Origin of the sequence: Hyphomicrobium nitrativorans NL23, from assembly GCF_000503895.1 — a bacterium.
Lineage (GTDB): Bacteria > Pseudomonadota > Alphaproteobacteria > Rhizobiales > Hyphomicrobiaceae > Hyphomicrobium_C > Hyphomicrobium_C nitrativorans.
This window is the reverse complement of the sequence record NC_022997.1, coordinates 2,069,026-2,124,650: the sequence shown is the minus strand read 5'-3', so window position 1 is coordinate 2,124,650 and position 55,625 is coordinate 2,069,026. Positions and strand designations below refer to the sequence as shown.

The following is a 55,625-nucleotide window of genomic DNA, read 5'->3' as shown; positions in this document are numbered from 1 at the left end:
CGCTTCCGCGCGAAGTCGGCATCCATCCCGAGACCGGAACGCCGATCACCGCTGGCCTCGGCCGCTACGGCCCCTTCGTGCAGCACGACGGCACCTACGCCAACGTCGAGAGCATCGAGGACGTGTTCACCGTCGGCTTGAACCGCGCGGTGACGCTGCTCGCTGAAAAGCGTGCCGGCAAAGGCGGACGCTTCGGCCGCGCAGCCGCCAAGACCGTCCTCAAGGAGCTCGGCGAGCATCCCGGCGGCGGCGGCAAGATCCAGGTTCTCGACGGCAAGTACGGCCCCTACGTGAGCCACGACAAGGTCAACGCCACCGTGCCGAAGGGTATGGATCCGGCGACACTGACCGTCGACGACGCCGTCCGTCTGCTGCAGGAGCGCATCGCCAAGGGCGGCGGCAAGAAGAAGCCCGCACGCGGCAAGGCCGCCGCGAAGGCGAAGCCCGAGAAAGCCGAATCCAAGCCCGTAAAGGCAAAGGCCAAAGCGCCCGCCAAAAAGGCCCCCGCGAAGAAGGCGGCGACCAAAGCCAAGAAGCCCGCGGCAAAAGCAAAAGCGTCAGCCAACGGCTGACGCTTGACAGACGGCAACGCCGGCACCTCTCCCCGATCAGCCTCGCGACGCGACGGAGGGTACAAAAAAGCGCCCGCGGTGGTCTTGCGGACGCCCAGGATTGCCAGCCGACCATGATCGCTTCAGGCCCTATCAGCCTGAAGCGTGAATCATCGGCCTGGCTAAAGAAACCAAGCCGGCCGCTGAAAAGATATCAGGCCTTTCGCTTCTTTCGCGCAGCGTATCGCAAATCGCGCATGGCCTTCTGTTCCGCGAGCAGCGCGACCGCCTGATCCGCCTCTTCACGCGCCAGGCGCTCCTTAAGGGCTTCCTGCTCCGCCCGTTCCGCGGCTTCTTTGGCTGCAAGCTCGATAGCCGCTTGCGCCTTCGCCTCTTTCCGGGCCTCGCGAGCGGCAACGATCGCCTGGCGTTCCGCCTTCCGCTGAAGAACCGTTGGGTCGTCTGGTGCCGGCTTCTGGGCGCGCCGGAGCATCGCCTGCTTGGCTTCCGATGCCTTGAGGATGCGTGTACCGAAATTGTCGTGAGGCTGTCTCATAAGGTTCCGTTAATTGGGATTTGAGGGAGAAGGCGATCCAGGGGATCGCAACTGCGGGCACAATCCGCGCCTTCAGAAGGAAAAGTCTATCGCCGCGTGAAACCCAAGCCGATTGTCCCCAAGCCGATTGTCTAGGTCAGCTGCGGCCGGTAAACGGCCGCGCGGGGTTTCGCAGCCTGAAATGCCTGGCGGACGTGGTGGTCGCAGTAGGGACTGCCGTCCTTCTTCCGCTTGCCGCAAAAGTAAAAATTTCCCGCCGTCGGGTCGCCAAAGGGCCAGCGGCAGTCGTGAGGCAGCAGCGTCTCGACAGTTTTTCTCTCGTTAAGCGGGATGGTCAGCTCGCCATCATTGCTCAAGGGCGTAGTCTTGTTGGGATTATTGTTCATGGCTCTCTATAGCATAGAAATACGCATAGAGCGTGTGACGCATGACCACTGCCATCCATCATGTGGATTTTGTGCGGCGGCTTCCCCGCAATTTTCACCCGCTGGGTTGCATGTCTCCTTCTGAGCCGGCGCGCACGCACCGTTTAACGCAACCGGCAACGGGCGAGCCGCGCATCTGGTCACGCCGTTACGAAAAGTCTAAACTTAAAGACGTGGGGAGAGCGCAGAAGGAGAAGCAAAAATGCTCCGTCGCACCTCGGCTGTCGTTTCACTCCTCTGTCTCCTTCACACGGCCGCCGCCGCTCAAGAGCCACCCCCCGATCTCAACGCCGTCACCCTCTTCGAGAACGTCCGCATCTTCGATGGCAGGAGCGCCGCGCTGACGCCCCCCCGCAACGTGCTCGTTCGCGGCAACACCATCGCGAAAATCACCCCCGATCCCGTCCCCGTCGACCGCCGCGCCACGACCAGGATCATCGACGGCGGCGGGCGCACGCTCATGCCGGGCCTCATCGACGCCCATTGGCACGCGATGCTGATCCGCCCGAACCCCGCGCAAGCCATCGCGGGCGATGTCGGCTACAACAACCTCGCCGCCGGAGCCGAAGCGAGCGACACGCTTATGCGCGGCTTCACGACCGTGCGCGACGTGGGCGGCCCGGCATTCGGCCTCAAGCAAGCCATCGACGAAGGCGTCGTCGAGGGCCCGCGCATCTTCCCGTCCGGCGCGATGATCACGGTCACGAGCGGCCATGGCGACTTCCGCCAACTGTCCGATCTCCCGCGCCAGGTCGGCGGACCGCTCGCCCGCATGGAAGAGGTTGGCGGCGCCATGCTCGCCGACAGCCCCGACGAGGTGCGCCTGCGCGTTCGCGAGCAACTGATGCAGGGCGCATCGCAAATCAAGCTCACCGCAGGCGGCGGCGTGTCGTCGCCCTTCAGCCCCATCGACGTCTCGACATTCACAGAGGCCGAACTGGACGCCGCCGTCGAAGCAGCCGAAAACTGGGGCACATACGTCGCAGCCCACGCCTTCACCACAGCCGCCATCCGCCGCTCGATTTCCGCCGGCGTCAAATGCATCGAGCACGGCTTCCTGATGGACGACGACACCGCACGCCTCATCGCCGAGAAAGGCCTTTGGCTGAGCCTGCAGCCGCTTCCCGACGAGATGCGCCTCGGCTTCCCGGAAGGATCGATCCAGCGCATCAAGGCCGATCAGGTCTGGGACGGCATCGCCAAGACCTACGAACTCGCCAAGAAGCACGGCATCAAAACCGCCTGGGGCACCGACGTGCTGTTCTCTCGCGCATTAGCCCAGCGCCAGGGCGCGATCCTCGCCTCCCTCACGCGCTGGCTCACGCCCGCCGAAGCGCTCGCGACGGCAACCGCCACCAACGGTGAATTGCTCGCAATGTCCGGCGAGCGCAATCCCTATCCGGGCAAACTCGGCGTCATCGAGGAAGGTGCTCTCGCCGACATCCTGCTGGTCGACGGAAATCCGCTGGAGAACATCGATCTCATCGCGGATCCCGGCAACAACTTCGTCGTGATCATGAAGGATGGCCGCATCTACAAGAACACGCTATAGGGCGGCCCGCCGGACACGAGCCGCGGTGCCCTGCACAGTCAGGGTGAAGCCGCATTCAACGCATCGCGCAAGCGCTCGACATCCCGAAGCGGCGGCGCGCCGAACAAACGGCGATACTCGCGGCTGAACTGCGACGGGCTTTCGTAGCCCACTGCGTGCCCAGCCGTAGCCGCATCAACGCTTTGCGAGAGAATCAGCGTCCGCGCTTCATGCAAACGAAGCTGCTTCTGGTACTGAAGCGGGCTCATGCCCGTCACTGTTTTGAAATGCTGGTGCAGCGCCGAGGCGCTCATCCCCGCCGTCGCCGTCAACTCGTCCATCCGGAACGGCGCGCGAAAATTGCGCTTGATCCAGCCGATGGCTCGGTTCACCTGCTGCAGCTTGCTTTCGGCAAACGCGATTTCAGAAAGCCGCGCCCTCTGCTCGCCGCGCAACAAGCGATAGAGGATTTCGCGCATCGCCAGCGGCGCCAGAATGGGGATGTCCTGCGGCGAGGCCAACAGCTTGAGCAACCGTACGCTGGCGTCGATCAACTCGTCTGAAAGATCGCTCACACCGAGCGACGGCCCAGGCTGCGCCGTTGCCGCTGCCTTAAGATCGCCCTCCATCATCAGCGCCCCGATGACCGCCGGATCGAGATCGAGACGCAATCCCAGAAACGGCGCGGACGGGCTCGCCTCCATGATGTGCGAGACGATCGGCACATCGACCGAAACCACGAGATACTTGGACGCGTCGTAGAGATAAACCTGCTCGCCCACCATCACCTGCTTGCGCCCCTGGGCGATGATGCAGAACGCGGGCTCGTAGACCGAGTAAAGCGGCGTCGAAGGCTGCGAAAGCCGATGGAGAAACAGATGCGGGATGGACGTGGCGTGCGCGCCGTCCTCCTTGGAAAATCGTTCAATCAGCTCGGCAAGCTCGCGGATATCGGCCATCGATTATCCTCGGCAATCGTTGGGGTTTTCGAGCCTCACCATAGCGTCGCGAACAACCTGTGGCGACACCCGCACGCCAGTCTCGGAGAATTGGGCAAGAAGTCCAGAGGATCGGTCTACCGCTCTCCGCCCTCGTCTCCCCATCTTCCGCTCATCGGCGCACGCCGCCGAAACCGTTAAATGAGGAGAGAGAGCATGAGTGGCATCAAGGACAAGGTCGTGCTGATCACCGGCGCATCGAGCGGCATCGGCGAGGCCGCGGCACGGCTTCTCGCAGAACAGGGCGCTAAAGTCGTCGTCGGCGCGCGGCGGCTGGACCGCCTCGAAAAACTGGTGGCAGACATCACCGCGAAAGGCGGTACCGCCCGTTTCAAGGCCGTGGACGTCACAAAACGCGATCAGGTCCAGGCGTTTGCGGATTTCGCGCGCGAGGCCTTCGGGCGCGTGGACGTGATCGTCAACAATTCGGGCGTCATGCCGCTGGCCCCCGTCGAGGCGCTGAAAATCGACGAATGGGAGCGCATGATCGACGTGAATATCCGGGGCGTTCTCTACGGCGTCGCCGCCGTGCTACCCGAGATGAAAAAGCGCGGCTCCGGGCAGATCGTCAACGTCGCCTCCATCGCCGCCCACCTCGTCATGCCGACGGCCGCCGTCTATTGCGCCACCAAGCACGCCGTGTGGGCGTTCTCCGAGGGGCTCCGGCAGGAAAACCCCGACATCCGCGTCACGACGATCTCGCCTGGCGTCGTCGCGACGGAACTTGGCGACGACATCTCGGACGCTGCCACACGAGACATGCTTGCAGGCTTGCGCAATGCAGCCCTCACCCCCGATGCCATCGCCCGCGCCATCTCCTACGCGATCTCGCAACCTGGCGATGTCGAGGTAAACGAGGTCGTCGTCCGCCCCACTGCAAGCCCCCTCTGAGAACACCTATCGCGGGCCGTAAACATGCGGCCCGCGATAGCCGCAGTTGCAGTCACGCTGGCATCTCTTTCGCCGGTGCGTCGGTCGGCACCGGGGCCTCGGTGCTTTCCGGCGTCGTATCCTCGATCTTCGCAAACAGCGCATCGACACGCGCGCGCTCCGCCTCCGTTTGCGGAATGAGATACGCCGCCGCCACGTAGATCGCGAGGTTCGCCGCCAGCGCGACCAAGCCCGACGTAAGGCCGTACGCCCAAGGCAGCGAAATCGGATAGAAATATTCGAGCACGATAACGAGAGCGAACCCCGCGCTCATTCCCGCAATCGCCCCCGCCGCGTTGCCACGCTTCCAAAAGAGCCCGAGGAACTGCGGCACCGCAAGCTGGATCACGCCCTGATAGGCGAGGATGGCGATCGCGAACAGAGCCGGAAGTTCGAGTGTCGCAAGCCACGCCGAGAGCAGCGTCAAAACCACCATGCCGCCCTTCGCCACCACGATCAGCTGGCGATGGTCGAGCGCCCAATAGGTGCCGACGAGATCGTTCGCGAGTTGCGCACCCGTCGCCTGGATATGCCCGTCGATGTTGCCCATCGAAGCCGCCATCACGACAACGCCCGCGAGCGCGAGCAGCCAGAGCCCGCCCGCTTCCAGGCTCACGATGAAGATGACCTCGTCCGGCTTTTCGGCCACGCCCGGAATCTGCGAGCCGAGCATCCCGAACACGAGCAGCGTGGTCGCGAACACCAGCGCCAGCGGAACAGCCAGCGCCGCCGACTTCTTCAAACTGCGCACACCGTCCGCCGTATAAAGCCGCACGAAGATTGCGGGCCAGCACCAGCCGCCGATGGTCCCCGTGAGCAGCAGGCTGAACACGAACAGCGGCCCTTCCGCCGAGCCGAGCCCCGGGATGGACAGCATCTTGGGATCGAGCGAGGCAAACGTGATGCCCTTCGCCGTCACCATCCAGGCGATCATACCGGCCAGGATCGCCGTGCCGCCGACGTAAGCGACAAGCCCCTGCGCCATGTCCGAGATGACGACGCCACGCATGCCCATCCACACCGTCCAGATCTGCCGGAACGCGATCACCGCCACGCCGAGGACCACCGCATTCTCGAACGAGAGCGATTGAAGAGACAGGTGTTGAAACAGGAAGCCGAGCGACAGCATGCCCATGATCAGCCACGGCAGCCCCGTCACGATTCCGAGCACTGCGCTGATCGGCCGGATGTGACGCGAGCCGAACCGGAGCGCCAGCAAATCCGACTGCGTCCTGAGGTCGAACGCCTTGCCCCACACCCACACCGGCTTGGCCATCAGGTACATCAGCACCACGGTGAGCATCGTGTACGTCACGAAGTAGAACGAGAGAGCGCCCACGCTCGCAGCCATGCCGCCGAAGGCGGTGATGACGGCACCGGGAAAGTAGGTGTTGAGAAACGACATCGCCTGGAAGCGCGCATCGAACGAGCGCCCGCCCACCGCATAGTCCGAGAACGTGCGGTCCCGGATCCAGCTCAGCATGAGAATGACGACGATGACGAGGAAGAAGACGGCGAGCGCGCCGAACGTAACGATCATGGCCCGAAGCTCCCCGCGGCAACCTCGGCCAGGTACGCGGCAACCAGGCTCGTGCACACGAACAGCGCAGCGGCAACGAAGTAGAACACCGCCGCGGGCACACCGAGCACCATCGCACTTCCGGTGACCGCCCAATGCAGCGGCGGCGTCAGCACCAGCAGCGCATCGAGCACGAACCATCCGTAAATCCACAGCGGCGTGCCGTGGAAGCGCCGTCTCAGCACACTCATGAGTTCCCCCCTCTGCCCCGGACCGCAAGCCTCGGCGCACGAACATCTTGCGCATGAGAGCGGACCGGCGTGTTGGTCCGGTTGGATCGCGACCCTGCGCCTCATTATCGCGCCCCGGGGATACAGAACTTGTAGGAACGTGCTGCCGGCCAGAGCCAGAGCACGTCCCCGGCGCCCGCCGATCCTGCTGAAAAAGCGCGGGGACATCGCGCAGCCGCTTCTATCCCGCGCGGAACGCCTCTAAGGTCGCCGCCCATGGCAAAGAAACCACCCAAAAAGCGGCTCCCTCCCAAAGGCGTCCGGAAAGGCTTCCGTCCGGCGTCGGCCAAACAGCGCGCCGCAGGCGAAACGCTGCCCACCCGCGAGCAGATTCTCACCTTCCTGCGCGAGAGCGAGAGCACGGCGGGCAAACGCGACATCGCCCGCGCCTTCAACGTCAAGGGCCCGGCCCGCACCGGCCTGAAACGCCTCCTCGCCGAGATGGCGGACGAAGGGCTCCTTGCGGGCACGAAGAAATCGTTCCACGAGAAAGGCACCCTGCCGCCCGTCACCGTCATCGAGGTCACGGGCCGCGACGACGACGGCGACCTCGTGGCGCGCCCGGCCGTCTGGAAAGACGCCGACGGAGAGCCCCCGGCCATCCTCCTCCTCGCGCACACGCCGCGCTCGGCCACACAATCGGCTGCCATCGCCATCGGCGACCGCGTGCTCGCCCGCATCAACCGCCTCGATCAGCCGGACGTCGAAGGCATCTCCTACGAAGCCGAACCGATCCGCGTGCTCCCGCGCGAGCGCCGCCGCCAGCTCGGCATCTTCCGCACCCGCAAAGGCGGCGGCGGCACCATCGAACCCATCGACCGGCGCGAACTGCGCGCGTGGTCCATCAGTCCCGGCAACGACGCCAAAGCCGCCGACGGCGATCTCGTCCGCTTCGATCTTTCCGCCCGCGACCGCCGCTCGATCGCCGAAGCCCGCGTCCTCGAAAGCCTCGGAAATCCCAACGATCAGCGCAAGATCAGCCTGATCGCAATCCACGCGCACGGACTTCCCGACGACTTCCCGGCCCCCGTCGTCGCAGAAAGCGAAGCGCTCGAAGCCTTCGACGGAAACGGCCGCACCGATCTGCGCAACGTGCCGCTGATCACGATTGATCCCACGGATGCGCGCGACCACGACGACGCGGTCCATGCCGAGCCCGATCCCGATCCAAAAAATCCGGGCGGGCACATCGTCACCGTCGCCATCGCCGACGTCGCACATTATGTCCGCCCCGGCACCCGCCTCGACAAAGAGGCACGCCTTCGCGGCAACTCGGTCTATTTCCCGGATCGCGTCGTGCCGATGCTGCCCGAACGCATCTCGAACAACCTCTGTTCGCTGCGTGAAGGCGAGGAGCGCCCGACGCTCGCCGTCCGCATGATCTTCGATGTCCACGGCAAAAAGCGCCGCCACACGTTCCTGCGCGCCGTGATGAAAAGCGCAGCGAAACTCAGCTACCAGGAGGCGCAGGCCGCCATCGACGGCCACATCAGCGAGAAGTGCGAGCCCCTGATGGAACGCGCGCTCCTGCCGCTCTGGAACGCCTACGCCGCCCTCTCCCGCGCCCGCGACGCACGTGGCCCCCTCGACCTCGATCTCCCCGAACGCAAGATCGTGCTCGACGGCACGGGCCGTGTCGCGCGCGTCGTCGTGCCGGAACGGCTCGACGCCCATCGCCTGATCGAAGAGTTCATGATCCAGGCCAACGTCGCCGCCGCCGAAACGCTGGAACAGGCGAAAACGCCGCTCATCTATCGCGTGCACGATCAGCCCTCGAAAGAGAAGCTGAAAGCGCTCAAGGATTTTCTGGAAACGCTCGACATGAAATTCGCGGCCTCCACGGGCCTCAAGCCCGAAGCGTTCAACGCCGTGCTCGCACGCGCCAAAACTCTGCCAGTTCCGGAACTCGTGAACGAGGTCGTCCTGCGCTCGCAGGCGCAAGCCGAGTATACCCCGCAGAACATCGGCCACTTCGGTCTCAACCTCGCGCGTTACGCGCACTTCACGTCGCCCATCCGCCGTTATGCGGATCTCGTCGTCCATCGCGCGCTCATCCGCGCCTTGAAACTCGGCCCCGATGGCCTGACGGATGCGGATCTGCCGCATCTTTCCGACACGGCGAAAGAAATCTCCGAAGCCGAACGCCGCGCCATGTCCGCCGAGCGCGAGACCATCGATCGCCTCATCGCCGCCCACCTCGCCGACCGCATCGGCGCCACCTTCGAAGGCCGCATCGCGGGCGTCACGCGCTCGGGGCTGTTCGTGAAGCTGAAGGACACGGGCGCCGACGGCTTCATCCCGGTCTCGACCCTCGGACAGGATTATTTCGCCCACGTCGAAGAGGCCCACGCCCTCGTCAGCACGCGAAGCGGCGAAACCTATCAGCTCGGCGATCCCGCAACCGTCCGCCTCGTCGAAGCCGTGCCGACAGCGGGCGCGTTACGCTTCGAAATGATCTCGCCCGGAAAAAAGGGCAGTTCCACGCATCGCCTCAAGGGCGTCCGCACGCGCCACCGCCCTCGCCCGCGGCGATAGCCAAGCCCCCGACGATACGTCACGGTTGAGCAACCCGCCCCCTTGGGCCTAATAAGGCCGTGCGGTCGCCTGTCCGGCAGGTCCCCTTTCGGAGGAACCCTCACTCATGATCGAATACCACGCGACATCGCCCGCCGCCGAACCCAAGCGCGAGGTCTGGCCGGCCGTTTCGCTCGGATTGAGGATGCTGTGCCCCGCCTGCGGCAAAGGCCCCATGTACGGCAAGTACCTCAAGGTAACCCATTCCTGCCCGTCCTGCAGCGAAGAGTTGCACCACCAGCGCGCCGACGACGCGCCGCCTTATTTCACGATGAGCATCGTCGCGCACATCGTGGTCGCAGGCGTCCTCATTCTCGAACGTATGTACGCGCCGCCGACCTGGGTGCATCTTTCGATCTGGCTGCCACTCACCGTGCTGCTCAGCCTTTTGATTCTGCCGCGCGTGAAGGGCGGATTGGTCGGCCTGCAATGGGCGCTGCGGATGCACGGCTTCGGCGGCGCACCCGACGAGCCGGAGCCGGAGCCAACGCCCAGCCGTGGTCCGGCGGTGTGAAGGGCAAGGCTTGAAACCACCGCCCTCCATATTGCGACGCACGAGCCCATCGTGCCCGACGCCATCTCCGCTCCCGCCTTCGCCGCCGCAGCGTGCCGGACCGCAAGCCACCCAGGCCCTGCGCCCGCGCGATGCCGCAACCCTCGTCATCGTGGATCGTTCGGCGCCAACCCCGCGCGTTCTCATGGGCCGGCGCCATCCGGGCCAGGTGTTCCTGCCCGACACGTTCGTGTTTCCCGGCGGACGCGTCGAACCGGCCGACCGCGCACTCGCGCGCCGGCTCGCCCTTCCGCCCCGCGAAGCCGAACGCCTGAGCTATGCCGTCCACGGCCGCCCGACAGACGCGCGCGCGGCAGCCCTCGCCCTCGCTGCCATTCGCGAAACCTTCGAGGAAACCGGCTTCGTTCTCGGCACGCCGGCGTCGGGCCCGCCCTCAGCCGCCCCTGGCGCTTGGCTCGATTTCATGCGCGCCGGACACCACCCGCGCCTCGACGGCCTCACCTTCTTCGCCCGCGCGATCACCCCGCCGGGCCGGACCCGCCGGTATGACACGCGCTTCTTCCTGACCGATGCCGCCGCCGTCACGCACTGCCCCGGCAATCTCGACGGCGAGTTGCTCGACATCGATTGGTTTACGCTCGATGAAGCCCGCCGCCTCAATCTCCCGTCCATCACGCACCACGTGCTGGAGGACGTCGCAAAACTCCTCGCACGCCCCGCCAAGCGGCTGGCCGCGCGCGATGTGCCGTTCTACCGCCACCGCTATGGCCGCTTCGAACGCACGCTCCTGAGGCCACCGGAGCAAAACGGTCGATAAGCCGCGGCGGCGAAACAATACGAAAGGTAAATTGACCGCGTCGCCAGCTTGACACCAAAGGCGCGGGCAGTATGTTGCGCGTTCCGAATTACCGACTGGATCCAGTTCGAGACTTAAGATCAATGGCCAAGCAGATCGTTCAGAAAATCAAGCTGCTCTCCACGGCAGGCACCGGCTTCTTCTACGTTACGAAAAAGAACCCGCGCACCTCGACCGAGAAGCTGAGCTTCCGCCGTTACGACCCGGTCGTGCGCAAGCACGTCGAGTTCAAGGAAACCAAGATTAAATAGCGCACACGCCAGCATTTTAAGGCGTGCGTGATCGCAGTGTTTAAGGAGCCCGGCATCGCCGGGCTGAAATTTCAGGAAAGCCGGCTGAAGGAGAATGGCCGCGAACGCCCTTGACCAGGGCCCGTAACCGCTCGGCAGCGGGGTAAGCATTCCGAGAAAGCGACGGACCCTGGCCTAGTGACCAGATGGTGTCAAAGAGGGCGTTGACGCTCCACCTGGTGTCGCAGCAGATCCTGAAACCCACTACGATTTCCCGCTCCACCGGGAGATGCGGCGGACCCAATGAAGCAGGGAACTGGTCAGCCCGACGCGCCGGCAAAGAAAATTGCTCGGAGCGCGCTGGCATGGAATTTGTTAGCGGTTTCCCTCCGTGCGCGAGACTGGCAGAAGAGAGGGGCGATTGCAAGATTAGAGCTTGACCATTGCGTGGCGAGCACTCATCGCGTTCGAATCGAGGTTAACTCGCGCAACGAGCGGACCGGCGGCGCTGCACGCACCGCGCCCAGCGTCTCCGAGCCGTGACGAAACAAGAAGTGAACTCGGTTTTTCGATTAAACCGGAGAGCGTTATGCGCGCTCCCTCATGCAGCGTCAGAAACGACCTGATTACGACCCTGTCTTTTCGCCGTATAAAGCGCGTTGTCGGCTCGCTTGAACAGCGCTTCAGCCGTGTCGTCGTCCCCATCCCAGGTTGCGAGCCCCACGCTCGCCGTCACCCAGATTGTCCGGTCGGGGCCGATGGTGAACGGCTCGGATGCGACACAAGCACGCACGCGCTCGCCAATGTGCCCTGCAAGCACCGGATCTGTGTCCGGCATGATGATCAGGAACTCTTCGCCACCAAGGCGGCATGCCAGATCCGAGCCCCGCGTATAGCGTCGGAAACGGTCCGAGAATTCCTTGAGCACGAGGTCGCCCGCGTCGTGCCCGTAGCTATCGTTCACATGCTTGAAATGGTCGATATCGGCGATCAACACCGAGAGCGAGCGCCGTGAGCGCAGCGCATCCTGGATCAGCGTCTTGAGATGGCGCTCCATGTAGCGCCGGTTGTGCAGCCCCGTGAGCGGATCGGACACCGAAAGCTCCACGCTCTCGCGCAAACGATTACGGAGATAGTCCGAGAAGCGCTTCCGCCGGATCTGCGTCTTGACCCGCGCCAGAAGCTCGTGCCGCTCCACCGGCCGCATCAGGTAGTCGTTGACGCCCATGTCGAGCCCGCGCAGAAGCCGCGCCTCGTCGCCCGCGTCCACCATGATGAGAATGGGCAGATGCCGCGTCCGATCCATCGAGCGGACTTGCGAGCACAGCCGTAGCCCGTCCATCCCTTCGAGGCTCAACGCGACGACAAGCAGATCGAACGGCTGCATCGCGAGGTGCCGGAGCGCGATCTGCGGATCGGGCTCGATGTAGGCGTCGTGCACCTTCGCAAGCGCGCTCATCACACGCGACGACGAACGCGGATGATCGTCTATCACAAGCACACGGCCCGGCCCGTCGGAAAGAATTCCCGCCAGCACGTCGTCGTCGGCAAGCCCCATTTCCCGGCTCGTCGTCACGCGCATCAGCATTTCGTCGTTGAGCATCTTGAGCCGCGCGAGGCTCTTCACGCGCGTCACGAGCGCAATGTCGTCCACCGGCTTGGTGAGAAAATCGTCGGCCCCGCAGTCGAGCCCCTGAACCTTGTCGGAGACCTGATCCAGCGCCGTCACCATCACCACAGGGATGTGCAGCGTCGAAGACGAACTCTTGAGACGACGGCAAACTTCGAAGCCGTCCATGCCCGGCATCATGACGTCGAGCAGCACCACGTCGATGCGCTCGCGCTGGCAGATATCCAGGGCTTCCTGGCCGGACGACGCCGTCATCACCTCGAAATATTCGGCCTCAAGGCGCGCTTGAAGCAAGCGGACATTGGCAAGGATATCGTCGACGACGAGAACTCTGGCAGTCATAACTAATACTCACACACACCTGAACGCGCGCACGCACGAATTCCGCGCGCCTCAGGCCTCCCCGGCAAATCGTCTGACCGTTTCGAGAAATACGGAGACCGAAATCGGCTTCGAGACATAGGCCTCGCATCCGCCCGACCGGATGCGCTCCTCGTCTCCCTTCATGGCGAAGGCCGTGACCGCAACGACAGGAATGTCGCGCAGTTCCTCGTCCTCCTTGAGCCACTTCGTGACTTCGAGGCCGGAAACCTCCGGCAACTGGATATCCATCAGGATCAGATCCGGCCGATGAACGCGGGCGAGCGTCAGCGCGTCGAGCCCGTTCCTGGTCTGCACGGTCAGGTAGCCGTAGGCATCGAGCAGATCGTGGAAGAGCTTCATGTTGAGCTCGTTGTCTTCCACGATGAGCACGGTTTTAGCGGCGCGCGGGCTCACCTCGCCCTGCGTCTGGCTCTCGACGGCCGTGTTCCTTGCTTGATAGGTCATCGTCGAGTGTCTTTGCGCTGCCCCGCCACTACCTGCACCGATTCTGCGGGTCTAAGAGAGCGAGTATGCACGTGTTAGCTTAAGCAACTGTTGAAAGCTTTGCCGCGTTACGGAATAGCGGGCTAAACCCCGGACGAAACGGACAAAAAGGACACCGCGAGAGATGGCAAAACGCGAACCGGAACCGGGCCTGCAAGACGCTGAAACCGTGGGCCTTGCAGCCCTTGCCTTCCTGGCCGAGGACGCCCCCCGTCTCGGCCGCTTCCTGGCCCTCACCGGCATCGGTCCGGACCAGCTTCGGAGCGCCGCCGACGCCCCCGAAACGTTGTTGGCCGTCCTCGATCACCTGCTCGGAGACGAATCCCTTTTGCTCGTCTTCGCGTCCACCCGCGGCATCCGGCCGGAAACCCTCGTACCGGCCCGAGAGGCGCTCGCCCGCACCCTCGGCAGCGAGACCGTCCATGAATGACGGCAAGCTCCGTCTCGGCATCGATCTCGGCGGCACCAAGATCGAAGGCTGTATTTTAGGCCCCGACGGATCGGAGGCCGCACGCCAGCGCATCCTCGCACCGCAGGGCAACTACGACGACACGCTCGCGGCCCTCGCGGGCCTGATCCGCGATCTCGAAAAGCAGGCGGCCGCTGCCGTGACCATCGGCATCGGTATGCCCGGCTCGCTCTCCCCATCGACGGGCCTTGTCCGCAACGCCAACTCGACGTGGCTCAACGGCCGCCCGCTGCGCCAGGATCTCGAAGCCGCCCTCGGCCAGCCGATCCGCTGCGCCAACGACGCTAACTGCTTCGCCCTCTCGGAAGCGACCGACGGCGCGGGCGCCGGCGCACGTTCGGTCTTCGGCGTCATCATCGGCACGGGCTGCGGCGGCGGCCTCGTCTTCGACGGTCACATTCTCGAAGGCGCGCGCGGCATCGGCGGCGAGTGGGGCCACAATCCGCTCCCCTGGGCCGAGCCCGACGAGCACCCGGGCCCGACATGCTGGTGCGGACGCAAGGGCTGCATGGAGATGTGGGCCTCCGGCACCGGGCTATCGGGCGACTACAAGCGCCGCACCGGAGATCTTGTGTCCGGCCACGAGATCGTCGCCCGCGCGGCCCTAGGCGAACCCGACGCACGCACGAGCTTGGATCGTCACGCCTCGCGCCTCGCGCGCGGCCTCGCCCACGTCATCAACATCGTGGACCCAGAAATCATCGTCCTCGGCGGCGGCCTCTCGAAACTGCCGCACCTCTACGACGTGCTGCCCGGTCTCGCCGCGCCCTACGTCTTCTCGGACGTGCCCGCAATCGTCATTCGCCCGCCGAAATGGGGCGACGCCAGCGGCGTACGCGGCGCCGCGTGGCTCTGGAACTGCACCTGAAGCTTACGGCGTCACGCCCTTGCACGGTGACGCCTCGAAGTACGTCAGCTCCTTAAGCTCGCCTTTGATGGCGAATTCGCCGTGATTGATGCGGAGACTGCTCGTCACGCCGTTCTCGTGAAACCGATAGCTCATCTCATAGAGCGGCACCGCATCCGCCTTGCCCGAATCCGGCGCGTAATAGCTCACGAGCACAGGCCACGACGGAACGTCGTCCAGCGCATCGCCGCCTTTAGCGAGCGCAATCGGCGTCCCCTGCCCCTCCTTCACCTGCCGCCCGATGGCTGTCGACGTCACGTAGACCTTGTCGCCCGTCTCCGACCCGTCGAACAGGTTCGCGGACAGCATGAACCGTCCCTCGCGCGCGGCCTGGATGATCGCCGTCGAATGCTGGATCGGGAAATAGATGTTGTCCGCAAGCTCGAATTCGCGCTCGGTCGGCTTCGCAAGATCGACCGTCACCGCGCCCGAGGACCCCGCGCGCGTCGCCTCGCCCTGCGTCTGCTCGGCCTGCACCTCGTTCTGGTACGTGCTGGTGGAGAAGCGCAAACGGCGAGCCGGCACGTCTTCCCAGCTCGATGTCCTGAGGTCCGTCGTCTGCACCTCGCCCTGCTGGTTCAGCGTCTGTGTGACGAAGCGCATACTCTGCGCATGACCTTCGCAGCGGTTACCCGAAAGCTCGTAGACAATCCGCCCTTCCACCGACACCACGCCGGATGCCGACGAGACAGTGTCAAGCGACAGATCGTAGACCGCCCGATGCGGCGCAAACACGACGTCCTTGACCGGGCCGCCCTTCGAAGATGCACCGGCTTTCGTCGCCCCAGGCCCACCGGCGCCAGCGCCCGCGGCCTGCGCATATTGCGGTTGCCACAGCACGGCCGCGGACAAGACCGTCAAGGCCCCGCCCATCGTCTTGAAAGCGCCCCTGAACAGCTCCGGCGCACGATCTCGCATTCTCGTTCATCCTGTTGAAATGGCGGAAAATAGGGCCAGGCAACATTCTGGCTCCCACCCCGCCAATACCATTGCCGGAATCTAAGGCACGGGAGCGGCGTTGCAAAGTCCGCTCCATCGAGTATTGAGGGGACCCTGACCATTCTGCGGCCATCCGCCCGCCACCAGCACCGGAGATTTCTGCCATGACCGGCACCATTGAGGACCGCTTGGCCTCGCTCGGCTATACCCTTCCCGCAGCCCCCGCCCCGGTCGCCAACTACGTGCCCTACACGATCGTCGGCAACCTCCTGTTCATCTCCGGCCAGATCTCGAAAGCCGCTGACGGCACGCTCGCGACGGGCGCCCTCGGCCGCGACCTCGACGTCGCCGCCGGTCAGGCCGCCGCGCGCCATTCCGCGCTCAATGTTCTTGCTCAGGCCAAGGCCGCCCTCGGCAGCCTGGAGCGCGTGGCCCAGATCGTCCGCCTCACCGGCTTCGTCAATTCCACGCCCGACTTCACCGACCACCCGGCCGTCATCAACGGCGCATCCGATCTTGTGGTCGAAGTGCTGGGTGACGCCGGCCGCCACACGCGCGCCGCCGTCGGCGTGTCGAGCCTGCCGCTCAACTCGGCGGTCGAGATCGACGCGATCATCCGCATCGCCGACTGATCGGCGGCTGGAGGGAGACGCCATGCTCGATCCCGTCTTCCTCCGCCCCATCGCTCACCGCGGCCTGCACGATGCGGCGAAGGGCATGATCGAGAACACGCCCGCGGCGTTCGAAGCCGCCATCGCCAAGGGCTACGCCATCGAGTGCGATCTCGTGGAAGCCGCCGGCGGTCTCCCCATCGTCTTCCACGACGACACGCTCGACCGGCTGACGGAAAGCACGGGCGCGGTCGCAGGTCTGGGCTCGGCCGATCTCCCGCGCATCCGCTTCAAAGAATCGAACACGACCGGAATCCCGACCTTCGCCGAGTTCCTGGCGCTCTGCGGACCCCGCGTCCCGCTTGTTGTAGAGATCAAGAGCGACTGGCGTCCGCCGCATCCGGCATTCCTGCACGAGATCGCGCGGCGTGCATTGGACCATGAAGGCCCCATCGCGCTCATGTCGTTCGACCCGGCGCTGATGGCTGCGCTTGCGCATCTCGCACCTGCCGTCCCGCGCGGCATCGTATCGGGGAGCTACCGCAACGCCGACGGCACGCCCTGGTGGCCTCGGCTATCGGGCTGGCGCACGTTCTGTTTGAGAAACCTTCTCGAAGACCGCGGCGCCCCGCCCGACTTCTACGCTTACGAAATCGACGCGCTGCCGACGTGGGCCACACGCTTCGCCCGCTGGCGCAACCGTCCCGTCTTCGCCTGGACCGTCCGCACGGACACGGACCGCGCACGCGCCGCCCACCACGCCGACGCACCGATCTTCGAAGGCTTCGAGCCTTAACTGACGAGTTACGCGTGGGCCAAGCCACCGACGCTTGATGGCCCTCGCCGCCGACTGCAAAACCACAACGCAGCCGAAGGCTCCAGGAGCAACGCGACCCGGGCCTAATGGCCCGCCCCCGCGGAGCGCCAGCGCACCTGCCAGGTGCGCGAACAGGCGCGTGAGCGAAAAAAACTACCTATCGATTTCCCCGAACACGATGTCGAGCGAACCGATGATCGCAGACACGTCCGCCAGCATGTGGCCCTTGTTGAGGAAGTCCATGGCCGCAAGATGCGGGAAACCAGGCGCGCGGATCTTGCACCGATAGGGCTTGTTCGATCCGTCCGCCACCAGATAGACGCCGAACTCGCCCTTCGGCGCTTCGACCGCGGCGTACACTTCGCCCGCCGGAACGTGGAAGCCTTCCGTGTAGAGCTTGAAGTGATTGATGAGCGCCTCCATCGAGCGCTTCATCTCGCCCCGCTTCGGCGGCACGACGCGCGGATTGCGCGCCGACACCGGCCCAGCACCGTCCGCGCTCGTGAGCATCCCGCACACCTGCTTCATGATCTTCACGCTCTCTCGCATTTCGAGCATGCGGATCAGATAGCGGTCGTAGCAGTCGCCGTTCTTGCCGATGGGAATGTCGAAATCGAGCTCGCTGTAGCATTCGTACGGCTGCGACTTGCGCAAGTCCCAAGCAGCCCCCGAGCCGCGCACCATCACGCCCGAAAAGCCCCACGCGAACGCGTCGTCGAGCGAAACCACGCCGATGTCTACGTTGCGCTGCTTGAAGATGCGGTTCTCCGTCAGCAGCCCCTCGATGTCGTCGAGAACCTTCAGGAACGGATCGCACCATGCATAGATGTCGTCGATAAGCTGGCGCGGCAGATCCTGATGCACGCCGCCGATGCGGAAATACTTGGCGTGCATCCGGCTGCCCGAGGCACGTTCGTAGAATACCATCAGCTTCTCGCGCTCTTCGAAGCCCCACAGCGGCGGCGTCAATGCGCCCACGTCCATCGCCTGCGTGGTAACGTTGAGGAGATGCGAGAGATGCCGTCCGATCTCGGAAAAGAGCACGCGGATGAGCTGCCCGCGCCGCGGGACTTCAAGGCCGAGAAGGCGCTCCGCCGCGAGACAGAACGCATGTTCCTGGTTCATCGGCGCGACGTAATCGAGACGGTCGAAATAGCCGATCGCCTGCAGATACGTCTTCGCCTCGATCAGCTTTTCCGTGCCGCGATGCAAAAGCCCCACGTGCGGATCGACGCGCTCCACCACCTCGCCATCGAGTTCGAGCACGAGGCGCAACACGCCATGCGCGGCCGGATGCTGCGGCCCGAAGTTGATGTTGAATGGACGGATCTCGGTCTCTGCCATGGTCAGCCCTGCCCCGTCTCCTTGCCGGCCGCGAAGGCCGCCATCACCTCAGCGCCGGTCATCTTGTTCGTCTCGTTCGCAAAATCGTAATAGCCGGGCTTCTCGTCCACGAAGATCTCGGCAACGAATGCCAGGCCCGTTTGATCGTCGAACGTCCCGGCCGACAGCGCGAAATGCTCCGCGCCCGAAAGCCGCCAGTAAAGCGATGTGCCGCACGTCTTGCAGAATGCGCGTTCGCCCCAGTCCGACGACTTGTAGACACCGATATTCTCGGCACCCTCAAACGCAACCGGGCCCTCGTGGTCGTGCGCGAAAAACGGCCCCGAAGCCCAGCGGCGGCACATGCTGCAATGACACACGCCGACCTCGCGCTTTTTAGGGTCGAACGAGAAGCGAACCGCGCCGCAAAGGCATCGACCGCTGAGCTGACCGCCTTCCGTCGCCATCGTCCGTCTCCTCCTCAGCCACCCGAAGCCGTAACTGCCGCAATAGGATCTGCTCCGGCGCCCTGCGCCTTGTCGTTCACATGGCTCACGAAGCGCGCCCAAGGCACCACCATGCGCTCGTGCCGGCCCTTGCCGATCACCTCGACGCCGTCGTGCGCCACCACGTCGAAAGCAATCCGCCGCCCTGTGACGCTTGTGCAGGTCGCATCCACCGTCACCACCTGCCCCGGCACCGTCGCGCCAGAGTGCGAAACGTCGACGTGGATCCCGAGCGAGCCTTCACCCGCATCGAGATGCGGCTTCAAAACTTCGAGGCATGCCCACTCCATCAGCCCCACCATGAACCCGGTCGCGAACACACCCGGCATCGCGCGGAAATCTGCCGATTCCGGATAAAGGTTCGGCACCGTCTTCTCGGCCGTCACCGTGAAGGTGAGCCGCGCCGTCGCACCGGCTTCGAGCGTCGGCTTCATGCGCGGCTGGCCTTTTCGTCGCCCGGCAGCGTGTAATCGGGACCTTCCCACGGGCTCTCGAAATCGAACCGGCGGAACTCCTGTACGAGCTTCACGGGCTCGTACACCACGCGCTTCGCGTCGTCGTCGTAGCGCACTTCCACATAGCCGGTGAGCGGGAAGTCCTTGCGCAGCGGATGGCCCTGGAACCCGTAATCGGTGAGCAGACGGCGCAAGTCGGGATGCCCCGTGAACAGAACGCCATACATGTCGTACGTTTCGCGCTCATACCAGTTCGCAGCCGGAAACACACCGATGACCGACGGCACCGCCGTCTCCTCGTCGGTCTCCACCTTGACCCTGATCCGCTGGTTCAGGCGTGGCGACAGCAGATGATAGACGACGTCGAAACGCCGCTCCCGCGCCGGCCAGTCCACGCCGCAAATGTCGATCAGAACCTCGAAGCGGCACCTAGGATCGTCGCGCAAGGTCGTGAGCACATCCACGATGCGCGCCCCGTCCGCGACGAGCGTCAACTCGCCCACCGCAATTGAGCGTTCGCGCACGGCGTCGCCAAGCGTCGATACGATATGCGTTTCAAGATCGGTCAGCACTGTCTCTTCCATGACGGCCGCGTATCCCTGCCCGCGATTATCTCTCGATCGTTCCTGTCCGCCGGATCTTCCGCTGCAGCAGAAGCACGCCGTAGAGCAGCGCCTCCGCCGTCGGCGGACAGCCCGGAACGTAAACGTCGACGGGCACGATCCGGTCGCAGCCGCGCACGACCGCATACGAATAATGGTAATAGCCGCCGCCGTTCGCGCAGCTTCCCATCGAGATCACGTAGCGCGGCTCGGGCATCTGGTCGTAGACCTTGCGGAGCGCGGGCGCCATCTTGTTGGTCAGCGTGCCGGCGACGATCATCACGTCCGATTGGCGGGGCGACGCGCGTGGCGCGAAGCCGAACCGTTCGAGATCGTAGCGCGGCATCGAGGCCTGCATCATCTCGACCGCGCAGCACGCGAGCCCGAACGTCATCCACATCAGTGAGCCCGTACGCGCCCAGTTGATGAGGTCGTCCGTCGTCGTGACGAGGAAGCCCTTGTCGCCAAGCTCGTTCGAGATCTCGGTGAAGAACGGATCCGGCTGCACGAGCGCACGCGAGGCGCCGCCTGCCCCTTCCTTGGGCTTGTCGAATACGAATTCGGGAGGAACGATCAATCCCATTCGAGCGCTCCCTTCCGCCATTCGTAGATGAAGCCAATCGTGAGCACGCCGAGAAACACCATCATCGACCAGAAGCCGAAGCTCCCCGTATCCGCGAACGTCACCGCCCACGGAAACAGGAACGCGATTTCGAGATCGAAGATGATGAACAGGATCGCCACAAGATAGAAGCGCACGTCGAACTTCATGCGCGCGTCGTCGAAGGCGTTGAAGCCGCACTCGTAGGCGGAAACCTTCTCCGGATCGGGATTGCGAACCGCGACCAGGAACGGCGCCAGCATCAGCGCGCCTCCGATCGCGAGCGCCACCCCGATGAACACGGCAAGCGGCAAATAGTCGGTAATGAGCTGGTCCATCGCGTCCGTCCTCCCGGGGTCCCTCGCAGCCAAACGCGAGAGCCTACCGCGGCGCAAAATACACTCCTCGTGTTAACCCAACGGGTCACGCACGTGCAACAGATACTACGTCTACCAACGCCTCCCCAGCGACACATTGAGCCGCAACAACGCGGAGACTGAGACAATTCGTTCCGAGCCTATCTCGGGCGAGCGTGGCAGTAAGCCCGCAGCGATTCTCGTTCGAGGCGTACCGCCCATGACGGTCAGAGACCTGCCCCGCCCGTCCGCGGCAACCTTGAGCCTGCTGGGGCACCTCCAGGCGGCGCCCGCCGCCGTCGTCTTCGCCCTCGTTCTCTCCGCCTGTCTGTTCGGCATAGCCACCCGGCCCGCCGGATTTCTCGCGGCCGTGTGGCCCGCGAACGCCCTCCTTCTCGGCTTGTTCGTGCGCCATCCGCGCTTCGCAACCCCCGCGGGCTGGGGCGCGGCCATCGCCGCCTATGTGGTCGCCGACCTCGCCACCGGAGCCACCCTCCAGAAAACCCTGCTGCTGACCTCCGGCAATCTCGTCGCCGTTTTCACAGGCTATCTCCTCTATGCCCGGCTCGGAGACGACGACAGACGCCTGAAGCGCCCGTTCTCGGTCCTCTACCTTACCCTCATCTCCGCGGCGGCGGCCGGCGCGGCCGGCATCGTCGGCGCTGTCGTGAACCCCATCCTGTTCCATGGGAGCGCCCTGGAAGGGCTCCTGTTCTGGACCGTGACGGAGTTCGTGAACTTCATTGTGCTGCTTCCGATGGCGCTAACCCTGCCCGCACCCCGCTGGCCGGCGCGCCACGAGTGGCGCGAGTTCGACGTCCCGCTCCTGATGTCGAAAACCGCCCCCATCCTGGCCCTCATCCCGTCCTGCCTCGCCAGCCATTGGATCGGCGGCCCCGGCGCGATGGCGTTTCCGGCTCCCGCCCTGCTCTGGTGTGCGCTCGTTCTCAGCGTGTCCGGCACTGCCGTGATCACATTCCTGGTCAGCTCGTGGACGTTGATCGGCATCTCCACGGGCGCCATTTCACTCGGAGCGGACGTCACGGCCTTGACGTCGGTCATGTCGATCCGCATTGGCGTCGCGCTCATGGCGCTCGCGCCTCTCAACGTCGCGGCGGTGATGGCCGCGCGAAAGGACTTCCAGTTCCTGCTCCAGCGCATGGTGACGAACGATCCGATGACCGCAGCGCTCACACGCCGCGCCTTCGCCCTCCGCGCTCGAAAGCGCCTCCGCCAGCCGTCCTCACACCAAACGCCGTTCGCGCTGCTTCTGTTCGACATCGACGGCCTGCGCCACATTAACGCGCAGTATGGGCACGAGACGGGCGATCAGGCGCTCAAGTCTCTCGCACGCGCCGCGCGCACCTATCTTCCGAACGGCGACGAACTCGGCCGCCTCGGCAGCGACGACTTTGCAATTCTGCTCGTGGATTGCAGCCGCGAGGAAGCAACGGCGCTTGCTGAGCGCATCCGCACGGTTTTCAACGAAGCCCCGATCCAGCTCCCCGACGGCCACCGCGTGCGCGCCAAGGCCAGTGTCGGCATCGCCGCGATCTCCGCGCAGCCCACCACGGCCGAACACCTGCTCAACATCGCCGAAGACGCCCTTCGCCAATCCAAGCGCGACAAGGGCGTATAGCCGCGCACTGCGGCCCGCGCTTCCGTGAGCACTGTGTCCGAAAACAAAAAACAGCGCGTAAGCGCTCGGGGCGCGACCGCGCCCCCGCGCGTCATGGCGAAGCCATGCTCCGCATGGACTGCCGCGGCCATCCACGAAGCACCCCGCCCCTTGAGCGATGCTTCCCTCAACTTGTGTCCGAAGAAAAAAATGGCGCGAGAGACGGGACTTGAACCCGCGGCCTCCGGCGTGACAGGCCGGCGCTCTAACCAACTGAGCTACTCCCGCGTCCGCTCTCGTTCAAAGCCCGCGAATGGAGCGAACGAGGCAAAAGCGAAGGCTGAGATACGTGTTCGGCGCCCCCAAGTCAAGCTCAGGAAGCACCTGTTTTTCAAGGCCCCACGCCCGAGGCGCCGATCCCCGCCAAAACGAAGCCCCGGCACCCCGCAAGCGGCGCGCGGGGCAGCGTCAGAAAGCCGCCCAGCCTCGCCTAACGGCAGCGCTACCAGGTCTTTGGCATCATCGTGAACCGTCAAGGGGCGTCCATTTCAAGTCATGCCGGGGGCATGCGCCTCATGAAATCGCGCTTGCCGATGTCGAGCCCGTTGTGGCGCAGGATGCCGTAGGCCGTCGCGCAGTGGAAATAGAAGTTCGGCAGCGCAAAGTGCAGCAGATATTCGCGTCCCGTGAAATGCAGCTCGCGCGGGCCGGCCTTGATGGAGAACGCCTCGTCCGCCGCAGCCTCCATCGGCGCGGCCTGCGCCTGATCGAGAACGGCCAGCGTCTCCGCAATCCGCGTCTTGAGCTCGGCAAACGTGGTTTCGGTGTCGTCGTGGACAGGCGCCGTCAGGCCTGCCAGCCGCGCAACCGAAAGCTTCGCGAAATCGCACGCCGAGGTCACCTGCTTCTTGAACGTGTACATGTCGGGATAAAGCCGCGCCGAAAGCAGCGCCTCGTGCTCGATGCCCTTGGCATCGGCATAGACCACGGCCTTATCGAGGATCGCATCCAGCGCTTCGAGATGCTTGCGGAACGACGGTACGGCAATTTCATGCATTGTGATGGTCATGAGAGTCTCCGAAAAGAGCAGAGCATAAGGACGGGCGACAGAATGCCTTTGGCGAACGCGGCCTTTGGCCGGACAGCCGAAGGCTTCTCCAATCGCATCTTGCAGCCAACCACGTCCGACGCTATGCAGTGATCCGTCGGGCGGTTAGCTCAGTGGTAGAGCGCTTCGTTTACACCGAAGATGTCGGGAGTTCGACCCTCTCACCGCCCACCATGTTTCTAGCGACACAAGCTGAGAGAAGCTTCGGAAAAGAAGCGGTGTGCTCGTGGACATCCGGCGCACTTGCGCCGGGTCGCCTTGCTCCCGGGCTGCTGCGCAGCCGTTGCTCGTTTTCGTACACAAGTGGAGGAAAGCTTCGTTCAGTGAGCGTTATGCTTGGTGGATGGCCGCGCCACTTGGCGCGGGGCCGCAGTCGCGGCCCGAGCCGAAGCTGCATCGGCAGCTTCAGCTAAGAGCGAAGGACGACAATTCCTCGCCAACTTGAGGCCCGCAGGGCCTATGGCGCCAAGGGCGCCCGGCGCAAGTGCGCCGGATCTCAACACGGCACATCGCCCCTTATCCGAAGCTTCTCTCAGCTTGCGTACGAAAACAAAAAAAGCGCCGCGGAAATTCCACGGCGCTCAAAATCTCTCACACGCAAAACGCGGCGCGCGGCGCTTTTAATTCAGCGCGTCCTTCAGACCCTTCGCAGGGCTGAACTTCGGCACACGCGATGCAGGGATCTTGATCGTTGCACCCGTCGCGGGGTTGCGGCCTTCGCGCGCCTTGCGGCTCGCAACCTTGAAGCTGCCGAAATCCGGAATGCGAACCTCGCCGCCGTCCTTCAGCACCGCCTTGATGTGCGCGAGCGCGGCGTCGACGACCGAGCCTGCCTTCTCCTTCGTGAGTTCGCACTCTTTTGCAACGGCGTCGATCAGATCTTTCTTGCTCATCTTTCCGTCCTCGTGACTGGAATGAATTTGGTCTGGCATCGTGCCAGGAGACCGCGCCGTAGCGCCCGCCGAGAAGTGTGCAACCCAAGGGATAGGATTGCTGTTTCGGCATCTCGTGGGCGCACAAAAGCCCCTAAAAACGGGCCTCGTCAAGGGGCAAAACGACCATGTACGCTTGAAATACGGGGCGATCCGTACACGCTGCGGTGCACACCCGAGGCGCGCGAACGCATGCGTTCGATCGCGGCGCCCCGCAACGAAACGTAAACCAACACACGTTGCTGGAAATGAAAAAGGGCGCGATTTTCGCGCCCTTTTATCGCTTCATGTCAGTGCGCTGTGACGCGCGAGTTTCCTTCCGCACCATCCGAAGGAACGGCAGCCGCCTCAGCCTGCTCGTCCCACTGGATCGGATCCGGCACACGCACCAGCGCGGTCTTCACCACGTCTTCCATGCGCGCGACGGGCACGAGTTCGAGCTTCGTCTTCACCTCTTCGGGGATCTCGGCCAGATCCTTGACGTTGTCCTCGGGGATGAGAACCGTCTTGATGCCGCCGCGCAGCGCCGCGAGCAGCTTCTCCTTGAGACCGCCGATCGGCAGCACGCGCCCGCGCAACGTGATCTCGCCCGTCATGGCAACATCCTTGCGCACCGGGATTCCGGTCAGCACCGAGATGATGGCGGTCGCCATCGCCACACCGGCTGACGGACCGTCCTTCGGCGTGGCGCCTTCCGGAACGTGCACGTGGATGTCGCGCTTCTCGAACAGCGACGGATGGATGCCGAACTCGACCGAGCGCGAGCGCACGTAGGCGTTCGCGGCCGAGATCGATTCCTTCATCACGTCGCGCAGATTGCCCGTTACCGTCATCTTGCCCTTGCCGGGCATCATGACGCCTTCGATGGTGAGCAACTCGCCGCCCACTTCCGTCCACGCGAGACCCGTGACGATGCCGATCTGATCTTCGAGCTCGGCTTCGCCATAGCGATACTTCGGCACGCCGAGATAATCGCTGATGTTGTCGGCCGTCACCGTCACCGTCTTCTTGTCGGGCGAGGTCAGGATCTCCTTCACCGCCTTGCGCGCGAGCTTGGCCACTTCGCGCTCCAGCGAGCGCACGCCGGCTTCCCGCGTGTAACGGCGGATGAGCTGCATGAGCGCGCCATCCTCGACGATCCACTCGCCGGGCTCAAGACCATGCGCCTGCTGCTGCTCGGTCAGAAGATGGCGCTTGGCGATCTCGACCTTCTCGTCTTCCGTGTAGCCCGCGAGACGGATGATCTCCATGCGGTCCATCAGGGCCGGCGGAATGTTGAGCGTGTTCGCCGTCGTCACGAACATCACGTTCGAAAGGTCGTAGTCGACTTCGAGATAATGATCGTTGAACGACTGGTTCTGCTCCGGATCGAGCACTTCGAGCAGCGCCGCCGCGGGATCGCCGCGGAAGTCCTGGCCCATCTTGTCGATCTCGTCGAGCAGGAACAGCGGATTGGTCCGCTTCGCCTTCTTCATCGACTGGATGACCTTGCCGGGCATCGAACCGATGTAGGTGCGCCGGTGACCGCGGATCTCCGCTTCGTCGCGCACGCCGCCAAGGCTCATGCGCACGAACTCGCGCCCCGTGGCGTTCGCGATCGACTTGCCGAGCGACGTCTTGCCGACGCCCGGAGGCCCGACGAGGCAGAGGATCGGCCCCTTCAGCTTGTTGGTGCGCGCCTGCACCGCGAGATATTCGAGAATGCGCTCCTTGACCTTTTCGAGGCCGTAGTGTTCGGCGTCGAGCACCTGCTGCGCCTCGTCGAGATCCTTCTTGACCTTGCCCTTGATGCCCCACGGGATCGAGAGCAGCCAGTCGAGGTAGTTGCGCACGACGGTGGCTTCGGCCGACATCGGGCTCATCTGCTTGAGCTTCTTCAGCTCCGCAGTCGCCTTGTCCTTCGCTTCCTTCGAGAGCTTGGTGTTGTCGATCTTCTCTTCGAACTCGGCGATGTCGTCGCGCTCTTCGGTGTCTCCGAGCTCCTTCTGGATCGCCTTCATCTGCTCGTTGAGATAGTACTCGCGCTGCGTCTTCTCCATCTGCCGCTTCACGCGCGAACGGATCTTGCGCTCGACTTGCAGCACCGAGATCTCGCTCTCCATGAGCGTGTAGACCTTCTCAAGCCGGTTCGACACGACGGTCGTCTCCAGCACGTCCTGCTTGTCGGCGATCTTCACCGCGAGGTGAGACGCGATGGTGTCGGCGAGCTTCGAATAGTCCTCTATCTGCGCGATGGTGCCGAGCACCTCCGGCGAGATCTTCTTATTGAGCTTGACGTAGTTTTCGAACTGCGAGACGGCCGAGCGCGCAAGCGCCTCGATCTCGGTCTTGGTGCCGAGCGTCTCCGAGATGCGCTCCACCTCGGCTTCGAAATAATTCGGGTTGTCGGTGTAGGTGAGAACCTTCGCGCGCGCCGTGCCCTCGACCAGCACCTTAACGGTGCCGTCCGGCAGCTTCAGGAGTTGCAGCACGGAAGCGAGCGTACCGACCTGATAGATCGCGTCCGTCGCGGGGTCGTCGTCGCCCGCGTTCTTCTGCGCGGCAAGCAGGATGTGCTTGTCGGCGCGCATCACCTCTTCGAGCGCGTTGATCGATTTCTCGCGCCCCACGAACAGCGGCACGATCATGTAGGGGAACACGACGATGTCGCGCAGCGGCAGCACCGGATAATGATCGCGGGCGCCGGGCTTGTCCTTGGTCTGCTTTTCTTCGCTCATCACCGTCACCATTCACGTTGTGCCGCACGGGAACCCGCCATAAGACGGGAACGGACCACTCTAGCTGCCCGGCCCCGCATCATTATGGCCGAACCGGGCGTACTCACGCCGCATCCTTCGATTTTTCTGGGAAAACCCCCGGCTCATCGAGCAGGGACAGCCGAAAGAGAGCGTCGTCGACAACAGATGGGGATTGGCCCCATTCCGATCAATAAGAGGCCCGGCACGACAGAAGAAGGGCCCGCTTGCCCATTTAACCTGGAAACGATCCAGAGGCTACCCCATCGACGGCTGTCTGCCGCCGACGGTTTGCCAAATCTTAAGAGGCCGTCGAGCCCTTTTCCTCGACCCGCTCGGAGTAAATCCGGAGCGGACGAGCGCCGCCTTCCACGACCTCCGGCCCGATCACGATCTCCTCGACGCCCTTGAGGGCCGGAAGATCGAACATGGTGTCGAGCAGAATGCCCTCCATGATGGAGCGCAGGCCGCGCGCACCCGTCTTGCGCTCGATCGCCTTGCGCGCGATGGCACGTAATGCCTCGGCCGTAAGCGTGAGCTTTACGTCCTCCATCTCGAACAGACGCTGATACTGCTTCACGATGGCATTCTTCGGCTCCATGAGGATCTGCACCAGCGCCACCTCGTCGAGATCTTCGAGCGTCGCGATCACCGGCAGACGGCCGATGAATTCCGGGATCAGGCCGAACTTCAGAAGATCCTCGGGCTCGACCTCGCGCAGCACTTCGCCGGTCCGCCGCTCGTCGGGCGCGATCACGCGCGCGCCGAAGCCGATGGACGTCCCCTTGCCCCGCCGCGAGATGATCTTTTCGAGACCCGCGAACGCGCCGCCGCAGATGAACAGGATGTTCGACGTATCGACCTGCAGGAACTCCTGCTGCGGATGCTTGCGCCCGCCCTGCGGGGGAACCGAGGCGACCGTGCCTTCCATGATTTTGAGCAGCGCCTGCTGCACACCCTCTCCCGACACGTCGCGCGTGATCGAGGGATTGTCGGACTTGCGGCTGATCTTGTCGATTTCGTCGATGTAGACGATGCCCCGCTGCGCACGCTCGACGTTGTAGTCGGCGCTCTGCAGGAGCTTCAGAATGATGTTCTCGACGTCCTCGCCCACGTAACCGGCTTCGGTCAGCGTCGTCGCGTCCGCCATCGTGAACGGCACGTCGAGAATGCGGGCGAGCGTCTGCGCGAGCAGCGTCTTGCCGCAACCCGTGGGGCCGACGAGCAGGATGTTCGACTTCGCAAGCTCGACGTCGTTGTTCTTCGCCGCGTGGTTGAGGCGCTTGTAGTGATTGTGAACCGCGACCGAGAGCACGCGCTTGGCGTGGAACTGCCCGATCACATACGAATCGAGCACCGTGCAGATCTCTTGCGGGGTCGGCACGCCGTCGCGCGATTTGACGAGCGTGTTCTTATTCTCTTCACGGATGATGTCCATGCACAGCTCGACGCATTCATCGCAGATGAACACGGTCGGGCCGGCAATCAGCTTCCGCACCTCATGCTGGCTCTTGCCGCAGAAAGAGCAGTAGAGAGTGTTCTTTTCCTGAGCCATTCTGTTCTCTCACCCGCAGTCAGGAATGACGCCCGACGACCCGGAACCTCAGGGCCGGAAGCCCTTTCGGCGCATTACGGCGAAGCCCGCCGCGGGCACATGAAAAACGTTACACCCGATCTCAACACGCTAGTGTTCCCGAGATCAAGATTCGATTAACGGCTCTCCCGCGTTCGAGGCGGAAAGAACCCGCTGACGGCCGCTATCCTGGCACCCTGGAGCCCAAAAAGGCAGAACCCAGCACTTAAGCCGTCCACGCTACCGTTCCAAGCTTGCGTGGCCCCAATGCGGCCGAACGCCTCGCAAAAAAGTATATTTTGCGAGCATTTCGCCTCTCTCGCAGGCGCGAACGCCGGGCGGCGGCCAGCACCGCCCGGAGCTTCGCTTGCCTGTCGGCCAGCCAGCCCTTAAGCGGCGGGCGGCGTGGGTTCGGGAGCTTTGGTTTCCACGTCGTCGCGCTGCGACAAAACCCGGTCGATAAGACCGAAATCCTTCGCCTGATCCGCTGTCATGAAGTAATCGCGATCGAGTGTTCTCTCGATCATTTCGTACGGCTGGCCGGTATGCTTGACGTAGACTTCATTAAGGCGCCGCTTCATCTTGATGATGTCTTCGGCGTGGCGCTCGATGTCGGACGCCTGCCCCTGGAAGCCGCCGGACGGCTGATGCACCATGATGCGGGCGTTCGGGAGCGCATAGCGCAAGCCCTTTTCGCCGGCGCACAAGAGCAGCGAGCCCATGGACGCCGCCTGGCCGATACACAGTGTCGCAATCGGCGGCTTCACGAACTGCATCGTATCGTAGATCGCCATGCCGGCCGTCACCACGCCACCCGGCGAGTTGATGTACATGGAGATCTCTTTCTTGGGGTTTTCCGCCTCAAGGAAGAGCAACTGCATGCAGATCGAAGCCGCCATGTGGTCTTCCACCGGCCCTGTCACGAAGATGATGCGCTCCTTGAGGAGCCGCGACGGCAGATCGTAGCCGCGCTCGCCGCGCGCCGTCTGCTCGACGACCATGGGCCAGAAAGAACCTGTGAGTGTGGCGACGGGATCGCGCATGAGATCATTCCTCTTGGGGTTCTCCGCGCTCAGGAAATGAGCCACGGACGCGAGCTCCTGACGAAGCCTCGCAATGGGCCTATCAGATCAGCACGGGAACGCGTCACTTCAAGTCCTCTCCGCCGGCAGACCGGCGGAGAGGGAGTACTCAGGCGTCGACGGCCTTCTCCAGACTCTCGACCAGTTCCTTGCGCGAGACCGTCTTCTCGGCGGGCTTCGCAAGCTCCAGCACGAAATCGATCACCTTGTCCTCGAAGATCGGCGCGCGGATCTCCTGGATCGCGCCAGGCGTCTTCTGGAAGTACTCGTAGACTTCCTTCTCTTGGCCGGGGAAACGGCGCGCCTGCTCGACGAGCGCGGCACGCAGTTCGTCCTGCGAGACCTCGATCTTGTTCTTGTCGCCGATCTCGCCGACGACGAGACCGAGACGCACGCGCCGCTCGGCGATCTTGCGATACTCCGCGCGCGCTTCGTCCTCGGTCTTGCCCTCGTCGGCAAACGACTTGCCTTCGCGTTCGAGCCCTTCGGTCACCTGCTTCCAGATGCCTTCGAACTCACGCTCGACGAGCGACGGCGGCAGCTCGAAATCGTGCGCGGATTCGAGCGCGTCGAGCAACTCGCGCTTCAGCTTCATGCGCGAGGCCTGATCGAGCTCCTGCTTGATCTGCGTCGTCACGAGACCCTTGAGCTGATCGAGACCTTCCATGCCGAGAGACTTGGCGAATTCGTCGTTGATCTCGGCCTTGACCGAGCGCTCGACCTCTTTCACCGTCACAGCGAAAACAGCGGCTTTCCCGGCGAGATCGGCCACCGGATAATTCTCCGGGAACGTCGCGTTGACATCGCGGGAGTCGCCCTTCTTGGCACCTTTGATGCCGTCTTCGAACCCGGGGATGAAGCCCGAATTTCCGATCACGAGCTGAAGGTTCTCGCCCTCGCCGCGTTCGAACGCCACGCCGTCGATGGTACCCTTGAAGTCGATGGTGACGCGGTCACCCTCACCGGCTTCGCGGCCTTCCTCGGCCTCGAACGCGGTGTTGCGCTCGGCAAGCTGGCCCAGGGCCTCGTTGAGCTGCTCGTCGTCGACTTCCGCTACCAGCTTTTCGAGCGTCAGCGACTTGAAATCGGTCAGCTTCACTTCGGGAAGCACCTCGAAGCTCATCTCGTAGGCGAGATCCGCCTTGCCCTCGACGACGCTCTCCATGTTGACGCTGTCTTCGGGGATCGAGATGTCCGGCATCATCGCAGGCCGCTCGTTGCGGTCGCGGATCGCCTGGGACGACGTCTCGCGGATCGTCTCCTCAAGCACCTCGTTCATGACCGAGCGGCCGAACACCTTCTTGATGTGCGCAACCGGCACCTTGCCCTTGCGGAACCCTTTGAGTTGCACCTGGTCCTTGATCTTGTCCAGATGCGCCGTGTACCGCTCGCCGAGCTCGTCGGCACCGACCACGACCTTAAGCTTCCGCTTGAGCCCTTCCGAGCTCGTCTCCAAAACCTGCATGACGTCCTGCTGCCTTCGCTCGCTCGTGCCTTGCCCCGCTGCGACCGACGAATACGGTCCCCGTTTGGTGCGGACGGAGGGACTTGAACCCCCACGGCTTTTGGCCACGAGAACCTAAATCTCGCGTGTCTACCAGTTCCACCACGTCCGCATGGGGATCACGTCGGCGGAGCCCCGAGCCCCACGGTCGCGACAGGATGGGCACATATACGCGGGGGTCCCCCCCGAGATCAATCGGCAATGTTCCCCTCCGGCAGAACAGCGGCCGGGAAGCGCGGAAAAAACCGCAGCGTGGCTAAGAAAGCGGGATGAACGGGCGGGACCCGGCCGTCGGGGAGCCCATACACCTCGCCCAAACCGTCAAAAACGAACCCAAAGGCCATATGAGCATTATACGGACACAAAATCCGCCCAACCCTCCGCCCCGCCCCGGACACACGCCGCAAACCGGGCCCCGCTGGCTCGGAACCACGTTCTAAGCTAGGACCGGACGAATAAGATTGCCGCTCATCGAGCCAAACAAACCAAGACGAATAAGGGGAAACACACAGTGATCGGATCGCACCTGGACAGGCGCCAGATCCTGGCCGGCGTCGCCGCCGCGGGCGTGGCTGCGAACCTCCCGCTCGGACGCGCCCAAGCCGCAGCCTCCCGTCTCGGCCCCGCCCTCGGCCCTGCCCAGCCGTTCTCGTTCGATACCCTCAAACAGCGCGCCGCCGAGTTGGCCCGTTCTCCCTGGGCGCAGGAGCAGCCGAAAGCGAAAGAGATCATCCAGCGGATCGATTACGACGCGTACCAGAAAATCCGCTTCCGGCCCGACATGAGCATCATGCTGGACGCCGAGAAGCAGTTGCCGATCCAGCTCTTTCACCTCGGTCAGTTCTCGCCCCACCCGGTTCACATCCATCTGATCCGCGGCGGCAAGGCCCGGGAGATCATCTACAGCGCCAACCTGTTCGAGACGCCAGTGGGCCATCCCGCACGCGACCTGCCCGACCACATCGGCTTTGCCGGCTTCCGCGTCATGGCGCCGGACCTCAAGACGGACTGGCTCGCCTTCCTCGGCGCGTCCTATTTCCGCTCCTCCGGCCCCTTCAATCAGTACGGGCTCTCCGCGCGCGGTCTCGCCATCGACACCGGCCTCTCGACGCCCGAGGAATTCCCACGCTTCACCGAATTCTGGCTGGACGAGGTGCCCCCTCACGGTGACACGATGACCCTCTACGCCCTGCTCGACAGCCCGAGCGTCACCGGCGCCTATCGCATCACGGCCCGGCGCGAGACGGACGGCCGCGGCGTCGCCCGCGTCGACCAGGAGATCGAGTGCGAGCTCTACGCGCGCGCCGACATCACGCGTCTCGGCATCGCACCCTTCTCCAGCATGTACTGGTATGGCGAAGCCGACCGCCCGCAAGCCGTCGACTGGCGGCCCGAAATCCACGATTCCGACGGCCTCGCCATCTGGACCGGCTCGGGCGAGCGCATCTGGCGTCCCCTCAACAATCCGCCGCGCGTCATGACGAACACCTTCGTCGACAAGGACGTCCGCGGCTTCGGCCTGCTCCAGCGCGACCGCAACCTCGTACATTATCTCGACGACTCCGTCTTCTACGAGCGCCGTGCCTCGTCGTGGATCGAACCCATCGAACCCTTCGGCGAAGGCGAGGTTCATCTCCTCGAAATCCCCACCGACGACGAGATCCACGACAACATCGCCGCCTACTGGAGTCCGCGAGCGCCTTTGAAAGCCGGAACGCAGCGCCGCTTCCATTATTGGCTCCGCTGGCTGGACGACATCCCGTTCCCGACGTCGCTCGCCCGCGCCACCGCAACATGGACCGGCATCGGCGGACGGCCCGGTCAGACCCGCCCCAAAGGCGTGAGGAAGTTTGTCGTCGATTTCAAAGGCCCGGTGCTTAAAGACATCGGCCGCAACGACGGCGTCGAAATCATCGTCACCACGTCGCGCGGCGAGATCTCCAACGCCTACACGCACCCAATCGTGGACCAGCGCGAGCACTGGCGCGCCTTCTTCGATATCGATGTGGCGGATGGCGAAGACCCGGTCGACATGCGCCTCTATCTGCGCCTCGGCGAGCGAGCCCTCACCGAGACGTGGGTCTATCAGTATTTCCCCGAGCGCGCGTGACCCAGCCCCTCCTCCTGTCATCCCGGAAAGGCGAAAGCCTTATCCGGGAGCCAGCGCAAGGCTCGTCGAAGACGCAATAATTCGCGATAGAAGCCTCTCCCGGGGGCCCGGTTCTGCGTTCCGTCATGCTGGAAGCATGCCTCCGGCATGACGCTCCACTCGCCGGCATGACAGGCGACGGAAGACACGGCGCCTCACCTCTCTGCGACACCGCCCCGCCGCGCGGCCTCCGAAAACAGAGGGCATCCGAGCGTCTTCTGCAATGCCTGGATCAGTTCGTCGCGCGTCTCCGCCGTGAGCGCGAGCCCGCCCGTCTCCTCCGCCATGCACGCGGAACGCTTCTCCGGCACCAGCCACGTATGCGAGCCCGCAACCTTGAAGCCGACGACATGGATCGTGAGCTTGCGCGCCTCCGCCTTCAGTTGGCGGGCAAGCTGGCAGGGATCGCCGCCGCACGTTTCCTCGCCGTCCGTCAGCAGCACCACCACGGACGGCTTCTCGCGGAATTCGAGCACCTCCGCCGCATCCCGCACGGCAGCCGTCAGCGGCGTCTCGCCGAACGGAACCACCCGGTTCACTTCGCCCAGGATCGTCTCGGCGCTGTTCGGCGCGGGCGGCAGCTTGAGATCGATGTTCTCGCAGCGGGCGTCTTTTCCCGGCCCGTAGACGAGAAGCCCGAGGTTCCGCCGCGGCGCCACCTCAGGCACCACCGCCGCCAGCGCCTCGCGCACTTTCGCCACGTGCGGCGTCAGCGAGTTCATGTCCGTGCCCGCCATCGAGCCTGACGAATCGAGCACGAGGACCGCATCGTCACGGCACTGCTCTCCGTCGTCGGCCAGCACGTTGCCAATGTCAAAAAGCGCACCGCCAAAGATGATCGCGAACGCACCCAGGGCGGACGCCAACGTCGAAACGCGTCTCTTCATCTCGCCAACCCCGCGTTTCCGTGCAATCCAACCCTGCTCATAATATCGGGCGCGGAGGCAGTATAAACCCGGAAACTCTCCCGAAATCGCGAAGCGAGAGACCCTGAAACCAAACTATGAGACCAATCATGCACCCTGCACTGATGACGTACGGCGCGCTCTTCGCCGCCATCGCCCTCGAAGTCGTCGGAACCTCGTTCCTGCAGGCCTCGCAACAGTTCACCCGGCCGCTTCCCACCGCCATCATGGCGATCTGCTATGCGGCATCGTTTTACTGTCTCTCGATTTCGCTGAAGGTCATTCCGGTCGGCATCGCCTACGCGATCTGGAGCGGGCTCGGCATCGTGCTCATCTCCGCCGTCGGCATCGTCGTCTTCAAGCAAACGCTCGACACGCCGGCCCTCGTCGGGCTCGGCCTCATCGTCGCCGGCGTCCTCGTCGTCAACGTGTTCTCGAACTCGATCCAGCACTAAAAACCAAAGCCGCCCGGGCCAGAACGGACCGGGCGGCTGAATAGATTGATTTGGAAGACAGCCAGCGATCAATCCGCTTTAGCCGGTCCCGTCTCGACGGGCGTGTCGAGGCTGTCCTGGCCCCATTCCGCCCACGAGCCGTCATAGACGGCCGCGTTGGTCTGCCCGATCACACTGAGCGCGAGCGATAGCATCGAAGCCGTGACGCCCGATCCGCACGTCGTCACCACCGGCTTCAAGGGATCGATCCCCGCCTCCTGGAACACGGCCCGGAGTTCGTCCTTGGACTTGAGTGTCCCGTCCGCGTTGAGAATGCTCGAAGACGGCACGTTCTTCGCACCCGGAATATGTCCCGCGCGCAGACCCGGCCTCGGCTCGGGCTCACTGCCCTCGAAGCGCGCCTTCGGCCGCGCATCCACGATCTGCGTGTTCCCCCGCGCGACATAGCTCTTCATGTCGTCGAGATCGCGCACGAGTTCGTTGTTGAGCAGCGGCGTGAAGTGCCGGGCCGTCCGCGCGACAGGCCGCATATCCTCAAGCGGACGCCCCTCGGCTTTCCACTTCTTCAGGCCGCCGTTCAAAACCGCGACGTCCTGATGCCCCATGGCGCGGAACGTCCACCACACGCGCGCAGCAGAGAAGAGACCGTAGGTGTCGTACACGACGATCCGCATCCCGTCCCCGATGCCCATCTTCTTCATGCGGGATGCGAACTTCGGCGTCGGCGGCAGCATGTGCGGCAGCGGGTTCTTCTCGTCGACGAGATCTTCGATATCGAAGAACAGCGCACCCGGAATGTGCTCGGCGAGATATTCGTCCTTCGCGTTCCGTCCGGAGTTCGGCAGATGCCACGACCCATCGAGCACGATGAGATCGGGCGCATCGAGATGAGCCGCGAGCCAATCCGTTTCCACAATCCAGTTCTTGGCGCTCTCCGGCACGAAATCCTCCTCGAAAACCTCTCGTCCTCGCCCGCGTGTCCGCAGCCTTCCCCAACGATCGGATGAACGGAACCGTAGGGGAATGAACCGGGGAACGACGGAGCATCGGCGCGGGGGCTTTGAGCGGGCCCCCGCCTCGCTTGAGGCCGTAACCTAATGGCGCCGTGTGACGGCCGCAAGTAGAGCGCCGGCAACGTTTTCTTTTGCGCGGCGTCTTCCGGCTCGGCCCCGCGCGCGGAAGCCTCCCGGCCACATCCCGCACCCAGAGAAACGGACCGCCATGACGGTCGCCAGCTCCAACACGCTCCGCAATGCTTTGATCCGGCGCCGTTTTATAGAAAACTCACGAGAGCACGGCTCATCCGCGCTCCCCAAAATCCGCAACCCGGTCGCGGCCACGGGCCTTGGCCTCGTAGAGCTTGGCGTCGGCCCTCCGCACAAACTCCTGCACATCGTCCCCTGGACGGTGCTCCGCAACGCCGAACGACGCCGTGACCTGGCCGATCTTCTGGTTGGTCTTGCGGATCGCGAACTTCTTCGCGCTGAACTGCCGCCGGATGCGGTCTGCCGTTTCCTTGGCGCGCGTGAGCTCGGTTCCGGGCAGGATGATCGCAAACTCCTCGCCCCCGTAGCGCGCGACGCTATCGGTCTCGCGCACGCTCGTCTCGATCACCCGCGCCAGCGCCCTGATGATCTCGTCACCGACATCGTGCCCAAACATGTCGTTGACGCGCTTGAAGTGGTCGATGTCGCACATGATGAGAGAGAGCGGCACGCGCTGCGCATGGCTGTCTTTGATCGCTTTTGTCATTGCATCGTTGAAGAGGCGGCGATTGCCGATTCCCGTCAGCGGGTCCGTGAGCGTCGCTTCCTCCGCGCCCCTGAGACTGGCCTGGAGAGCGTCGATCTCCTGCGCACTGGCCTCAAGCTTATGCTTGTCTTTTTCGCTGGCGAGGCGCATCCGCTCGTTCTCGGCCACCAGAAGGCTCACGACCACCCGTACCTGATCGGCCTCTGTCAGTCCCGCAAGACGGCCCTGCGCATTGGCGAGCGATCGGGCATACGTTTCCTTGTTCGCGAGATCGAGGCGGATGACGGCGAGCGCGTTGGCGAGTTCGCGCCCCAACGTCGCGCTCGCGGATGCGATCTCGTCGACGGAGGCGCGCGGTCCGGAACGAGCGCACAGCCGGATGAATCTGGCGAGCAAGAGGGCACCGCCAAAGGTAATGGCGGCGAGAACACCGAAAACGGCGAACGCCACCGGATTGTAGCGCGTCTCGATCACGATGGAGCCCCGTTCCGTGACGGTACGCAACGTAAGGAAGGCGAGATCGTAGACGCCGAAGGCTGCGAGAATGCCGAGCAGGATCGCGACGCCAACAGCGCCCGCGGCGAGAATGAGGCATCGCCGGTCAGAAAACCAATGAGGAAGCGAGACCATGGATGTGCCGGCCAAAGCGCAACGACTGAACGACTGTCAGCATCCGCCCGTACCTGATTCCGAACACCAAGCCATCAGAAATATTCAAGTAACGTCGATAAAACGATAGCAAGCGCCAAGCACATCCACAAAAAACACTCCAACCCTCTCCATATCTGACCAATTCTTATTAAAGCTAAACGTAATGAATCTTGCTATTGCGTGCGAAGCGCATAAGCATCCGTCGGCATGCTGGATGCCAAGACCATCTTCGTTGTCTCGATCCTGTCAGACACGATTTTCTGTCTGTGCGGCCTCCTCCTGTGGCGCGCCCAGCCACAAGTGTCGGGCATGCTGCCGTTGGCAATGACGTTCGCGGCCCGGGGCCTGGGCCTCGGCGTGCTGGTCGCAGGACACGCCTTCTCTCCATTCTTCGGCATTTGGTTCGGCAACCTCTTCCTCGCCGTCAGCGTCGTCCTCATGCTGGAGGGGTTTGCGCGCTTTCTGGGACAGCCCGCCCCCCGCCGTTTGCAGATCGCGCTCGTGGCCACAGTCGGCATCAGTTGGCCGTTCCTGCTGTGGTTCCGGCCCGAGGACGTCACGCTCCGCATGTCGATCATCGCCTTGTTGGGCGCGGTGAGCTATGGGTACTGCGCGCTCATGTTCGTGCGCGACACAACGCTTCCGGTCGTTTTGCATCGCGTCACGGTCACGTGGTGGTGCGTCGTGTCGGCCGTGTGCGCGGCGTCGGGGTTCGTCGTGTGGCTCGTCGCTCCGCGAGGTCTTTTCGACGCCAACCCGTTCGTCGGGGTCTATCTGCTCCTCCACCTCCTGTCGTTCCTCGTCAAAGGCGTCATGACGGCCATTCTGGTCGGCGTACGCTTACGGGGCGAGCTGTTGACACGCATCGACGACGAACGTGCCCAGCTCCTGATGCTGAGCCACGAGTTGCGCACGCCCCTCGCGATCGTCTCCCGATCCAGCGAACTCCTGGACGAAGCGAAAGCATCGGCGGACCCCTCCGACGCACGACGAGTAGCCCAGATTCGCTCCGCGGCATCGCGCATGAGCGCGCTCGTCGAGCAATTTCTCATCCGCGCCCGTCACGGATCGGATCATGAACGTACGGAACGCTTCGATCTCGCCGAAGATATCAGATCTCTTGCGCCGTCCCCCCGCGTCGTGCTTGACCTGCCGAAGCAGCTCACTTTTACCGGAGATCGGAAGATGATGGGCATCATCTTCTCCAATATCGTCGACAATGCACTCAAGTATTCGCCGCCCGACAGCTTGGTGGACGTCTCGCTACGCGCCAGCGGCGGGCGGATGCATCTCACGGTCATGGATCGCGGCGTCGGCCTCGGTCCGGACGAGGATCGCATGCGCCTCGGCGAGAAGTTCTTTCGTGCGCCGAACGCGCGCGGGACCGTCGGCATGGGGCTAGGCCTCTACACCGTGCGCAAGCTCGTTGCCCGCCATGGCGGCACCATCACGCTTTCCCCGCGCGAGGGCGGCGGCGCCGTTGCAACGATCACCTGCCCCGGTGCCGCCCATGGAGCATGAAGGCCACGTTCTGGTCGTCGAAGACGAGCCGGCGCTCAGGATCGATCTTGTCGATTACCTTGTCAGCCGCGGCTTCCTCGTCGACCAGGCCGCGACCTGCCGCGAAAGCTTAGCACTGCTCGAACGCACGCGGCCCGATCTGATCCTGCTCGATCTCGCCCTGCCCGACGGCAGCGGTTTCACGGTCGCCGCAGCCGCGCGCCAGCACTACGATCTGGCCGTCGGCATCGTCATGCTGACGGCCTTCGACGACGAAGCCCACCGGCTGGCCGGCTTGGGCGTCGGGGCCGACATCTATCTCGTGAAGGATTCGTCCCTGCGCGAGATCGAAGCCTGCTGCCGGAACCTGCTGCGCCGCCTGCGTGCCCCCCAGATCGCGAAACCCGTTCCCACGTCTCCGGCATGGCACCTCGATGAAATGAACTGGCAGCTCTTGACGCCCGACGGCCTCGCCGTTCCGCTCACCGCGACAGAAATCGCCTTCCTCAAGCCGATGATGGCCGCCCCGCACGTTCCTCAAAAGCGCGGCGATCTTTGTCAGGGGAGCGAACCGCGCAACCTCGATGCCGTGGTCCTGCGCCTGAGGCGCAAGATCGAAGCCGTGACCCGGCACCCGCCGCCCTTCAAGGCAGTCTACGGAGCGGGTTACGTCTTCACCGGCGTGCCGTCGGATCCACATCCGTAAGCGAAACGCGAAGAAGCGCACGCCATCAGTGTACGCGGTCGGACGTCCGACTTTTAAGCGCCTCTGCGTTCCGCTTTTGTTTTGAGAATGCGCGACGGTAACGCATTGAAAACGTTTGGTGAGCCGGGAGGGGATCGAACCCTCGACCCCATGATTAAAAGTCACGTGCTCTACCGCTGAGCTACCGGCCCGGACCGCCTTGGAAGAAATCCCTGAGGCGGCGATCATGGAGAGACCGCTTTCTAGAGCGCTTCCAGAGAAGTGCAAACCTCTTTTCCGGCCCAAAGCCAAAAAAACAGCGCTCGGGGCACGACCTCACAACACCTAGGCCCGAAGGGCCTCAGGCGCCAAGGGCGCCCGGCGGTCATGGCGGAGCCACACTCCGCATGGACTGCCGCGACCATCCACCCGCACCCGGCCCCTTATTCGAGGCCTCCCGCAACTTGCGTACGAAACCAAAAACAGCGCGCCGCGCCCAGTGCGCAACCGCCACCTCAAAACCGCCCAGGCCCGCAGGGCCTCAGGCGCCAAGGGCGCCCGCGGCAAATGCCGCGGCCATCCACCCGCACCCGGCCCCTTATCCGAAGCCTCCCTCAACTTGCGTACGAAACCAGAAAAAATGCCGCGTCGCTTTCCCGGCCCCGTGGGTTAAGAGATGGCCAGCCCAGCCCCGGTCCATCATGCAAGAAAGCCGCAACAAAACAGCCGTTGACGCCGAAGGGCAGAGCCGCCTCGAAGCGATCGGCTTCATGATCGCGGCCGTGGTCCTGTTCTCCGCGCTGGACGCGACCGCCAAATATCTGGTCACGCGCGAAGGCCTGCCTGTCGCGCAGGTGGTCTGGGCCCGCTTCGTCGTCCAGTTCTCGGCTCTGCTTCTGCTGGTGCCGGCCTTCGGCATCATGAGCGCACGCGCACTCTTCACCACGAGCAAGCTCGGCCTCCAACTCGTCAGATCCGTCCTGATGGTCGCGACGACGGCCTTCAACTTCATGGCCATCGAGCATCTTCGTCTCGACCAGGCAATCACCATCGTCTTCCTGGCCCCGCTCGTCGTCGCGCTTCTTGCTGGGCCGTTGCTGGGCGAATGGGTCGGCCGGCGACGCTTCATGGCGATCCTGGTCGGCTTCACGGGCGTGCTCGTCGCCGTGCGTCCGGGCTTCGGCGCCGTGCACCCCGCCGTCGTCTATTCCTTCGCGGCAATGCTCGCCTATGCGCTCTTCATGCTGCTGACGCGCTACATGTCTCGCTATGACCGCCCGCTCGTGACGCTCTTCTATTCGATGTTCGTGGGCACCTTCGCGGGCGCGCCCATCGCATTCGCGGGCTGGCACGCACCCGAAAGCGCGCTCGCCTGGATTTTGCTCGGCATGCTCGGCGTCTTCGGCGGCCTGGGGCACTGGCTCTTTCTGCACGCCTACCAGCGCGCACCCGCCTCTTCCATCGCGCCGTTCCTTTACATGCAGCTTCTCTTCATGGTCGCGTTCGGCTTTGCGATCTTCGGCGACTTGCCGGATAGCTGGACGCTCGCGGGCGCGGGCATCATCGTGGCCTCCGGCGTCTACCTCATCCACCGCGAGCGGGAAGCCGCGCGCGGAAGATAGCGCGCCGAGCAGCAGCCGAGACCGCGCTCATTTGCGCGCGATCCGCGCCTTCGTCTCCTCGGCCCAGGCATCGAACCGGCCTTCCTCGATGGCAGCCCGCATACTTGCCATCAGCTCCTGATAGAACGCCGTGTTGACCCACGAGAGCAGCATCGCGCCCAGATATTCGCCCGAGCGGATCAGGTGATGGAGGTAGGCCCGCGAATAATCGCGCGCAGCCGGGCACGTGCTCGCTTCGTCCAGCGGCGACGTGTCCTCCGCATGCACCGCGTTGCGCAGGTTGACGGGCCCGTTCCACGTAAACGCCAGCCCGTGGCGCCCGTTGCGCGTCGGCAGCACGCAATCGAACATGTCGATCCCGCGCCGCACGGCTTCGATCAGATCGAGCGGCGTGCCCACGCCCATCAGATAGCGCGGCTTTGTTTCGGGAAGCGACGGCAGCGTCGCATCCAGCGTCGCAAGCATCAGGTCATGCCCCTCGCCGACCGCAAGTCCGCCCACCGCATAGCCTTCGAGATCCATCGCGACGAGCGCCTCAGCCGAACGCCGGCGCAACTCCGCATCCGTGCCACCCTGCACGATGCCGAACATCGCCTGACCCTGTCCCGCGGCCCCACTCGCTTGCTGCGCCTCGAACGCGCGCCGGCTCCGCTCCGCCCAGCGCAGCGACAATTCCATCGCCCGCTCCACCTCGCGCCGCTCGGACGGCAGCTCGATGCACTCGTCGAGTTGCATCTGAATGTCCGATCCGAGCAGGCACTGGATCTCGATCGCGCGCTCCGGCGTCAGCATGTGGCGCGAACCGTCGAGGTGCGACTGAAACAGCGCGCCCTCCTCGTTGATCTTGCGGATCTTGGAAAGGCTCATCACCTGGAACCCGCCCGAATCCGTCAGGATCGGCTTCTCCCAGCGCATGAACTTATGCAGCCCGCCGAGACGCGCCATGCGTTCCGCGCCCGGCCGCAGCATGAGGTGATACGTATTGCCGAGCAGGATATCGGCGCCCGCATCCCGCACCTGTTCGGGATAGAGCGCCTTCACCGTCGCCACCGTGCCGACCGGCATGAACGCGGGCGTGCGGATCGTGCCGCGCGGCGTGAAGATCTCACCGCGCCGCGCAAGCCCATCGCGCGCGAGCAATTGAAAGCTGAAACGTTCAGTCATGACTGTCCTTGTAGGGAACCGCGGATGCAGGCGGTGCCGGATAGAGCAGCGACGCATCTCCGTAAGAGTAGAACCGATAGCCCGAGCCCACCGCATGGGCATACGCCGCCTTCATCGTCTCTAGTCCGGCGAACGCCGAGACGAGCATGAACAGCGTCGAGCGCGGAAGATGAAAATTGGTCATCAGAAGATCGACGGCACGGAAGCGATAGCCCGGCGTGATGAAGATGTCCGTTTCGCCCGCATAAGGCCGGATCGTCCCGTCCTCCGCCGCCGCGCTCTCCAGCAACCGCAGCGACGTCGTGCCAACGGCAACGATCCGCCCGCCGGCCGCGCGCACGGCATTCAGCGCGACCGCGGTCTCCGCCGACACCTCGCCCGCCTCCGCATGCATCTTGTGGGTTGCCGTATCCTCCACCTTCACCGGCAGGAACGTCCCCGCCCCCACGTGCAGCGTCACGAAATGGCGCGACACGCCGCGCGCTTCGAGGGCCGCAAAAAGCTCCGGCGTAAAATGCAGCCCCGCCGTCGGTGCGGCCACCGCGCCCTCGCGCGCCGCATAGACGGTCTGGTAGCGCGTACGGTCGGACGCATCCGGCGCGCGCCGTCCCGCGATGTAGGGCGGCAGCGGCATCTCACCCTGCGCATGGATCGCCTGATCCAAATCCGGCCCCGAAAGGTCGAACGCGAGTTCCACTTCCCCGCCGTCGCGCCGTTCCGCTACCGTCGCGTCGAGCACGTCGAGCAGGCAGGCCATGCCCTCGCCGTCCTTGCCGAACCGCACACGGTCTCCGGGCTGCAAACGCTTTGCGGGCCGCGCCAACGCCCGCCACCTGTTGCCGTCCACCCGCTGCAACAGATTGAACGCAACCCGCGCACGCATCTCGCCCCGGATGCGCACGCCTTCGAGCGCCGCCGGAATGACGCGCGTATCGTTGAGCACCAGCGCATCGCCGGGCCGCAAAAAGTCCGGCAGATCCCGCACCGCATGATCGGCTAAAGCAGGTGACCCCGACGCATCGACGACGAGCATCCGCGCCCCATCGCGCGGCTCCGCCGGGCGCAACGCGATCAGATCTTCGGGCAAGTCGAAATCGAAAAGGTCGGTCCGCATGCCGCTCTCATACCCCGAGGGAGGCACCGCGCGGAACCCCTGCGGCAACGATGCGTTTTTCGAGCACCCCGACGCTCACCCCGGAGCCTCACGTGCCGACCGATCCGACCGTTCCCGACGACCCGAAAGACCCCACGCGCCCGCCGCAGCCGCCGGACCGGCCCAAACCTCCGGAACCGGCCGAGCCGGGCCCGCAGTCGGACCCCGTCCCACCGCCGGGCGAAGCGGACCCGCCCATCGAGCCGCCACCCGACGATCCCTCCAGCGAACCGAAGTATTCTTGAGGACAGACCATGATCGCGTCACGCCCTATCAACGTGATGCGTGAATCATCGGTCTCGCTAAAAAGACCACGATCGCTTCGGGCCTTATCAGCCCGAAGCGTGAATCGTCGGTCTCGCTAAAATCTAGCCCCGCCGAGCGAACGCCCCCACGAACCCGGCCACCCCACCGACGAGCCACGCGCAGATCAGCAGCGCGCCGCCCGTGGGCGCAGCGAACGGAAACAGCCGGTCGCCGACCATCGCCCGCGCCGTGAGATCGCCGGAAAACAACATGACACCGAGAACCATCAGCGTTGCAGCAAGCACATAAGCACGCGGCGCGGCGGCCCCTCGCGACGACGCCACGAGCGCCAGCGCACCCGCTCCATGCAGGATGAGGAAGTTTGCGGCCGTGGGAAGCGACGGATGACCCCCGCCGTGTGCAGCCGCAGCGGCGAGCGCAACGCCCGCCGCCCCGAGCAGCGCGGCAATGCCCGCGATCCACGAACCCCACCGCGCCCAGCTCATCGCGCACCCTCTCCCGTCATGCGCCGCCGTTACGCGGCGTCCGCCGCAACCTTGACCGACACCATCTTGTCGGGGTTCTGCACCGGCTCGCCGCGCTTGATGTTGTCGACGTTGTCCATGCCTTCGATCACCTGGCCCCAGACGGTGTACTTTCCGTCGAGGAACGTGGCGTCGTCGAAGCAGATGAAGAACTGGCTGTTGGCGCTGTCGGGGGACGCCGCACGCGCCATCGAGCACACGCCGCGCACATGCGGCTCGCGGCTGAATTCGGCCTTGAGGTTCGGATGATCGGAGCCGCCCGTCCCGGTGCCGCGCGGACAGCCCGTCTGCGCCATGAAACCGTCGATCACGCGATGGAACACGATGCCGTCATAGAACCCGGCGCGCGCAAGCGTCTTGATGCGTTCCACATGCCCCGGCGCAAGATCGGGACGCATGGCGATGACGACGCGTCCTTGCGTGGTCTCGATGATGAGCGTGTTTTCGGGATCGGTGATCTCTGCCATGAGGCTGCTCCGCTGTGACTTGAGTTGGAAAAAGGGAACGTAAGCGTGTCCGGCGAGCGCGCAACCGCGCGGCTCGGCACGAAACGCCGCAGGCTGCGCGCAGATCTCAGGGCGCGGCCGTCGCGAGATACATTTTTATGATGGTGTCGGGGTTCGGCGGCGGTTCGCCTTTTGCGATCTGGTCGACGTGCTGCATCCCGTCCACCACCTTGCCGAACACGGTGTACTCGCCGTTAAGATTGGGCGCCTGCGTGAAGCAGATGAAGAACTGGCTGTTCGCGCTGTTCGGGTTGGTCGTGCGCGCCGCCCCGAGCGTGCCGCGTTCGAATGGGATGCCCGAGAACTCGGCCGGCAGGTCCGGCAGGCTTGAGCCGCCCGCACCCGTGCCCTGCGGATCTCCCGTCTGCGCCATGAAGCCTGGGATCACCCGGTGGAACTTGAGGCCATTGTAGAAGCCCTGGCTCGCCAGCGTCTTGATCCGCTCCACGTGCTTGGGCGCCAGATCCGGCCGAAGCTGGATCGTCACCTTGCCGGTCTTGAGTTCCATGATCAGCGTATTCGAGGGATCGTTGGCCGTCCCGCCGGTCGGCGCAAGGCTACCGGCCGTCTGCGTTTCCTGGCTCGCCTGGGCAATCGGCGCGTTGTTGCTGCAGGCGGCGAGGCCCACGGCCAGCATCAGCACGGCCAGATACTTGAAGGTTTGCATGAACGCTCCCTGGAGCTGAGATATCGAGGCAGACGGTCCGGCCAGCCCCTGTCGAGCGCCGTTATCGCCCGTTGCGGCCCCCCGGGCAACCCGCAGGCCCCGCTTCTCCAGCCTTTGTCGCCAGCCTTGGTGAAACCCGTTATGCGGCATCCGGCAGGCGTCGAGCGCTATCCCTTTGCGTTTGCGTCCGCTTTCGATTTCGTCGCGAGCCTGAGAGCCACACCCGTGGAGACGAAACTCGTCACATCGCCGCCCATCTGCGCGATCTGCCGCACGAGATTCGCCGCGATATGCCGAACCTCGGGAGAAGCCGCGACGAACACCGTCTGCACGGTCGGCAGCATCTGGCCGTTCATGTTGGCCATCTGCATCTCGTAGTCGAAATCCGTCCCGTCCCGGAGGCCGCGGAAAATCACGCTTGCGCCGTGCCGTTCCGCCGCCGAGACCGCAAGATCGGAGAACGTCACCACCTCGATGGGGATGCCCGCCTCCTTCGCGATGGCGCGTGTCTCCGCTTCGAGCATTTCGACGCGCTCCTCGGTCGGGAACATTGGCGTCTTCGAGGGATGCACGCCGACGCCGATCACCAGCCGATCCACGAGCCGGCTGGCACGCGCGATGATGTCCGTATGACCGAGCGTCACGGGATCGAACGACCCCGAATAGAAACCTGTTCTCTTCATGGGTCTATCTAGCCGCGCAGCAGGCGGAAGGGCAAGCCGAAGCGGAAGGTCTCAGCCTCTGGCCCAAAACGCCACGAGGCCCGGCAGGGCGCCGGGCCTCGAAACGTGAAGACGTCATGCGTCCACCAGACCGTCTCTACTTGAGAACGGCGGCCTCGTACCTCGACCCGAACACGTTGCCGATGTCGAAGCGATAGCCAACGCCCAGGCTGAAGATCCACGGGTCGATGTCGACGCCCGCCGTGATTCCGGTCCCGCGCCAGGATGCATCCGTCTCGATCCAGGTCTTCTTCACGTCGGCGTTGAGATACCAGCCGTCGCCGATCGGAATGTCGACGCCCGCCTGCAACGTGAAGCCCAGCGCGTCGTCGAGGTCGATCTTCGGGCTGCCCGGCAGATTGCTGCGGCCCTCGTTGAAGAAGTGGATGTACTGCACGCCCGCGCCCACATAGGGCTTCCATCCGCCCACGCTGTCGAAGTGATATTGCAGCGTCAGCGCGGGCGGGAACACCCAGAAATCTCCGAGATCGACACCGTCAATCGCGCCCTTACCCTTCGCGTCAAACTGCGCAAAACAGCAGAACAGTTCGATCGCAAGGTTCCGGTTGAAGAAATACGTGAGCGTCGCGGTCGGGATCACTTCCGTGCTCACCTCCGCGTCGGCCCCCGCGAGCGGCACGCCGCCTGCTTTCACCGATGCGCTCGAATCGGGATCGACGACCGTCCCCTGCAAACGCACCATGAAGTTTCCGCTCTCGCTGCCCGCAACCGCGGCACCACCCGTCGCGCTCAGCGCAAGCACGGCGACGGCGAGAGCGCGCCCAAATTTCGTGTCCATCATTCTTGAATCCTTCTCGGCCTCACGCCTCGGCCGACAGGAAATACGCGCCGGCCCTTGCTAGTGGCGAAACCATGCGGTGTGTCGCGCTGCGACGACGAGCGCCAATGCGCAGCCAAGGCTGATCGGCATCAGGGAGCGGAGCAATCCTTTTCACGCGTGGCAGCAACGCCACGAAGATGTTGATTGAGATCAATAAACCGCCGGGTCTTTGTTGATTGCAGTCAAAGCGGCGAAACGCAGCCAGCGGAAGTATCACCCGATACAATCGCAAACCCGATCCATTTTATGCCTCACGTCCCCGACGTCATCGCCGAGGAATTCGCGCCGCCCGCCGTGCGCATTGCAACGCGCCGATACCAGAAGCTCGTCCTCTCCACCGAGGGGGACGGGACGCTTTATCTTGTGCACAAAGGGGTCTTCCTAGCGCGCGCCACGCTTCCCGATGCCCGCCAGCAGATCCTGAACGTTCTCTATCCGGGCGACATCGCACACGCGCGCGCCATGCCCGCGCTCGACGGCGCCGCGATTGCGGCCGCATCCGAGTCGGGCGAGATCTGGCGCGTGCGCGGCGCGGCCGTAAAGACAAGCACCGAGACGAACCCCAGCCTTTCGCGCGCCATCGCGGACCACTTTATCGAACAGGCCGCGCGCCTCGCACTCCACAACGCGGTGCTGTCGGGCCTGAACGGCGACGAGCGCGTGGCTGCGCTGTTCATCGAGCTGACATTGCGTGTCGGACAGCCCACCCCGGCCGGCATTACATTCGACATGCCGCTGTCGCGGACCGATATCGCAGACCATCTCGCGCTCAACGCCGACACCGTCTCGCGCATCGTCTCTCGGATGAGAAGCAAAGCGCTCATCTCGATGGTGGGACGCAACCGCATCGTCTGCCGGGATTTCGAAGCGCTCGCCGCCGAGTGTCCGCTCGCGGATGCACTCACGCACATGCACGGATCCGCCAAGAGACGCCAGGAGACGAGGAGCGCCCCCGCCCTCACGCCCGCGCCGAGATCCTGAACAGGAAACCGGCGCCCCTGCCCGCAGCAGCTTGAGGGCGCCTATTCGACCTTCTCGGCCGCGAGATCGAGGCACACTCCCGCCCACATCCAGAAGCTCGTGGGCAAGTCGTGGTCGAAATCGTCCACGCACGATGCCATTCCCGGCAGGATCCGCGCCCGGCGCTCGGCCGAGGCTTCGGGCAGGAAGTACTCGATGTACGCGCCCATCCACTGGACCCGCTGGCTCTCCGACATGTCGAGGTAGTCGTCGTAGTCCAGCTTGTCCTCGTCGTCGGCCAGTGCCGGGCTCGCGACGAGGACTGCGGCCAAACAAAGAGTTAGGATGCGCATGACCGGCCTCCCGCACCACGATGGAACGTCACGACGCAGACTATAGCGCCTGCCTCGCGAGCGTCCATCCGTGATCGCACGATCCAGCCAATGAAACCGGCAGCCTCGAACGGGTTTAAGCTTCGCCCAGTTCGTCCGCGCCGTTCTCGCTCTCGTCCTCGCCGTCGTCGGGAATACGCTCGACCGAAACCACCCGCTCTTCAGCGTCGGTCTTGAAGATCCGCACGCCCTGCGTGTTGCGGCCCGCGATACGGACATCGTGCACCGGGCAGCGAATGAGCTGGCCGCCGTCCGTCACCAGCATGATCTGGTCGGTATCCTCGATCGGGAACGAGGCCCTGAGGTTGCCGTTGCGCTCGTTGACGACCATGGCGACGATGCCTTTGCCGCCGCGCCCGCTCGTCCGGTACTCGTACGACGACGACCGCTTGCCGAAGCCCCGCTCCGAAACGGTGAGCACGAACTGCTCCTTCGCGGAAAGCTCGGCATACCGCTCCGGCGAGAGATCGGCCACGGCCTCGATCTCCTCGTCCGCCTCGGCTTCCACCTCGACGCCCGCCTCCACGTCCTCGCCGTTTTCGCTGCGGCGGATCTGGGACGCCTGTTTCAGATAGGCGCCCCGTTCCGCAGGCGACGCATCCACGTGCGTCAGGATCGCCATCGAGATCACCTCGTCGCCGTCGTCGAGACGGATACCGCGCACGCCCGACGAATCGCGCCCCTTAAACAGCCGCACCTCGTCCTTGCTGAGGAAGCGAATGCACCGGCCCTGCGCCGTCGTCAGCAGAACGTCGTCTTCCGGCGAGCAGATCGCGACGGAGACGATCTGGTCGCCCCCGCCCTCGCCGTCGAGCTTCATGGCGATCTTGCCGTTGCGGTTGATGTTCTCGAAGTCGGTGAGCGCGTTGCGCCGCACGTTGCCGCCCTTGGTCGCGAACATCAATTCGAGCCGGCTCCACGTCTCCTTGTCTTCCGGTAGCGGGAGAATGGAGGTGATGACTTCGCCCTGCGCCAGCGGCAGCAGGTTGATCAGCGCCTTGCCCGACGCCTGCGGAGTGGCAGCCGGCAAGCGCCACACCTTCATGCGGTAGCACATGCCCCGCGAAGAAAAGAACAGCACCGGGGTATGCGTCGAGGCGATGAAGATCTGCGTGACGAAATCCTCGTCCCGCGTCGACATACCGGAGCGGCCCTTGCCGCCGCGCCGCTGCGCCCGATAGGTGGAGAGCGGCACGCGCTTGATATAACCCTTGTGCGAAACCGTGACGACCACGTCCTCGCGCGCGATCAGGTCCTCGTCGTCGACCTCGCCTTCGATGTCGACGATCTCCGTCTTACGCGGTGTCGCGAACTCGTCCCGGATCGCCGTGAGCTCGCCTTTCACGATGTCCACGATCCTGAGGCGCGACGAAAGGATCGCGAGATACTCCTTGATCTCTTCCGCAATCTTCTTGAGTTCGTCCCCGATCTCGTCGCGCCCGAGCGCTGTAAGGCGCGCAAGACGCAGCTCCAGGATCGCCTTCGCCTGTTCCTCGGAAAGCTGATAGGTACCGTCGTCGGCGAGCCCGTGGCGCGGATCGGCGATCAGCGCGATCAGCGGCGCCATGTCCTTTGCGGGCCAGTGCCGCTCCATGAGCTGCGCCTTCGCTTCCGCCGGCGAGGGCGAGAAGCGGATCAGCTTGATCACCTCGTCGATGTTGGCAACCGCAATGGCAAGACCCACCAACACATGCGCCCGGTCGCGCGCCTTCCAGAGCAGATACCGCGTCCGCCGCGTCACCACGTCCTGGCGGAAGCTCGTAAACGCCTCGATGAAGTCGCGCAGATTGAGCTGCTCGGGCTTGCCGCCGTTGATCGCCAGCATATTGGCGCCGAACGAAGTTTGCAGATCCGAATAGCGCCAGAGCTGGTTCAGCACCACGTCCGCAATCGCATCGCGCTTGAGCTCGATGACGATCCTCATGCCTTCGCGGTTGGTCTCGTCCCAGATATCCGCGATGCCTTCCACACGCTTCTCGCGCACGAGGTCGGCGATCTTCTCGATCAGCGTCTTCTTGTTGACCTGATAGGGGATCGCCGTGATGATCAGCGCCTCGCGATCCTTGCGGATTTCCTCCACTTCGACGCGGGCGCGCATGATGATCGAGCCGCGTCCCTTGTGATAAGCCGCAAGCGCACCGGCGCGCCCGAGAATGAGCCCGCCCGTCGGGAAGTCGGGCGCGGGAATGATCTCCGTCAGCTCCTCGACCGTCGTCTCGGGCTTGTCGAGCATCAGCATGCACGCGTCGATCACTTCGCCCAGATTGTGCGGCGGAATGTTCGTCGCCATACCGACGGCAATGCCGCCGGCTCCGTTCACCAGCAGGTTCGGAAACTTCGCGGGCAGCACCACCGGCTCCAGCAGCCGGTCGTCGTAGTTCGGCTTGAAGTCGACCGTCTCCTTTTCGAGATCGTCGAGCATCAGCCCCGCGATCTTCGCGAGCCGCGCCTCCGTGTAGCGCTCGGCCGCGGGCGGATCGCCATCGACGGAACCGAAGTTGCCCTGCCCGTCGATCAGCGGCACGCGCATCGAGAAGTCCTGCGCGAGGCGCACGAGCGCATCGTAGATCGCGAGGTTCCCGTGCGGATGGAAATCGCCCATCGTGTCGCCCACCACCTTGGACGACTTCATGTGCTTCTTGTTCCAGTCGAGCCCGAGACGCTGCATCGCGTAGAGGATGCGCCGATGCACGGGCTTCAATCCATCGCGCACGTCGGGAAGCGCACGGCTGATGATGACGCTCATCGCGTACTCAAGGTACGAGCGCTTCATCTCGTCCTGGATCAGGATGGGCCGGATGTCGCTCGGACCCGCGGAGCCGGGCGTATCGGTGGTATCGGTCAATGTCGGAATCCCGCTATGGCCACAGGGGGTGCGATAAGCATCCGCGCGGCTCGTTCGTTCGGGCAAAGTTTACCCGACATGGCCTCGCTCGGGCAATGCCGGAGCCCCTGGAACACCCCCTCCTCCCCAGCCGAAAGGCCGGAAAATCGACAGATTCCCGGGCCTCGCGGCAAATCTTGGCCCCGCCTGTCAAAAAGTCGCGCCATCTGCCGTGCCATGCACAAGGGTTCGCGCTTGCAAGCGCACGGGCGCCGCCTCACGTTTCGGCGTCATGTCTTCGGCCCTGAGGGAAAGTCACTCCATGAAACACGTTTCGCTTCTCGCCGCCGGCCTCCTCGCCGTGGCGCCTCTCGCGTCCCTGGTCGCGTTCGCCCAGGAGCCCACCACGTTCCTGGCCGCCCAGACAGAAAACGAATACCTCGCCCGCGATCATCTCATCGGCGCAAAAGTTCACGGCAGCGAAGGCCTCATTCTCGGCGAGCTTGAGGATCTGATCGTCAACGACGAGAATCAGATTGTTGGCGTCGTGCTCGGCACCGGCGGATATTTCGGCTTCGCGCAGAAGAAGGTCGGCGTCGCCCTCGCCTCCCTCAAGTTCGAAGAAAAGGACGGCGCCCTCACGGTCTCGCTTCCGGACGTGACCAAGGAAACGCTCGCCGCCGCACCCGACTTCCAGCGCCGCAAGCCCGCGAAGTCGCTCCTCGACCGCGCCAAGGAGAAGGCCGTAGAACTCGGCGACAAGACGCGCGCGGCCACCAAGGATGCGATCGAGCGCGCGCAGCCGACCATCGACCACGCGAAGCAGAAGACGCAGGAAGCCTACGAGAAGGCCAAGGAAGCCGTCTCCGAGGCCTACGACGGCGCCAAGGACACCGTGAACGAAGCGACCGCACCCGAGCCGACGCCTGCACCCACGCCTGCTCCGGCCACTCAACCCCCCGCCGCGCCGGAGCCGCCGGCCGCGCCTGCTGCACCCGAGCCGCCCGCTGCACCAGCCGCACCCGGACAGCCCGCTACAACGCCGTAATCGAACAGCGAAACGCGGACGTGGCAACACCGCATCCGCGTTTCGCAACGGAGACCGACCGATGACCGCAGATGGCTCCAAAAGCGTCGTTCTGCTGGCATCGGTCGCCAGCGTGACGAGCGCCGCCGCAACGCTCTGGGCCGCCGCATCGACGGGTTCCGCGGCCCTCGCCGCCCTCGGTGTCCTCTTTCTCGCCGCCGCAAGCAGCCAAGCGCTCATGCTTGTCGGTCTTGCCCGCGCAAAACGCGCGACGCACGCATCCGCGACCTGCGGCGATCTCTTCTTCTGGTCTTTCGTCGCTGCGTTGATTCTGTTTTCGCTCGCGGCAGGCGTTGCCGTTTACGAAGGCGTCGGCAAGATCACGGACGCGCCGCGCATTCTCTTGCGGTCGCAGAATGCCTACACGGCCCTCGCCGTGGCGTTCGCGCTCACCGTTGCAGCATATGTCCGCGTGAAACTCCACGCGAGAAACTTCGGCGGACAAGACGAACGTCTGACGACCACCACAGCCGCATCGCCCGTGTTCGTCGCAACACGCATCGAAACGACGGCGGCCCTCACAGGGCTCGTCATCGCCGCAATCGGCATCGCTCTCTCGTACGCGTGGGATTCCCGCTTCGCTGACGGCGGCGCGGCAATTCTCGTGGGCCTCGTCGTCGGCGGCGTCGCCGCCATCATGGGCATCGAAATTCGACGGCTGCTGATCGCCGACGCCCCCTCAGCCGAAGCCTCGACCGCCCCCGATGACGACCCATCCCGCAAGACCGCACAGAAGGAAAACGCGGCGAGCGCACCCACCCCACCGATGGTCGAAGAGCCCGCTCACGAGCGCGAAGCCGCCCGCGAACAACCGGCCGCGCCCATACACCCCGCATCGAAGCGCGCCTCTGAGCCGCATCTCAGCCGCCGCGCGAAGAAGCGCCAGGAGCAGCAGCATCGCCGCCACCCGCAGAGCTCCGACTCCTAACGAATGAACGGGACATCTCTCCCTTTTCCCTGCCCCTTGTTTGGGAGTTGAGGAAGGGAGGGATTGCAGACGACTGCTGTTGTGTCGCGCTTGCCTAGAATGGGATCTCGTCGTCGAACGAGCCGCCACCGCCGCCGCCCTTCGAACCGCCTCCGCCGCTGCTGCGGCCACCGCCACTGCTACGGCGAGGCTCGCTGTCGCCAAACCCGCCGCTGTCGCCGCCATAATCCGACTGCCCGCTCTCCGAGAGACCGCCGCCACCACCACCAGAGCGCCCGTCGAGCATCGTCAGCGTGCCGTTAAAGCCCTGCAGCACCACTTCCGTGCTGTAGCGATCCTGGCCCTGCTGATCCTGCCATTTGCGGGTCTGCAACTGGCCCTCGATGTAAACCTTCGCGCCCTTCTTGAGGTACTGCTCGACCACGCGGCACAGGTTCTCGTTGAACACCACGACGGAATGCCATTCCGTCCGCTCGCGCCGCTCGCCGCTCGACTTGTCGCGCCACGTTTCGCTGGTCGCGATCCGGAGGTTGGCGATCGGACGCCCGTCCTGCGTGCGGCGGATCTCGGGGTCACGCCCCAGGTTTCCGATCAGGATCACTTTGTTGACCGATCCGGCCATATCGCCACTCCCTGTATTGTATGCTGCACGCAGCGCGAAGCGTCCCTGCTCCACGCCCGCGACTCGACGAGTTGCACGCACCCTATCCGCTTACGAAGCCCGAAGGGCAGCGGGGCCGTAGCCTTATCCAGCGATTTCTCAACCGCTTCGCCGCCGCTCTTCCCACGAAGAGGCGGCGGACGACGAGGCACGCTCTTGCGAAAACCCGGCGCGTCCGATTCAAGTTCCGCTTATGTTCTATGCTTCCCACGCCGGGCGCGCAACCCGCCTCAGCCGCCGTGGGCCACATCCGCCGCCGTCGAGAGATCCCGCAGCACCTTGGGCCCGACGGTCTCGGACGCCGGGCACGACGCAGCCTTCAGCCGCGCATAGACTTGCCCCAGATCTCCGCGGAACTCCTGCCGTTGGGCGCGCCGCGCAACCCCCGTCGCCACCGCCCCGTTGCTCCACCGCGGCCGGCACAAGAGCTGCACGAGATAGTCGGTGATCGACTGCCGGTAGATGTCCCCATCCCAGCGCGTGCCCACCGACGCCAGCCCCTGCCATTGCCGGTAATCCGCCGTCGACGTCCACCGCGCGCCTTCGCCGAGGTCCGCAATCGCGGCCGCCCTCTCCTCAAGGCGCGCACGCACCCGCCTGCTCTGCACCCGCGCGAGCCGCGCCTTAATCTCCGCCACATCCCCATCTGTCGCTTGCGCAATCGCGACGCCCGTAAAGTCCGCCAGCCCATTGGGGTCCGCCGAGGGCGGCAGCGTGCGCCACACCTTCGCTTCACGCAGATCCGTCCCGACCGTGCTCGCGCCCGATACGTCCGCCCCGATCAGCGACGCACGATACAGCACCGCGCCGTCGAGCTTCGCATCCTTGAGGATCGCGAGATCGAGCACGGCAAAGCTCATCACTGCGCCGATCAGGTCCGCGTGCGAAAAATCCGCGCCCATAAGCTGCGCGCCCGTGAGGTCCGCGCCTTGAAGGCTGGCCATAAGGAAGTTGGCGCCCTGCGCTTCTGCGCCTCCGCTCATGTCCGCCTTGTCGAGCCGCGCCGACGAGAAGTTCGCGCCCGGCATCAGAGCATAGCCGAGCGTCACGCCTTCGAGGCGCGCTTCCGAAAAATTCGCCCCCGTAAGATCGATGCCCGAGAGATGGGCTCCGTCGAGACGCGCGCGCGTGAACGTCGCCCGCCGCGCCCGCGTGCAATCCGCTCCCTCTCGATCCGCCGAGACGACGAGGCGCATGATGTCCGCGCATTGCATCCATACCCCGCGCAGATCGGCCCCGGCGAGCGAAGCGCCCGTGAGGTCCGCTCCCGTAAAATCCGCTTGATGCAGATCCGAGCGGTCGAGCTTCGCAAACCTGAGATCCCGCCCACGCAGATTGAGGCTCGGCTCGCCCGGCCGTTGCGCGCTGTCGAGCACGAGGTCCGTATCCATCACTTCGAGGTTGCGCTTGAAGATGCCGAGCAGCGCCCCATCCGGCCCCGATGCCAGGATCGGCACCGCATAGCCGCGTACGAGGCGGGCCCGCCCGCTTGGGTTGTCGTCGCTTTCGAGGCCGAACGTCCGCTGCGTAAAGCGATCCAGCGCCTCGCCCGGCACGGTCGCGAACAGAAACGAGAACAACCCCACGAACAGCAGCACCAG

The 55,625-nt window shown here is 64.4% G+C and carries 55 protein-coding genes and 4 tRNA genes (2 of these 59 only partly in view); 22 read left to right on the top strand and 37 right to left on the bottom strand.

From position 1 onward, the window contains the following. Positions 1 to 572: the final stretch of a type I DNA topoisomerase gene (gene topA / locus W911_RS09925; RefSeq protein ID WP_023787408.1), read on the top strand. The gene continues 2,164 nt to the left of window position 1, outside the view; the window shows 572 of its 2,736 coding nt (coding positions 2,165-2,736); its start codon lies beyond the left edge, outside the window; the stop codon is at positions 570 to 572. 193 nt (positions 573 to 765) lie between these two features. Here topA and W911_RS09920 read toward each other — a convergent pair whose 3' ends face one another. Together W911_RS09920 and W911_RS09915 are read right to left on the bottom strand one after the other, a co-directional pair. Next, a complete protein-coding gene (locus tag W911_RS09920; protein ID WP_023787407.1) occupies positions 766 to 1,107 on the bottom strand; it encodes a DUF6481 family protein in 342 nt (113 codons plus the stop codon). A 131-nt stretch (positions 1,108 to 1,238) separates the two neighbouring features. Beyond that, a complete protein-coding gene (locus W911_RS09915) occupies positions 1,239 to 1,493 on the bottom strand; it encodes a GcrA family cell cycle regulator (protein WP_023787406.1) in 255 nt (84 codons plus the stop codon). 241 nt (positions 1,494 to 1,734) lie between these two features. Here W911_RS09915 and W911_RS09910 point away from each other — a divergent pair, with 241 nt between their 5' ends. Further along, positions 1,735 to 3,084 (top strand): metal-dependent hydrolase family protein, encoded by a 1,350-nt coding sequence (locus tag W911_RS09910; RefSeq protein ID WP_023787405.1) that lies wholly within the window; start codon positions 1,735 to 1,737, stop codon positions 3,082 to 3,084. Positions 3,085 to 3,122: 38 nt separating this feature from the next. Here W911_RS09910 and W911_RS09905 read toward each other — a convergent pair whose 3' ends face one another. Then, entirely contained in the window at positions 3,123 to 4,022 is a 900-nt protein-coding gene (locus W911_RS09905) for an AraC family transcriptional regulator (protein ID WP_023787404.1), read from the bottom strand. A gap of 195 nt (positions 4,023 to 4,217) precedes the next feature. Between W911_RS09905 and W911_RS09900 the strand changes: the two genes are divergently transcribed. Continuing rightward, positions 4,218 to 4,952, top strand: a complete 735-nt coding sequence (locus W911_RS09900) for an SDR family oxidoreductase (RefSeq protein ID WP_023787403.1) — start codon at positions 4,218 to 4,220, stop codon at positions 4,950 to 4,952. Between the two features lie 52 nt (positions 4,953 to 5,004). On the opposite strand, the gene W911_RS09895 is transcribed toward W911_RS09900, so the two are convergent. Both W911_RS09895 and W911_RS09890 read right to left on the bottom strand, forming a co-directional pair. After that, positions 5,005 to 6,531, bottom strand: a complete 1,527-nt coding sequence (locus W911_RS09895; protein ID WP_023787402.1) for a sodium:solute symporter family protein — start codon at positions 6,529 to 6,531, stop codon at positions 5,005 to 5,007. Beyond that, positions 6,528 to 6,761: a hypothetical protein gene (locus W911_RS09890; RefSeq protein WP_023787401.1), complete on the bottom strand. Its 234-nt coding sequence runs from the start codon at positions 6,759 to 6,761 to the stop codon at positions 6,528 to 6,530. Before W911_RS09890 ends, W911_RS09895 begins: the two co-directional genes overlap by 4 nt. A 255-nt stretch (positions 6,762 to 7,016) precedes the next feature. Here W911_RS09890 and rnr point away from each other — a divergent pair, with 255 nt between their 5' ends. The 4 genes from rnr (at position 7,017) to rpmG (ending at position 10,995) form a co-directional block, all read left to right on the top strand. Then, a complete protein-coding gene (gene rnr / locus W911_RS09885; RefSeq protein WP_023787400.1) occupies positions 7,017 to 9,335 on the top strand; it encodes a ribonuclease R in 2,319 nt (772 codons plus the stop codon). A 106-nt stretch (positions 9,336 to 9,441) separates the two neighbouring features. Next, positions 9,442 to 9,888 (top strand): DUF983 domain-containing protein, encoded by a 447-nt coding sequence (locus W911_RS09880; RefSeq protein ID WP_023787399.1) that lies wholly within the window; start codon positions 9,442 to 9,444, stop codon positions 9,886 to 9,888. 10 nt (positions 9,889 to 9,898) lie between these two features. Next, positions 9,899 to 10,705 (top strand): NUDIX hydrolase, encoded by an 807-nt coding sequence (locus W911_RS09875; protein WP_158412856.1) that lies wholly within the window; start codon positions 9,899 to 9,901, stop codon positions 10,703 to 10,705. A 122-nt stretch (positions 10,706 to 10,827) separates the two neighbouring features. Further along, entirely contained in the window at positions 10,828 to 10,995 is a 168-nt protein-coding gene (gene rpmG / locus W911_RS09870) for a 50S ribosomal protein L33 (protein WP_023787397.1), read from the top strand. A gap of 580 nt (positions 10,996 to 11,575) precedes the next feature. On the opposite strand, the gene W911_RS09865 is transcribed toward rpmG, so the two are convergent. Continuing rightward, positions 11,576 to 12,946, bottom strand: coding sequence for a PleD family two-component system response regulator (locus W911_RS09865; protein WP_023787396.1), 1,371 nt, complete (start codon positions 12,944 to 12,946; stop codon positions 11,576 to 11,578). Between the two features lie 51 nt (positions 12,947 to 12,997). After that, positions 12,998 to 13,432 (bottom strand): response regulator, encoded by a 435-nt coding sequence (locus tag W911_RS09860; protein ID WP_023787395.1) that lies wholly within the window; start codon positions 13,430 to 13,432, stop codon positions 12,998 to 13,000. 163 nt (positions 13,433 to 13,595) lie between these two features. On the opposite strand from W911_RS09860, the gene W911_RS09855 reads away from it, so the two are divergent. Then, positions 13,596 to 13,901 (top strand): DUF3572 domain-containing protein, encoded by a 306-nt coding sequence (locus tag W911_RS09855; RefSeq protein ID WP_023787394.1) that lies wholly within the window; start codon positions 13,596 to 13,598, stop codon positions 13,899 to 13,901. Beyond that, positions 13,894 to 14,808, top strand: coding sequence for an ROK family protein (locus W911_RS09850; RefSeq protein ID WP_023787393.1), 915 nt, complete (start codon positions 13,894 to 13,896; stop codon positions 14,806 to 14,808). Before W911_RS09855 ends, W911_RS09850 begins: the two co-directional genes overlap by 8 nt. A gap of 3 nt (positions 14,809 to 14,811) precedes the next feature. Here the strand turns inward: W911_RS09850 and W911_RS09845 are convergent, their stop codons facing one another. Next, the gene (locus W911_RS09845; protein WP_023787392.1) at positions 14,812 to 15,765 is read right to left on the bottom strand and encodes a cell envelope integrity EipB family protein; all 954 of its coding nucleotides are present in this window, start codon (positions 15,763 to 15,765) and stop codon (positions 14,812 to 14,814) included. Between the two features lie 185 nt (positions 15,766 to 15,950). Between W911_RS09845 and W911_RS09840 the strand changes: the two genes are divergently transcribed. Further along, the gene (locus tag W911_RS09840) at positions 15,951 to 16,418 is read left to right on the top strand and encodes a RidA family protein (protein ID WP_023787391.1); all 468 of its coding nucleotides are present in this window, start codon (positions 15,951 to 15,953) and stop codon (positions 16,416 to 16,418) included. Positions 16,419 to 16,440: 22 nt separating this feature from the next. Continuing rightward, positions 16,441 to 17,193 carry a glycerophosphodiester phosphodiesterase family protein gene (locus W911_RS09835; protein WP_023787390.1) on the top strand — a complete coding sequence of 251 codons (753 nt, stop codon included), beginning with the start codon at positions 16,441 to 16,443 and terminating at the stop codon, positions 17,191 to 17,193. A 174-nt stretch (positions 17,194 to 17,367) separates the two neighbouring features. Here the strand turns inward: W911_RS09835 and W911_RS09830 are convergent, their stop codons facing one another. From W911_RS09830 to W911_RS09805, 6 genes are read right to left on the bottom strand one after another with little or no spacing between them, the layout of a single operon-like run. After that, positions 17,368 to 18,558 (bottom strand): NADH-quinone oxidoreductase subunit D, encoded by a 1,191-nt coding sequence (locus W911_RS09830; RefSeq protein WP_023787389.1) that lies wholly within the window; start codon positions 18,556 to 18,558, stop codon positions 17,368 to 17,370. A gap of 2 nt (positions 18,559 to 18,560) precedes the next feature. Next, complete coding sequence (locus W911_RS09825) at positions 18,561 to 19,004, bottom strand: GFA family protein (protein WP_023787388.1); 444 nt, start codon at positions 19,002 to 19,004, stop codon at positions 18,561 to 18,563. Between the two features lie 14 nt (positions 19,005 to 19,018). Further along, complete coding sequence (locus W911_RS09820) at positions 19,019 to 19,477, bottom strand: thioesterase family protein (protein WP_023787387.1); 459 nt, start codon at positions 19,475 to 19,477, stop codon at positions 19,019 to 19,021. Beyond that, on the bottom strand, positions 19,474 to 20,082 hold the full coding sequence (locus tag W911_RS09815; RefSeq protein ID WP_023787386.1) for an NADH-quinone oxidoreductase subunit C: 609 nt from the start codon (positions 20,080 to 20,082) through the stop codon (positions 19,474 to 19,476). Before W911_RS09815 ends, W911_RS09820 begins: the two co-directional genes overlap by 4 nt. A 25-nt stretch (positions 20,083 to 20,107) precedes the next feature. Next, positions 20,108 to 20,683, bottom strand: a complete 576-nt coding sequence (locus W911_RS09810) for a NuoB/complex I 20 kDa subunit family protein (protein WP_023787385.1) — start codon at positions 20,681 to 20,683, stop codon at positions 20,108 to 20,110. Then, on the bottom strand, positions 20,674 to 21,039 hold the full coding sequence (locus W911_RS09805) for an NADH-quinone oxidoreductase subunit A (RefSeq protein WP_023787384.1): 366 nt from the start codon (positions 21,037 to 21,039) through the stop codon (positions 20,674 to 20,676). The genes W911_RS09810 and W911_RS09805 overlap by 10 nt, the downstream gene beginning before the upstream one ends. A gap of 238 nt (positions 21,040 to 21,277) precedes the next feature. Here W911_RS09805 and W911_RS09800 point away from each other — a divergent pair, with 238 nt between their 5' ends. Then, positions 21,278 to 22,696 (top strand): GGDEF domain-containing protein, encoded by a 1,419-nt coding sequence (locus W911_RS09800; protein WP_023787383.1) that lies wholly within the window; start codon positions 21,278 to 21,280, stop codon positions 22,694 to 22,696. Positions 22,697 to 22,886: 190 nt separating this feature from the next. Here the strand turns inward: W911_RS09800 and W911_RS09795 are convergent. Next, positions 22,887 to 22,963, bottom strand: a tRNA-Asp gene (locus tag W911_RS09795). Between the two features lie 265 nt (positions 22,964 to 23,228). After that, complete coding sequence (locus W911_RS09790) at positions 23,229 to 23,744, bottom strand: DUF1993 domain-containing protein (protein ID WP_023787382.1); 516 nt, start codon at positions 23,742 to 23,744, stop codon at positions 23,229 to 23,231. A 138-nt stretch (positions 23,745 to 23,882) separates the two neighbouring features. Between W911_RS09790 and W911_RS09785 the strand changes: the two genes are divergently transcribed. Continuing rightward, a tRNA-Val gene (locus W911_RS09785) sits at positions 23,883 to 23,957 on the top strand. 446 nt (positions 23,958 to 24,403) lie between these two features. On the opposite strand, the gene W911_RS09780 is transcribed toward W911_RS09785, so the two are convergent. The 6 genes from W911_RS09780 to W911_RS09755 all read right to left on the bottom strand — a co-directional run bounded on the left by W911_RS09780 (position 24,404) and on the right by W911_RS09755 (position 31,721). After that, positions 24,404 to 24,715, bottom strand: a complete 312-nt coding sequence (locus W911_RS09780; protein WP_158412855.1) for an HU family DNA-binding protein — start codon at positions 24,713 to 24,715, stop codon at positions 24,404 to 24,406. A gap of 290 nt (positions 24,716 to 25,005) precedes the next feature. Next, positions 25,006 to 27,432 carry an endopeptidase La gene (gene lon / locus W911_RS09775; RefSeq protein WP_041318298.1) on the bottom strand — a complete coding sequence of 809 codons (2,427 nt, stop codon included), beginning with the start codon at positions 27,430 to 27,432 and terminating at the stop codon, positions 25,006 to 25,008. A 319-nt stretch (positions 27,433 to 27,751) separates the two neighbouring features. Then, complete coding sequence (gene clpX, locus W911_RS09770) at positions 27,752 to 29,005, bottom strand: ATP-dependent Clp protease ATP-binding subunit ClpX (RefSeq protein ID WP_023787379.1); 1,254 nt, start codon at positions 29,003 to 29,005, stop codon at positions 27,752 to 27,754. Positions 29,006 to 29,412: 407 nt separating this feature from the next. Then, positions 29,413 to 30,066, bottom strand: coding sequence for an ATP-dependent Clp protease proteolytic subunit (locus W911_RS09765; RefSeq protein ID WP_023787378.1), 654 nt, complete (start codon positions 30,064 to 30,066; stop codon positions 29,413 to 29,415). Between the two features lie 148 nt (positions 30,067 to 30,214). Further along, on the bottom strand, positions 30,215 to 31,570 hold the full coding sequence (tig, locus tag W911_RS09760; RefSeq protein WP_023787377.1) for a trigger factor: 1,356 nt from the start codon (positions 31,568 to 31,570) through the stop codon (positions 30,215 to 30,217). A 65-nt stretch (positions 31,571 to 31,635) separates the two neighbouring features. Continuing rightward, a tRNA-Leu gene (locus W911_RS09755) sits at positions 31,636 to 31,721 on the bottom strand. Between the two features lie 399 nt (positions 31,722 to 32,120). Here W911_RS09755 and W911_RS09750 point away from each other — a divergent pair. Next, entirely contained in the window at positions 32,121 to 33,719 is a 1,599-nt protein-coding gene (locus tag W911_RS09750; protein ID WP_023787375.1) for an OpgD/OpgG family glucan biosynthesis protein, read from the top strand. Positions 33,720 to 33,913: 194 nt separating this feature from the next. Here W911_RS09750 and W911_RS09745 read toward each other — a convergent pair whose 3' ends face one another. Beyond that, on the bottom strand, positions 33,914 to 34,645 hold the full coding sequence (locus tag W911_RS09745) for a vWA domain-containing protein (protein ID WP_023787374.1): 732 nt from the start codon (positions 34,643 to 34,645) through the stop codon (positions 33,914 to 33,916). A gap of 143 nt (positions 34,646 to 34,788) precedes the next feature. On the opposite strand from W911_RS09745, the gene W911_RS09740 reads away from it, so the two are divergent. Next, a complete protein-coding gene (locus W911_RS09740; RefSeq protein WP_425277591.1) occupies positions 34,789 to 35,118 on the top strand; it encodes a DMT family transporter in 330 nt (109 codons plus the stop codon). Positions 35,119 to 35,186: 68 nt separating this feature from the next. Here W911_RS09740 and sseA read toward each other — a convergent pair whose 3' ends face one another. Both sseA and W911_RS09730 read right to left on the bottom strand, forming a co-directional pair. Beyond that, entirely contained in the window at positions 35,187 to 36,059 is an 873-nt protein-coding gene (gene sseA, locus W911_RS09735) for a 3-mercaptopyruvate sulfurtransferase (protein WP_023787372.1), read from the bottom strand. A gap of 358 nt (positions 36,060 to 36,417) precedes the next feature. Then, positions 36,418 to 37,500, bottom strand: coding sequence for a GGDEF domain-containing protein (locus W911_RS09730; protein WP_023787371.1), 1,083 nt, complete (start codon positions 37,498 to 37,500; stop codon positions 36,418 to 36,420). 228 nt (positions 37,501 to 37,728) lie between these two features. On the opposite strand from W911_RS09730, the gene W911_RS09725 reads away from it, so the two are divergent. Then, entirely contained in the window at positions 37,729 to 39,042 is a 1,314-nt protein-coding gene (locus tag W911_RS09725; protein ID WP_023787370.1) for a sensor histidine kinase, read from the top strand. Next, entirely contained in the window at positions 39,032 to 39,727 is a 696-nt protein-coding gene (locus W911_RS09720; protein ID WP_023787369.1) for a response regulator transcription factor, read from the top strand. The genes W911_RS09725 and W911_RS09720 overlap by 11 nt, the downstream gene beginning before the upstream one ends. Positions 39,728 to 39,843: 116 nt before the next feature. Here W911_RS09720 and W911_RS09715 read toward each other — a convergent pair. Continuing rightward, positions 39,844 to 39,918, bottom strand: a tRNA-Lys gene (locus tag W911_RS09715). 489 nt (positions 39,919 to 40,407) lie between these two features. Between W911_RS09715 and W911_RS09710 the strand changes: the two genes are divergently transcribed. Then, the gene (locus tag W911_RS09710) at positions 40,408 to 41,328 is read left to right on the top strand and encodes a DMT family transporter (RefSeq protein ID WP_023787368.1); all 921 of its coding nucleotides are present in this window, start codon (positions 40,408 to 40,410) and stop codon (positions 41,326 to 41,328) included. 27 nt (positions 41,329 to 41,355) lie between these two features. Here W911_RS09710 and tgt read toward each other — a convergent pair whose 3' ends face one another. Further along, complete coding sequence (gene tgt / locus W911_RS09705; RefSeq protein ID WP_023787367.1) at positions 41,356 to 42,492, bottom strand: tRNA guanosine(34) transglycosylase Tgt; 1,137 nt, start codon at positions 42,490 to 42,492, stop codon at positions 41,356 to 41,358. Further along, on the bottom strand, positions 42,485 to 43,606 hold the full coding sequence (queA, locus tag W911_RS09700) for a tRNA preQ1(34) S-adenosylmethionine ribosyltransferase-isomerase QueA (protein ID WP_023787366.1): 1,122 nt from the start codon (positions 43,604 to 43,606) through the stop codon (positions 42,485 to 42,487). The genes tgt and queA overlap by 8 nt, the downstream gene beginning before the upstream one ends. A gap of 50 nt (positions 43,607 to 43,656) precedes the next feature. On the opposite strand from queA, the gene W911_RS09695 reads away from it, so the two are divergent. Further along, complete coding sequence (locus W911_RS09695; protein WP_023787365.1) at positions 43,657 to 43,890, top strand: hypothetical protein; 234 nt, start codon at positions 43,657 to 43,659, stop codon at positions 43,888 to 43,890. 123 nt (positions 43,891 to 44,013) lie between these two features. Here the strand turns inward: W911_RS09695 and W911_RS09690 are convergent, their stop codons facing one another. From W911_RS09690 to W911_RS09670, 5 genes are all read right to left on the bottom strand, one after another. Beyond that, a complete protein-coding gene (locus tag W911_RS09690) occupies positions 44,014 to 44,397 on the bottom strand; it encodes a DUF423 domain-containing protein (RefSeq protein ID WP_023787364.1) in 384 nt (127 codons plus the stop codon). A 29-nt stretch (positions 44,398 to 44,426) separates the two neighbouring features. After that, positions 44,427 to 44,903 (bottom strand): peptidylprolyl isomerase, encoded by a 477-nt coding sequence (locus W911_RS09685; RefSeq protein ID WP_023787363.1) that lies wholly within the window; start codon positions 44,901 to 44,903, stop codon positions 44,427 to 44,429. Positions 44,904 to 45,009: 106 nt separating this feature from the next. After that, a complete protein-coding gene (locus tag W911_RS09680; RefSeq protein WP_244438665.1) occupies positions 45,010 to 45,450 on the bottom strand; it encodes a peptidylprolyl isomerase in 441 nt (146 codons plus the stop codon). Positions 45,451 to 45,776: 326 nt separating this feature from the next. Next, a complete protein-coding gene (gene coaD / locus W911_RS09675) occupies positions 45,777 to 46,292 on the bottom strand; it encodes a pantetheine-phosphate adenylyltransferase (RefSeq protein WP_023787361.1) in 516 nt (171 codons plus the stop codon). Positions 46,293 to 46,428: 136 nt separating this feature from the next. Beyond that, complete coding sequence (locus tag W911_RS09670) at positions 46,429 to 47,130, bottom strand: OmpW/AlkL family protein (RefSeq protein ID WP_144083668.1); 702 nt, start codon at positions 47,128 to 47,130, stop codon at positions 46,429 to 46,431. 288 nt (positions 47,131 to 47,418) lie between these two features. On the opposite strand from W911_RS09670, the gene W911_RS17395 reads away from it, so the two are divergent. After that, positions 47,419 to 48,153, top strand: coding sequence for a Crp/Fnr family transcriptional regulator (locus W911_RS17395; RefSeq protein ID WP_023787359.1), 735 nt, complete (start codon positions 47,419 to 47,421; stop codon positions 48,151 to 48,153). Between the two features lie 41 nt (positions 48,154 to 48,194). Here W911_RS17395 and W911_RS09660 read toward each other — a convergent pair whose 3' ends face one another. Both W911_RS09660 and gyrA read right to left on the bottom strand, forming a co-directional pair. Then, positions 48,195 to 48,485, bottom strand: coding sequence for a hypothetical protein (locus W911_RS09660; RefSeq protein WP_023787358.1), 291 nt, complete (start codon positions 48,483 to 48,485; stop codon positions 48,195 to 48,197). Between the two features lie 115 nt (positions 48,486 to 48,600). Further along, the gene (gene gyrA, locus W911_RS09655; protein WP_023787357.1) at positions 48,601 to 51,369 is read right to left on the bottom strand and encodes a DNA gyrase subunit A; all 2,769 of its coding nucleotides are present in this window, start codon (positions 51,367 to 51,369) and stop codon (positions 48,601 to 48,603) included. A gap of 301 nt (positions 51,370 to 51,670) precedes the next feature. On the opposite strand from gyrA, the gene W911_RS09650 reads away from it, so the two are divergent. Beyond that, complete coding sequence (locus W911_RS09650; RefSeq protein WP_023787356.1) at positions 51,671 to 52,396, top strand: PRC-barrel domain-containing protein; 726 nt, start codon at positions 51,671 to 51,673, stop codon at positions 52,394 to 52,396. Positions 52,397 to 52,457: 61 nt separating this feature from the next. Continuing rightward, complete coding sequence (locus tag W911_RS09645; RefSeq protein WP_023787355.1) at positions 52,458 to 53,363, top strand: cation diffusion facilitator family transporter; 906 nt, start codon at positions 52,458 to 52,460, stop codon at positions 53,361 to 53,363. A 94-nt stretch (positions 53,364 to 53,457) separates the two neighbouring features. Here the strand turns inward: W911_RS09645 and W911_RS09640 are convergent, their stop codons facing one another. Together W911_RS09640 and W911_RS17390 are read right to left on the bottom strand one after the other, a co-directional pair. Then, a complete protein-coding gene (locus tag W911_RS09640) occupies positions 53,458 to 53,985 on the bottom strand; it encodes a single-stranded DNA-binding protein (RefSeq protein WP_023787354.1) in 528 nt (175 codons plus the stop codon). A 269-nt stretch (positions 53,986 to 54,254) separates the two neighbouring features. Then, positions 54,255 to 55,625 carry the 3' portion of a pentapeptide repeat-containing protein gene (locus tag W911_RS17390; RefSeq protein ID WP_023787353.1) on the bottom strand. The gene runs 684 nt beyond the window's last position, so the window shows 1,371 of its 2,055 coding nt (coding positions 685-2,055); its start codon lies off the right edge, out of view; the stop codon is at positions 54,255 to 54,257.

Coding starts and splice junctions, on each gene's coding strand:
- W911_RS09920 (WP_023787407.1), bottom strand. CDS start 1,107: ATGAGACAGCCTCACGACAATTTCGGTACACGCATCCTCAAGGCATCG.
- W911_RS09915 (WP_023787406.1), bottom strand. CDS start 1,493: ATGAACAATAATCCCAACAAGACTACGCCCTTGAGCAATGATGGCGAG.
- W911_RS09910 (WP_023787405.1), top strand. CDS start 1,735: ATGCTCCGTCGCACCTCGGCTGTCGTTTCACTCCTCTGTCTCCTTCAC.
- W911_RS09905 (WP_023787404.1), bottom strand. CDS start 4,022: ATGGCCGATATCCGCGAGCTTGCCGAGCTGATTGAACGATTTTCCAAG.
- W911_RS09900 (WP_023787403.1), top strand. CDS start 4,218: ATGAGTGGCATCAAGGACAAGGTCGTGCTGATCACCGGCGCATCGAGC.
- W911_RS09895 (WP_023787402.1), bottom strand. CDS start 6,531: ATGATCGTTACGTTCGGCGCGCTCGCCGTCTTCTTCCTCGTCATCGTC.
- W911_RS09890 (WP_023787401.1), bottom strand. CDS start 6,761: ATGAGTGTGCTGAGACGGCGCTTCCACGGCACGCCGCTGTGGATTTAC.
- rnr (WP_023787400.1), top strand. CDS start 7,017: ATGGCAAAGAAACCACCCAAAAAGCGGCTCCCTCCCAAAGGCGTCCGG.
- W911_RS09880 (WP_023787399.1), top strand. CDS start 9,442: ATGATCGAATACCACGCGACATCGCCCGCCGCCGAACCCAAGCGCGAG.
- rpmG (WP_023787397.1), top strand. CDS start 10,828: ATGGCCAAGCAGATCGTTCAGAAAATCAAGCTGCTCTCCACGGCAGGC.
- W911_RS09865 (WP_023787396.1), bottom strand. CDS start 12,946: ATGACTGCCAGAGTTCTCGTCGTCGACGATATCCTTGCCAATGTCCGC.
- W911_RS09860 (WP_023787395.1), bottom strand. CDS start 13,432: ATGACCTATCAAGCAAGGAACACGGCCGTCGAGAGCCAGACGCAGGGC.
- W911_RS09855 (WP_023787394.1), top strand. CDS start 13,596: ATGGCAAAACGCGAACCGGAACCGGGCCTGCAAGACGCTGAAACCGTG.
- W911_RS09850 (WP_023787393.1), top strand. CDS start 13,894: ATGAATGACGGCAAGCTCCGTCTCGGCATCGATCTCGGCGGCACCAAG.
- W911_RS09845 (WP_023787392.1), bottom strand. CDS start 15,765: ATGCGAGATCGTGCGCCGGAGCTGTTCAGGGGCGCTTTCAAGACGATG.
- W911_RS09840 (WP_023787391.1), top strand. CDS start 15,951: ATGACCGGCACCATTGAGGACCGCTTGGCCTCGCTCGGCTATACCCTT.
- W911_RS09835 (WP_023787390.1), top strand. CDS start 16,441: ATGCTCGATCCCGTCTTCCTCCGCCCCATCGCTCACCGCGGCCTGCAC.
- W911_RS09830 (WP_023787389.1), bottom strand. CDS start 18,558: ATGGCAGAGACCGAGATCCGTCCATTCAACATCAACTTCGGGCCGCAG.
- W911_RS09825 (WP_023787388.1), bottom strand. CDS start 19,004: ATGGCGACGGAAGGCGGTCAGCTCAGCGGTCGATGCCTTTGCGGCGCG.
- W911_RS09820 (WP_023787387.1), bottom strand. CDS start 19,477: ATGAAGCCGACGCTCGAAGCCGGTGCGACGGCGCGGCTCACCTTCACG.
- W911_RS09815 (WP_023787386.1), bottom strand. CDS start 20,082: ATGGAAGAGACAGTGCTGACCGATCTTGAAACGCATATCGTATCGACG.
- W911_RS09810 (WP_023787385.1), bottom strand. CDS start 20,683: ATGGGATTGATCGTTCCTCCCGAATTCGTATTCGACAAGCCCAAGGAA.
- W911_RS09805 (WP_023787384.1), bottom strand. CDS start 21,039: ATGGACCAGCTCATTACCGACTATTTGCCGCTTGCCGTGTTCATCGGG.
- W911_RS09800 (WP_023787383.1), top strand. CDS start 21,278: ATGACGGTCAGAGACCTGCCCCGCCCGTCCGCGGCAACCTTGAGCCTG.
- W911_RS09790 (WP_023787382.1), bottom strand. CDS start 23,744: ATGACCATCACAATGCATGAAATTGCCGTACCGTCGTTCCGCAAGCAT.
- W911_RS09780 (WP_158412855.1), bottom strand. CDS start 24,715: ATGCCAGACCAAATTCATTCCAGTCACGAGGACGGAAAGATGAGCAAG.
- lon (WP_041318298.1), bottom strand. CDS start 27,432: ATGAGCGAAGAAAAGCAGACCAAGGACAAGCCCGGCGCCCGCGATCAT.
- clpX (WP_023787379.1), bottom strand. CDS start 29,005: ATGGCTCAGGAAAAGAACACTCTCTACTGCTCTTTCTGCGGCAAGAGC.
- W911_RS09765 (WP_023787378.1), bottom strand. CDS start 30,066: ATGCGCGATCCCGTCGCCACACTCACAGGTTCTTTCTGGCCCATGGTC.
- tig (WP_023787377.1), bottom strand. CDS start 31,570: ATGCAGGTTTTGGAGACGAGCTCGGAAGGGCTCAAGCGGAAGCTTAAG.
- W911_RS09745 (WP_023787374.1), bottom strand. CDS start 34,645: ATGAAGAGACGCGTTTCGACGTTGGCGTCCGCCCTGGGTGCGTTCGCG.
- W911_RS09740 (WP_425277591.1), top strand. CDS start 34,789: ATGACGTACGGCGCGCTCTTCGCCGCCATCGCCCTCGAAGTCGTCGGA.
- W911_RS09730 (WP_023787371.1), bottom strand. CDS start 37,500: ATGGTCTCGCTTCCTCATTGGTTTTCTGACCGGCGATGCCTCATTCTC.
- W911_RS09725 (WP_023787370.1), top strand. CDS start 37,729: ATGCTGGATGCCAAGACCATCTTCGTTGTCTCGATCCTGTCAGACACG.
- W911_RS09720 (WP_023787369.1), top strand. CDS start 39,032: ATGGAGCATGAAGGCCACGTTCTGGTCGTCGAAGACGAGCCGGCGCTC.
- W911_RS09710 (WP_023787368.1), top strand. CDS start 40,408: ATGCAAGAAAGCCGCAACAAAACAGCCGTTGACGCCGAAGGGCAGAGC.
- tgt (WP_023787367.1), bottom strand. CDS start 42,492: ATGACTGAACGTTTCAGCTTTCAATTGCTCGCGCGCGATGGGCTTGCG.
- queA (WP_023787366.1), bottom strand. CDS start 43,606: ATGCGGACCGACCTTTTCGATTTCGACTTGCCCGAAGATCTGATCGCG.
- W911_RS09695 (WP_023787365.1), top strand. CDS start 43,657: ATGCGTTTTTCGAGCACCCCGACGCTCACCCCGGAGCCTCACGTGCCG.
- W911_RS09690 (WP_023787364.1), bottom strand. CDS start 44,397: ATGAGCTGGGCGCGGTGGGGTTCGTGGATCGCGGGCATTGCCGCGCTG.
- W911_RS09685 (WP_023787363.1), bottom strand. CDS start 44,903: ATGGCAGAGATCACCGATCCCGAAAACACGCTCATCATCGAGACCACG.
- W911_RS09680 (WP_244438665.1), bottom strand. CDS start 45,450: ATGGAACTCAAGACCGGCAAGGTGACGATCCAGCTTCGGCCGGATCTG.
- coaD (WP_023787361.1), bottom strand. CDS start 46,292: ATGAAGAGAACAGGTTTCTATTCGGGGTCGTTCGATCCCGTGACGCTC.
- W911_RS09670 (WP_144083668.1), bottom strand. CDS start 47,130: ATGGACACGAAATTTGGGCGCGCTCTCGCCGTCGCCGTGCTTGCGCTG.
- W911_RS17395 (WP_023787359.1), top strand. CDS start 47,419: ATGCCTCACGTCCCCGACGTCATCGCCGAGGAATTCGCGCCGCCCGCC.
- W911_RS09660 (WP_023787358.1), bottom strand. CDS start 48,485: ATGCGCATCCTAACTCTTTGTTTGGCCGCAGTCCTCGTCGCGAGCCCG.
- W911_RS09650 (WP_023787356.1), top strand. CDS start 51,671: ATGAAACACGTTTCGCTTCTCGCCGCCGGCCTCCTCGCCGTGGCGCCT.
- W911_RS09645 (WP_023787355.1), top strand. CDS start 52,458: ATGACCGCAGATGGCTCCAAAAGCGTCGTTCTGCTGGCATCGGTCGCC.
- W911_RS09640 (WP_023787354.1), bottom strand. CDS start 53,985: ATGGCCGGATCGGTCAACAAAGTGATCCTGATCGGAAACCTGGGGCGT.